The 57,671-nt window shown below is 56.2% G+C and carries 49 protein-coding genes (1 of these 49 running past the window's edge); 30 read left to right on the top strand and 19 right to left on the bottom strand.

What is annotated here, in order from left to right:
- Window positions 1-1,115, top strand: the end of a protein-coding gene (gene rpoB / locus ACLPGZ_RS09235) for a DNA-directed RNA polymerase subunit beta (protein WP_022983337.1). The gene continues 2,998 nt to the left of window position 1, outside the view; 1,115 of the gene's 4,113 nt are visible here — the last part of the coding sequence; the start codon falls outside the window, past its left edge; the stop codon is at window positions 1,113-1,115.
- The gene (gene rpoC, locus ACLPGZ_RS09230; RefSeq protein ID WP_035269553.1) at window positions 1,115-5,377 is read left to right on the top strand and encodes a DNA-directed RNA polymerase subunit beta'; all 4,263 of its coding nucleotides are present in this window, start codon (window positions 1,115-1,117) and stop codon (window positions 5,375-5,377) included. Before rpoB ends, rpoC begins: the two co-directional genes overlap by 1 nt.
- A 156-nt stretch (window positions 5,378-5,533) precedes the next feature.
- Here the strand turns inward: rpoC and azu are convergent, their stop codons facing one another.
- The 6 genes from azu to ACLPGZ_RS09200 all read right to left on the bottom strand — a co-directional run bounded on the left by azu (window position 5,534) and on the right by ACLPGZ_RS09200 (window position 11,519).
- Window positions 5,534-5,980 (bottom strand): azurin, encoded by a 447-nt coding sequence (azu, locus tag ACLPGZ_RS09225; RefSeq protein WP_035269554.1) that lies wholly within the window; start codon window positions 5,978-5,980, stop codon window positions 5,534-5,536.
- Window positions 5,981-6,236: 256 nt separating this feature from the next.
- Window positions 6,237-6,872 carry a LysE family translocator gene (locus ACLPGZ_RS09220; protein ID WP_035269556.1) on the bottom strand — a complete coding sequence of 212 codons (636 nt, stop codon included), beginning with the start codon at window positions 6,870-6,872 and terminating at the stop codon, window positions 6,237-6,239.
- 74 nt (window positions 6,873-6,946) lie between these two features.
- Window positions 6,947-7,741: an AraC family transcriptional regulator gene (locus ACLPGZ_RS09215; protein WP_404832507.1), complete on the bottom strand. Its 795-nt coding sequence runs from the start codon at window positions 7,739-7,741 to the stop codon at window positions 6,947-6,949.
- Complete coding sequence (locus ACLPGZ_RS09210) at window positions 7,731-9,698, bottom strand: CHASE2 domain-containing protein (protein ID WP_429641145.1); 1,968 nt, start codon at window positions 9,696-9,698, stop codon at window positions 7,731-7,733. Before ACLPGZ_RS09210 ends, ACLPGZ_RS09215 begins: the two co-directional genes overlap by 11 nt.
- 16 nt (window positions 9,699-9,714) lie before the next feature.
- Window positions 9,715-10,809 (bottom strand): FecR family protein, encoded by a 1,095-nt coding sequence (locus tag ACLPGZ_RS09205; protein ID WP_035269560.1) that lies wholly within the window; start codon window positions 10,807-10,809, stop codon window positions 9,715-9,717.
- A gap of 5 nt (window positions 10,810-10,814) precedes the next feature.
- Entirely contained in the window at window positions 10,815-11,519 is a 705-nt protein-coding gene (locus ACLPGZ_RS09200) for a response regulator transcription factor (protein ID WP_009464199.1), read from the bottom strand.
- A 420-nt stretch (window positions 11,520-11,939) separates the two neighbouring features.
- Between ACLPGZ_RS09200 and rpsL the strand changes: the two genes are divergently transcribed.
- The 17 genes from rpsL (at window position 11,940) to rpsQ (ending at window position 24,776) form a co-directional block, all read left to right on the top strand.
- The gene (gene rpsL / locus ACLPGZ_RS09195) at window positions 11,940-12,311 is read left to right on the top strand and encodes a 30S ribosomal protein S12 (protein WP_003800872.1); all 372 of its coding nucleotides are present in this window, start codon (window positions 11,940-11,942) and stop codon (window positions 12,309-12,311) included.
- A 139-nt stretch (window positions 12,312-12,450) separates the two neighbouring features.
- Window positions 12,451-12,921, top strand: coding sequence for a 30S ribosomal protein S7 (rpsG, locus tag ACLPGZ_RS09190; protein ID WP_035269562.1), 471 nt, complete (start codon window positions 12,451-12,453; stop codon window positions 12,919-12,921).
- Between the two features lie 17 nt (window positions 12,922-12,938).
- On the top strand, window positions 12,939-15,041 hold the full coding sequence (gene fusA, locus ACLPGZ_RS09185) for an elongation factor G (protein WP_035269563.1): 2,103 nt from the start codon (window positions 12,939-12,941) through the stop codon (window positions 15,039-15,041).
- A gap of 77 nt (window positions 15,042-15,118) precedes the next feature.
- The gene (gene tuf / locus ACLPGZ_RS09180) at window positions 15,119-16,309 is read left to right on the top strand and encodes an elongation factor Tu (RefSeq protein ID WP_009462422.1); all 1,191 of its coding nucleotides are present in this window, start codon (window positions 15,119-15,121) and stop codon (window positions 16,307-16,309) included.
- A 146-nt stretch (window positions 16,310-16,455) separates the two neighbouring features.
- Entirely contained in the window at window positions 16,456-16,767 is a 312-nt protein-coding gene (rpsJ, locus tag ACLPGZ_RS09175; protein ID WP_003803053.1) for a 30S ribosomal protein S10, read from the top strand.
- A gap of 272 nt (window positions 16,768-17,039) precedes the next feature.
- Window positions 17,040-18,974 (top strand): glycine betaine ABC transporter substrate-binding protein, encoded by a 1,935-nt coding sequence (locus ACLPGZ_RS09170; protein ID WP_429641144.1) that lies wholly within the window; start codon window positions 17,040-17,042, stop codon window positions 18,972-18,974.
- Window positions 18,971-19,813: an ATP-binding cassette domain-containing protein gene (locus ACLPGZ_RS09165; RefSeq protein WP_429641143.1), complete on the top strand. Its 843-nt coding sequence runs from the start codon at window positions 18,971-18,973 to the stop codon at window positions 19,811-19,813. Before ACLPGZ_RS09170 ends, ACLPGZ_RS09165 begins: the two co-directional genes overlap by 4 nt.
- Before the next feature lie 240 nt (window positions 19,814-20,053).
- A complete protein-coding gene (gene rplC, locus ACLPGZ_RS09160) occupies window positions 20,054-20,728 on the top strand; it encodes a 50S ribosomal protein L3 (RefSeq protein WP_003803046.1) in 675 nt (224 codons plus the stop codon).
- A 3-nt stretch (window positions 20,729-20,731) separates the two neighbouring features.
- Complete coding sequence (gene rplD / locus ACLPGZ_RS09155; protein ID WP_009462425.1) at window positions 20,732-21,352, top strand: 50S ribosomal protein L4; 621 nt, start codon at window positions 20,732-20,734, stop codon at window positions 21,350-21,352.
- Window positions 21,349-21,645, top strand: coding sequence for a 50S ribosomal protein L23 (gene rplW / locus ACLPGZ_RS09150; RefSeq protein WP_003803043.1), 297 nt, complete (start codon window positions 21,349-21,351; stop codon window positions 21,643-21,645). Before rplD ends, rplW begins: the two co-directional genes overlap by 4 nt.
- Window position 21,646: 1 nt before the next feature.
- Window positions 21,647-22,474, top strand: a complete 828-nt coding sequence (gene rplB, locus ACLPGZ_RS09145; RefSeq protein ID WP_003803041.1) for a 50S ribosomal protein L2 — start codon at window positions 21,647-21,649, stop codon at window positions 22,472-22,474.
- 12 nt (window positions 22,475-22,486) lie between these two features.
- Entirely contained in the window at window positions 22,487-22,762 is a 276-nt protein-coding gene (gene rpsS / locus ACLPGZ_RS09140; RefSeq protein ID WP_003803039.1) for a 30S ribosomal protein S19, read from the top strand.
- 3 nt (window positions 22,763-22,765) lie between these two features.
- Window positions 22,766-23,095 (top strand): 50S ribosomal protein L22, encoded by a 330-nt coding sequence (rplV, locus tag ACLPGZ_RS09135; protein ID WP_009462426.1) that lies wholly within the window; start codon window positions 22,766-22,768, stop codon window positions 23,093-23,095.
- 9 nt (window positions 23,096-23,104) lie between these two features.
- Entirely contained in the window at window positions 23,105-23,878 is a 774-nt protein-coding gene (gene rpsC, locus ACLPGZ_RS09130) for a 30S ribosomal protein S3 (protein WP_003803035.1), read from the top strand.
- 3 nt (window positions 23,879-23,881) lie between these two features.
- The gene (gene rplP / locus ACLPGZ_RS09125; RefSeq protein WP_003803033.1) at window positions 23,882-24,298 is read left to right on the top strand and encodes a 50S ribosomal protein L16; all 417 of its coding nucleotides are present in this window, start codon (window positions 23,882-23,884) and stop codon (window positions 24,296-24,298) included.
- A 9-nt stretch (window positions 24,299-24,307) separates the two neighbouring features.
- On the top strand, window positions 24,308-24,499 hold the full coding sequence (gene rpmC / locus ACLPGZ_RS09120) for a 50S ribosomal protein L29 (protein ID WP_003803032.1): 192 nt from the start codon (window positions 24,308-24,310) through the stop codon (window positions 24,497-24,499).
- Between the two features lies 1 nt (window position 24,500).
- A complete protein-coding gene (rpsQ, locus tag ACLPGZ_RS09115) occupies window positions 24,501-24,776 on the top strand; it encodes a 30S ribosomal protein S17 (RefSeq protein ID WP_009462428.1) in 276 nt (91 codons plus the stop codon).
- Window positions 24,777-25,137: 361 nt separating this feature from the next.
- Here the strand turns inward: rpsQ and ACLPGZ_RS09110 are convergent, their stop codons facing one another.
- Window positions 25,138-26,106: an AraC family transcriptional regulator gene (locus tag ACLPGZ_RS09110; RefSeq protein WP_429641142.1), complete on the bottom strand. Its 969-nt coding sequence runs from the start codon at window positions 26,104-26,106 to the stop codon at window positions 25,138-25,140.
- Between the two features lie 129 nt (window positions 26,107-26,235).
- On the opposite strand from ACLPGZ_RS09110, the gene ACLPGZ_RS09105 reads away from it, so the two are divergent.
- From ACLPGZ_RS09105 to ACLPGZ_RS09085, 5 genes are all read left to right on the top strand, one after another.
- Complete coding sequence (locus ACLPGZ_RS09105; RefSeq protein WP_009462432.1) at window positions 26,236-26,796, top strand: carboxymuconolactone decarboxylase family protein; 561 nt, start codon at window positions 26,236-26,238, stop codon at window positions 26,794-26,796.
- On the top strand, window positions 26,781-27,872 hold the full coding sequence (locus ACLPGZ_RS09100) for an acyl-CoA dehydrogenase family protein (protein WP_429641141.1): 1,092 nt from the start codon (window positions 26,781-26,783) through the stop codon (window positions 27,870-27,872). Before ACLPGZ_RS09105 ends, ACLPGZ_RS09100 begins: the two co-directional genes overlap by 16 nt.
- Window positions 27,869-28,678, top strand: coding sequence for an ABC transporter ATP-binding protein (locus ACLPGZ_RS09095; RefSeq protein ID WP_429641140.1), 810 nt, complete (start codon window positions 27,869-27,871; stop codon window positions 28,676-28,678). Before ACLPGZ_RS09100 ends, ACLPGZ_RS09095 begins: the two co-directional genes overlap by 4 nt.
- Window positions 28,679-28,688: 10 nt before the next feature.
- Window positions 28,689-29,885: an ABC transporter substrate-binding protein gene (locus ACLPGZ_RS09090; RefSeq protein ID WP_115634628.1), complete on the top strand. Its 1,197-nt coding sequence runs from the start codon at window positions 28,689-28,691 to the stop codon at window positions 29,883-29,885.
- 77 nt (window positions 29,886-29,962) lie between these two features.
- The gene (locus ACLPGZ_RS09085) at window positions 29,963-30,712 is read left to right on the top strand and encodes an ABC transporter permease (protein WP_254003233.1); all 750 of its coding nucleotides are present in this window, start codon (window positions 29,963-29,965) and stop codon (window positions 30,710-30,712) included.
- Between the two features lie 323 nt (window positions 30,713-31,035).
- Here ACLPGZ_RS09085 and cysG read toward each other — a convergent pair whose 3' ends face one another.
- The 12 genes from cysG to ACLPGZ_RS09025 form a co-directional block, all read right to left on the bottom strand.
- The gene (gene cysG / locus ACLPGZ_RS09080; protein WP_226349462.1) at window positions 31,036-32,490 is read right to left on the bottom strand and encodes a siroheme synthase CysG; all 1,455 of its coding nucleotides are present in this window, start codon (window positions 32,488-32,490) and stop codon (window positions 31,036-31,038) included.
- A 1-nt stretch (window position 32,491) separates the two neighbouring features.
- A complete protein-coding gene (cysI, locus tag ACLPGZ_RS09075) occupies window positions 32,492-34,201 on the bottom strand; it encodes an assimilatory sulfite reductase (NADPH) hemoprotein subunit (RefSeq protein ID WP_035269572.1) in 1,710 nt (569 codons plus the stop codon).
- Between the two features lie 11 nt (window positions 34,202-34,212).
- A complete protein-coding gene (locus tag ACLPGZ_RS09070) occupies window positions 34,213-36,045 on the bottom strand; it encodes an assimilatory sulfite reductase (NADPH) flavoprotein subunit (protein ID WP_239054900.1) in 1,833 nt (610 codons plus the stop codon).
- 154 nt (window positions 36,046-36,199) lie between these two features.
- Window positions 36,200-37,864, bottom strand: a complete 1,665-nt coding sequence (locus tag ACLPGZ_RS09065; protein ID WP_239054899.1) for an AMP-binding protein — start codon at window positions 37,862-37,864, stop codon at window positions 36,200-36,202.
- Between the two features lie 23 nt (window positions 37,865-37,887).
- On the bottom strand, window positions 37,888-38,460 hold the full coding sequence (locus ACLPGZ_RS09060; protein ID WP_060185537.1) for a chalcone isomerase family protein: 573 nt from the start codon (window positions 38,458-38,460) through the stop codon (window positions 37,888-37,890).
- Between the two features lie 19 nt (window positions 38,461-38,479).
- Window positions 38,480-38,998 (bottom strand): DUF4442 domain-containing protein, encoded by a 519-nt coding sequence (locus ACLPGZ_RS09055; RefSeq protein ID WP_026484839.1) that lies wholly within the window; start codon window positions 38,996-38,998, stop codon window positions 38,480-38,482.
- Window positions 38,999-39,007: 9 nt separating this feature from the next.
- A complete protein-coding gene (locus tag ACLPGZ_RS09050) occupies window positions 39,008-40,327 on the bottom strand; it encodes an OmpP1/FadL family transporter (RefSeq protein ID WP_060185536.1) in 1,320 nt (439 codons plus the stop codon).
- Window positions 40,328-40,452: 125 nt separating this feature from the next.
- A complete protein-coding gene (locus ACLPGZ_RS09045; protein WP_060185535.1) occupies window positions 40,453-42,396 on the bottom strand; it encodes a 3-hydroxyacyl-CoA dehydrogenase NAD-binding domain-containing protein in 1,944 nt (647 codons plus the stop codon).
- The gene (locus tag ACLPGZ_RS09040) at window positions 42,393-43,688 is read right to left on the bottom strand and encodes an acetyl-CoA C-acetyltransferase (protein ID WP_060185534.1); all 1,296 of its coding nucleotides are present in this window, start codon (window positions 43,686-43,688) and stop codon (window positions 42,393-42,395) included. Before ACLPGZ_RS09040 ends, ACLPGZ_RS09045 begins: the two co-directional genes overlap by 4 nt.
- Window positions 43,685-46,030 (bottom strand): acyl-CoA dehydrogenase, encoded by a 2,346-nt coding sequence (locus ACLPGZ_RS09035; protein ID WP_026484842.1) that lies wholly within the window; start codon window positions 46,028-46,030, stop codon window positions 43,685-43,687. Before ACLPGZ_RS09035 ends, ACLPGZ_RS09040 begins: the two co-directional genes overlap by 4 nt.
- Before the next feature lie 212 nt (window positions 46,031-46,242).
- On the bottom strand, window positions 46,243-46,896 hold the full coding sequence (locus ACLPGZ_RS09030; protein WP_239054898.1) for a TetR/AcrR family transcriptional regulator: 654 nt from the start codon (window positions 46,894-46,896) through the stop codon (window positions 46,243-46,245).
- Window positions 46,897-47,002: 106 nt separating this feature from the next.
- On the bottom strand, window positions 47,003-48,430 hold the full coding sequence (locus tag ACLPGZ_RS09025; protein WP_083055327.1) for an NAD-dependent succinate-semialdehyde dehydrogenase: 1,428 nt from the start codon (window positions 48,428-48,430) through the stop codon (window positions 47,003-47,005).
- An 849-nt stretch (window positions 48,431-49,279) separates the two neighbouring features.
- Between ACLPGZ_RS09025 and ACLPGZ_RS09020 the strand changes: the two genes are divergently transcribed.
- The 6 genes from ACLPGZ_RS09020 to ACLPGZ_RS08995 all read left to right on the top strand — a co-directional run.
- Window positions 49,280-50,797, top strand: a complete 1,518-nt coding sequence (locus tag ACLPGZ_RS09020; protein WP_080747981.1) for a TolC family outer membrane protein — start codon at window positions 49,280-49,282, stop codon at window positions 50,795-50,797.
- Window positions 50,798-50,840: 43 nt separating this feature from the next.
- Window positions 50,841-51,062, top strand: a complete 222-nt coding sequence (locus ACLPGZ_RS09015) for a hypothetical protein (RefSeq protein ID WP_022983326.1) — start codon at window positions 50,841-50,843, stop codon at window positions 51,060-51,062.
- Window positions 51,046-53,229 (top strand): type I secretion system permease/ATPase, encoded by a 2,184-nt coding sequence (locus ACLPGZ_RS09010; protein ID WP_343212381.1) that lies wholly within the window; start codon window positions 51,046-51,048, stop codon window positions 53,227-53,229. Before ACLPGZ_RS09015 ends, ACLPGZ_RS09010 begins: the two co-directional genes overlap by 17 nt.
- A gap of 71 nt (window positions 53,230-53,300) precedes the next feature.
- Window positions 53,301-54,587, top strand: a complete 1,287-nt coding sequence (locus ACLPGZ_RS09005; protein WP_230940577.1) for an HlyD family type I secretion periplasmic adaptor subunit — start codon at window positions 53,301-53,303, stop codon at window positions 54,585-54,587.
- Window positions 54,588-54,695: 108 nt separating this feature from the next.
- Window positions 54,696-55,310, top strand: a complete 615-nt coding sequence (locus tag ACLPGZ_RS09000; protein ID WP_035269588.1) for a response regulator transcription factor — start codon at window positions 54,696-54,698, stop codon at window positions 55,308-55,310.
- A 175-nt stretch (window positions 55,311-55,485) separates the two neighbouring features.
- The coding region (locus ACLPGZ_RS08995; RefSeq protein ID WP_429641139.1) for a retention module-containing protein at window positions 55,486-57,671 on the top strand (2,186 nt) is incomplete at its 3' end.

Raw genomic sequence — 57,671 nt, 5'->3', positions numbered from 1 at the left:
GCACCGAGCTGACTGCTGATTACCTGAACGATCTGGATCGCTGGCAGTGGTTCGACATCCGTCTGGCAGACGAGCAACACGCACTGGTGCTGGAGCACACCAAGGAATCCTTGGAGCAAAAGCGTCACCAGTTCGACTTGGCTTTTGAAGAAAAGCGCAAGAAGCTCACTCAAGGCGACGAGCTGCCTCCTGGCGTGCTGAAGATGGTCAAGGTTTACCTGGCTGTGAAGCGTCGTCTGCAGCCTGGTGACAAGATGGCTGGCCGTCACGGTAACAAGGGTGTGGTTTCCCGCATCGTTCCCGTGGAAGACATGCCGCACATGGCTGACGGTACCCCTGTGGACATCGTTCTGAACCCGCTGGGCGTGCCTTCGCGTATGAACGTGGGTCAGGTTCTGGAAGTTCACCTGGGTTGGGCTGCCAAAGGTATTGGCCACCGCATCAACGACATGATGCAAGAAGAAAAGAACGTGCAGGTTTCCGAACTGCGCGCGTTCCTGGACAAGGTCTACAACACTGCCGGCAAGAAGACTCGCATCAACGAGTTGACTGACGACGAAGTGATGAACATGGCCACCAACTTGCAGAAAGGTCTGCCATTGGCTACGCCAGTGTTCGACGGTGCAACCGAGCAGGAAATCGACCAGATGTTGCGTCTGGCCTACCCTGACGATATCGCCGAGAAACTGCAGCTGGCACCACACCGCACGCAGGTTCGCCTGTTTGACGGTCGTACCGGCGAAGCCTTTGAGCGTATGGTCACCGTAGGCTACATGCACTACCTGAAGCTGCATCACCTGGTCGATGACAAGATGCACGCTCGTTCGACAGGTCCGTACTCCCTGGTTACTCAGCAGCCGCTGGGTGGTAAGGCGCAGTTCGGTGGTCAGCGTTTCGGGGAGATGGAAGTCTGGGCGCTGGAAGCGTATGGCGCCGCCTACACCCTGCAGGAAATGCTCACGGTTAAATCCGACGACATCGCCGGCCGTACCAAGGTCTACGAGAATATTGTCAAGGGTGACCACGTGATCGACGCCGGTATGCCGGAGTCCTTTAACGTTCTGGTCAAGGAAATCCGTTCCTTGTCCCTGGACATGGATTTGGAGCGTAAATAATGAAAGCGCTACTCGATCTCTTTAAACAAGTCACTCAGGACGAGCAGTTCGATGCCATCAAGATCGGCATCGCCTCGCCCGAGAAAATCCGGTCCTGGTCTTTCGGTGAAGTCCGCAAGCCAGAGACCATCAACTATCGCACGTTCAAACCCGAGCGCGATGGTCTGTTCTGCGCCAAGATTTTTGGTCCCATCAAGGACTACGAATGTCTGTGCGGCAAGTACAAGCGCCTGAAGCACCGTGGCGTCATCTGCGAGAAGTGTGGCGTTGAAGTCACCGTCTCCAAGGTGCGTCGCGAGCGCATGGGTCACATTGAACTGGCCTGCCCGGTTGCTCACATCTGGTTCCTGAAGAGCCTGCCATCCCGTCTGGGCATGGTGCTGGACATGACCCTGCGTGACATCGAGCGCGTGCTGTACTTTGAAGCATGGTGCGTAATCGAACCTGGCATGACCCCGCTCAAGCGCGGTCAGATCATGTCCGACGACGATTTCCTGGCCAAGACTGAAGAGTACGGTGACGACTTCCACGCCCTGATGGGCGCGGAAGCGGTGCGCGAACTGCTGCGTACGATCGACATCGATCGCGAAGTCGAGCGCCTGCGTGCCGAACTGAAAGCCACCGGCTCGGATGCCAAGATCAAGAAGATCTCCAAGCGTCTGAAAGTGCTGGAAGGCTTCCAGAAATCCGGCATCAAGCCAGACTGGATGATCATGGAAGTGCTGCCCGTGCTGCCACCGGACCTGCGTCCGCTGGTACCGCTGGACGGCGGCCGCTTTGCGACTTCCGATCTGAACGATCTGTACCGCCGCGTTATCAACCGTAATAACCGTTTGAAGCGTCTGCTGGAACTGAAGGCACCGGACATCATCTTGCGCAACGAAAAACGTATGCTGCAAGAGTCCGTGGACTCCTTGCTGGATAACGGTCGTCGCGGTAAGGCCATGACCGGCGCCAACAAGCGTCAACTGAAGTCCCTGGCCGACATGATCAAGGGCAAGAGCGGTCGTTTCCGTCAGAACCTGCTGGGCAAGCGCGTGGACTACTCCGGTCGTTCCGTGATTGTGGTGGGTCCTCAGTTGAAGCTGCACCAGTGCGGTCTGCCCAAGCTGATGGCGTTGGAGCTGTTCAAGCCTTTCATCTTCAACCGTCTGGAATTGATGGGTCTGGCTACGACCATCAAGGCAGCCAAGAAGTTGGTGGAAAGCCAGGAACCGGTGGTGTGGGACATCCTCGAAGAGGTGATCCGCGAGCATCCCGTGATGCTGAACCGTGCGCCTACGCTGCACCGTTTGGGTATTCAGGCTTTTGAACCGGTCCTGATTGAAGGTAAAGCGATTCAGCTGCACCCCCTGGTGTGTGCCGCCTTTAACGCTGACTTTGACGGTGACCAGATGGCCGTTCACGTGCCGCTGTCGCTGGAAGCCCAGCTGGAAGCGCGCACTTTGATGCTGGCCTCCAACAACGTGCTGTTCCCCGCCAACGGCGAACCATCCATCGTTCCTTCCCAGGATATCGTGTTGGGTCTGTACTATGCGACCCGCGAACTGGTAAACGGCAAGGGCGAAGGCTTGTTCATGGCCGACGTGGCTGAAGTTCAGCGCGCCTACGACAACAAGGAAGTCGAGCTGCAAACTCGTCTGACCGTCCGTATCGAAGAATTCGAGAAGGGCGAAGACGGTGAGTGGGTCAAGACCATCAAGCGTTACGAAACGACTGCTGGCCGTGCCTTGCTGTCCGAAATTTTGCCCAAGGGCATGCCTTTCACCGCACTGAACCGTGCGTTGAAGAAGAAAGAAATTTCGCGTCTGATCAACCAGTCCTTCCGTCGCTGCGGCCTGCGTGCCACCGTGATTTTTGCCGACAAGTTGATGCAGTCCGGTTTCCGTCTGGCAACTCGTGGTGGTATTTCCATCGCCATGAATGACATGGTTGTGCCTGTCGTCAAGGAAAGCATCCTGGCTCAGGCTAGCAACGAAGTTAAAGAAATTGACAAGCAGTACTCCTCGGGTCTGGTGACCGCTCAGGAACGCTACAACAACGTAGTGGATATCTGGGGCAAAGCCGGTGACCGCGTGGGTAAGGCCATGATGGAGCAACTGGCTTCCGAGCCAGTGACCAACCGTTTTGGTGAAGAAGTACGTCAAGAGTCCTTCAACTCCATCTACATGATGGCGGACTCCGGTGCTCGTGGTTCGGCTGCACAGATTCGTCAGCTGGCTGGTATGCGTGGTCTGATGGCCAAGCCTGATGGCTCCATTATTGAAACGCCTATTACCGCGAACTTCCGTGAAGGTCTGAACGTACTGCAGTACTTTATTTCGACTCACGGTGCTCGTAAGGGTCTGGCCGATACGGCGTTGAAGACGGCTAACTCCGGTTACCTGACTCGTCGTCTGGTCGACGTGACTCAAGATCTGGTCATTACCGAAGACGATTGCGGTACCAAGGGCGGCTACACCATGAAAGCCATCCTGGATGGTGGTGAGGTTATCGAGCCCCTGCGCGATCTGATTCTGGGCCGTGTGGCCTCGACTGACATCGTCAACCCTGACAATCAGGAACTGGTTATCCCCGCCGGCACCTTGCTGAACGAGGACCTGGTCGACCTGATCGACAATCTGGGTATTGATGAAGTCAAGATCCGCACTCCGCTGACTTGCGAAACCCGTCACGGCTTGTGCGCAAGCTGCTACGGTCGCGATCTGGGCCGCGGTATGCTGGTTAACCGTGGTGAAGCCATCGGTGTTATCGCTGCTCAGTCCATCGGTGAACCGGGTACCCAGCTGACCATGCGTACGTTCCACATTGGTGGTGCGGCTTCGCGTGCAGCGCTGGCAAGCTCGGTGGAAACCAAGACGGCTGGTACGGTCGGTTTTGAAATTGGTCTGCGTTATGTGACCAACGCCAAGGGCGAACGCGTTGCGATCTCCCGTTCCGGTGAAATCGTTATTTTTGACGACAACCGTCGTGAACGTGAACGCCACAAAGTGCCTTACGGTGCCACCATTACGGTGGGCGATGGTGAAGCCATCAAGGCTGGCCAGCGTCTGGCAAGCTGGGATCCGCTGACCCGTCCTATCGTGTCCGAGTACACCGGTACCGTTCGCTTCGAGAACATCGAAGAAGGCGTGACCGTGGCTCGTCAGGTGGACGAAGTGACCGGTCTGTCGACTCTGGTTGTGATCACTCCCAAGACACGTGGTGGCAAGATCACCATGCGTCCTCAGATCAAGCTGCTGAACGAGCAAGGTCAGGAGATCAAGATCGCTGGTACCGATCACATGGTCAATATCTCCTTCCCGGTGGGCGCGCTGATTACCGTTCGCGACGGTCAGCAAGTGTCCGTGGGTGAGATTCTGGCGCGTATTCCTCAGGAATCGCAAAAGACTCGAGACATTACCGGTGGTCTGCCACGTGTGGCCGAACTGTTCGAAGCTCGTTCGCCCAAGGACGCCGGCCTGCTGGCCGAAGTTACAGGTACGGTTTCCTTCGGTAAGGACACCAAGGGCAAACAGCGTCTGGTCATTACCGACCTGGACGGCGTCAGCCACGAGTTCCTGATTCCGAAGGAAAAACAGGTTCTGGCTCACGACGGTCAAGTGGTGAACAAGGGCGAGATGATTGTGGACGGCCCAGCCGATCCGCACGACATCCTGCGCTTGAAGGGTATCGAGAAGCTGGCCAACTACATTGTTAACGAAGTGCAGGACGTTTACCGTCTGCAGGGTGTGAAGATCAACGACAAGCACATTGAAGTGATTGTTCGTCAGATGCTGCGCCGCGTGAACATTGTGGATGCCGGTGATACCAACTTCATCACGGGTGAACAGGTTGAACGCTCCGAATTGCTGAACGAGAACGATCGCGTTCTGGCCGAGAACGGTATTCCAGCTACGTACGAAAACGTGCTGCTGGGTATTACCAAGGCCTCGCTGTCGACCGACTCCTTCATCTCGGCGGCTTCCTTCCAGGAAACCACCCGCGTGTTGACCGAAGCGGCCATCATGGGCAAAACCGACGATCTGCGTGGTCTGAAAGAAAACGTGATCGTGGGTCGTCTGATTCCTGCTGGTACCGGTATGGCCTTCCATTCCGCCCGCAAGGAAAAAGAAGCCTTTGAAGTGGCAGAGCGCAAAGCAGCCCGTGAACTGGAAAACCCGTTTGCATCGGCTCCTGAGCCTTCGGAAGATCCGGTCTTTGTGTCCGGTGCCTCCGAACCCGAGCAGCAACCTGCAGCCCCAGAGGGCGATCAGGAATAAGCAAGACTTAGTGGTTCCCCACCCTGCTTATCCAGGGTGGGCCGCTACCTTCAGGTAGTCGGTTAAAACCAGATAGTTCGAGTTAAAAAAAATCCCCACATGGCCAGGCCACGTGGGGATTTTTTATGGCCGTCTGGCGGCTACAAGCGGATGCGCTTAGCTACCCAGCTTGATTTCGCCAGTCATGATGCTCCAGTGACCTGGGAAGGAGCAGAAGAATGCGTAGTCTTCGCCTTCTTTCAGCTTGGAGACGTCAAAGGTTACGGAGGTGCTTTCGCCACCGCCAACCACGTCAGTGTGAGCGATCACGCGTTCGTCACCGGCTTTAACGTAGTTGTTGTCCAGACCGGCTTTCATGCCATCGGTAGCAACAGCGCTTTCATCGGCTTTCTTCGAGATAACGACGTTGTGGCCCATGGCTGCTTTAGGCAGCTTGCCAGTGTGTTTCAGGTTGATTGTGAATTCCTTGCATGTCTTGTCAACAACGATGCTCTTGGTGTTGAACTGCATGGAGTCATTGCCTTCGATGGTAACGTCGCAAGCAGCAAAAGCAGGCACGCTGGCCAATCCAAGAACGGCTGTGAAAGCGATTTTGGCAAACATTCTAGTAACTCCTTGAAAACTGACAAAAAAAGGAACGGGACACGGGGGGTGTTGTTCCGTTCTTACAGCATAGACTGTAGCGCACTCAAGGTGCTTAACAAAACAAAGACCCGGACTATTTTACCGGCTTATACCGCCGCGTCCGAGACCGTAAATGATTTGTTTTCCCATCGTTTGATGTGGCTCTAACAGCCTCACTCTATCACCTTCAGGTAGCTTGACGGCGGTGCAGATCAGGTTTCACTTTTCGGGATGTTTAGTTTGTGACCAAGTGTTGAGCCACGTTGAAGAGGGCGGCAGCGGCAATCAGGCACAACAGCAGGCCACAGAGTTGTTCAATACGTGGCAAGTGCTTTTGTATACGCTGCTGCCAAAGCGGGTGCCCGATCAGAACGGTGATGAACAAGTCCCAGAGCAGAACAATTAAAAACATCCACAGACCCAGCAAGATGTGCAGGCCGGTGCCAGCGCGGCTGCTGGCCAGTACGGAGGCCAGGCTGGCGTAAAACAAGGCGTTCTTGGGATTCAGCAGCCCAGAGAGCAGACCAAGCAGAGCGTGATGCCACCAGCCACCTGTAGAGGCTTCAGAGGCCTTGATCCTTTGCCCAGCAGTGTGGTGGGCTACCTGCAGGAACGTCACGCCCAAGTACAGTAAATACAGTCCTCCAGCGCCCTGTAGCAGCACAAAGAGAGGGCTGCCAGTGCTTATCCGGGCAAAGCCCGTTAGTGCCAGGCTGATGTACAGGCCATTGGCCAGGGCGACACCGGCACACGCTCCGCTTGCGACCCAGCGTCCATGGGCCAGGGTGCTGCGGGCGATCAGGAAAAAATCGGGGCCGGGGGAAAGCAGGGCCAGGAAATGGGTGCTGGCGATCAGCAAGAACAAGGACACGGCGGTACGTCCAGGAGCAAAACTGCAGTGTGACCAGAAGCGTGGGTGCCGTATTGAATAAAAGTGCGCGCGCTTTAACTGCGGTACTGGCCCGGAGTGACACCGGTGTAGTGCTTGAAGACACGCTGAAAATGACTTTGGTCGGCAAAGCCCAGGCGATAGGCAATATCAGCCAGCTCGTCACCTTGGCGAAGGGCGTTTCGGGCAAGATTGATACGTTGATTCAATTGCCAGCGCTGTGGAGTCAGGCCGGTATGGCGACGAAAGGCGCGAATCAGCTGGTAGCGGCTAAAACCGGTTTCCTGGGCCAGTTCGTGCAGGGGGATAGTGGCTAATTGGCCTTCAACCCAGCGATCCAGGGTTTTCTGCAAGATGGGGCTAGGTGGGGGAGCGGGTGCCAAAGGCTGGGATTGGGTTGAGCCGTGATGCAGCAAAAAGTCGATCAGGGCTGCTTCTTTGCTCAGTAGAGGAGCGGCTGAAAACAAGAGCGAGTTCAAGTCACAGTAGGCTGCATAAAGCAGCGGCTCGTGACTAACGCGGATGGGCTCCTGGGCTTGAAGTCTGAACTCTGTACTTTCCTGCCAAAGCTGCTCCAGCCACCCTGCATCCAGATGCAGCATCTGATAGCTCCAGGACTGATCTGGCAAAGGATTGCAGGCATGGCTGCGGTGCGCAGGGACAAAGACCAGAGAGCCTGGTGCAAGCTGGACCGGGCCGCCGGGTGCGCCCGTAAAGACGCTGCCACCGCCATCAACGGCGCCAATCGAGTAGGTGGGGTGGCTGTGTTCCTGATAGCAGATCCGGCTGTTGCAGGCACGTCGGCTTTCTACATAGGGCAGGGCGGCATCGCGCCAGAATTCAGTCTTCATCGGAGATAGTAATCGTGGCCAGGGAGACGATAAAGGTACAGCCTTGCTCACGCGTGCTGTCCAGGACAATATCCCCGCCGTGTTTGTTGATCACGGTTTTCACAAAGGCCAAACCTAGTCCGCTACCCGAAGGTGCACCTTCGGTATTTTCGTGGGCTCGATGATAAGGCTCAAAAATCGTCGCCTGATTTTCTGCCGGAATTCCCCAGCCCTGATCTTTGACGAATACCTGAACGCTGTTGTTGCCCAGCACAAGGTCTATATCAATCTGGTTGCCATCCGGTCCGTACTTGATGGCGTTTTGAATCAGGTTGGTAAAGGCGCGGCGCAGCATGGGCGCATTGCCGTTCACCCAGACCAGCTCCGAGTCGTTCAAGTTCAGGCTGATAGAGCGCTTGCTGGCGCTGGCCCAAGCGTCATCCAGACAGTCTGCCAGCAGATCAAACAGGTTCAGCGGGCTCAGTACCATTTCCATGGCTTCGGCCCGTGCCAGACTGATGAAGTTGTCCACCAGTTCCAGCGTTTGTTCGGCATAGCCTTCCATCTTGTGCAGAAACTGATCTGGCGGCAGCTTGCTGTCATCCTGACGTTGCAAGCTCGTTAGGGCCAGGATGGAGTTCTGGGGCGCCCGCATATCATGCGAAATGAAGCGCAAAGTCTCTTCACGCTTGGTCTGAGCCTGGCGCAATAGATTGATGGATTTATGCAGCTGGGTCAGACGATGAGGCAGGTTACGTGTACTTAAGCCCGATAGGCGCTCGTTCAGAGCAGTTCTGACATCCGGGTATTCCAGCTGCAACTTGTTCAGTTCTTCGGTCACCTGATTCAGGGCAGCCTCCTGACTGCGCCAGTGCCATAGCGGGTAGGCCAACAGAACAGTAATCAGGCTGGCCAGTGGCGGAATCCACAGATTGAAGCCATGCATGGCGATCCAGTTCACCAGCAGGATTGCAAAGACCAGCCCGATCAGGCTGAGCAAGGTGGCGCGTGGCGACAGATAGATCAGAACCTGACATGCCAGCAGGACTGGCAGGCAGCTGGCCAGCGCAATGAACCAGGCCGGTGGGGTGCGCACCCAATGATTGCTGCGTACGGCTTGCAAGGTATTGGCCAGGATCTCAACGCCCGACATGCTGCTCATGCCGGCTTTGGACAAAGGGGTAGGAAAGGTATCGCCCAGTCCACTGCCCCAGGCTCCTACCAGCACATACTTGTTCTTGAAGAAAGAGGGCGGAATATCGCCGTTCAGGACATTGAAGTAAGGCAAGGTCCGAAAGTGACCGCTGCGGCCCAGAAAGGGAATGTGGGGAATGTCTTTCTGACTGGAGTCCAGGGCTTGCAGGGCCAGATCCACATCTCCGCCTGTCATCAACATGGCAATCGTGAAATGCGGCAGCACACGGCCCAAGGGGGTCGTCTGCTGCAGGGCGACACGGCGCACTACTCCATCTGAATCAGGTTCGATATTGATGTAGCCTGACGCTTTGGTTGCCTGGCTGAGCACGGGAATGGCGGTATGCACGGCCTGCCGCTGAGTGTCATAGATCATTGGCAGCACAACGCGTCCGTGATGATGTATGGCCTCGGATAGAGCCAGGTCATCATCGGGGTAAGCCGGGTTGGGCTCCTGAAAAACCAGATCGATGCCGACAGCACGAGCCTGTTCAAGACGGCCTAGCAATTGGGCATGGTTGATACGTCGCCAGGGCCAAAAGCCCAGGTTGGCAATGCTGTAGTCGTCGATCGCGACAATGACAATATCCGGGGGCGCAGCCTGTGGAAGAGCGGCCGCCATGGTGAAGTCGTAAATCAGGTTGTTCAGCTTGCCCAGCGCGAAGTCGTCACGCAGGGAGCTGAACAATAAGGTCAGCAGCATCAGCAAGCCCGAAACCAGATGCCACTCTTTCCGAATCCGGTCAGAGAGTAGCTTGTTGTTTCTGGGGGCTGGGCTGCTCATGCCGTACGCCGTTTAGCTACTCGAACTGAGAGAGCAGGATTGGATCGCCAAAATTGCTGACCACGGCTTGGCCATCCGAGCTGGTCAGGCTGGCTGCGCCTTCAAAGCTTTCGATTGTGTCCGGGCCCATCAGACCATGGCGGTCAATGGCACGAACAGTAACGTAGTACGTGCCGGGACGCGAGGCACCGAACTGAATATCCGTATCTGTCGTAATGTTACGCGACAGCAGCTTGGCACCTTGCGGGTCGGTAGAGGTCTGGACCAGATAGGCCTGGGCACCGGGCACGGCCTGAATCGTGCTGTTCCATTGGCCACCGCGACGCTCGGGCGTGGAGATCTGCGGAGCGGGCAACAAAGGCTCCAGCGCCATGATATTGCCATCTGTGCCTACAGCGGCCCCTTGATTCTGCTTCAGGGCGGTGGGGGTGCTGCGTTGCTGGGTTCCCAATTCTGCGCGGCCTTCCAGCACTTCGCTGTGAGCCATGCCTTGTTGAGTACGCACACGCAATTCGGTGCCACGTACACCGGTAATGCTGACAGGGGTGCGGACTTCAAAGCGACCTACGCCGGTTTTTTCCGGGGAAACGCGTGATTCCACGTCGCCATCGTCCAGAGCGATGATCGAGTCGGTCAGGCCGGTGCCTTCAAAGGCACGCATGCGAGCCACGCTCAAGGATGCCTGTGCGGGTACGCTCAGTTGACTGCCGTCTTGCAGCTCCAGCGTCAGGTAGCCATTGCTGCCTGTGCGGATCAGGTCGCCTTCTTGCAAATGAGTCGTTCCTGCACCCAGTGCTTGACCGTTCACAAGAATTTGGCCGGTCTGGTGAGTGATACGGGCGGGGGCGGGCACCTCCGGAATCATGCGAAATGGGATGTGCAGTTCTTTGCCGATAGGCAGACGGTAGGGATCGGCCACCGCGTTCAGTCGCTGAATTTCGGACCAGTTGCGGTCCTGGCGGGTGTAGGTCTGGGAGATGCCCAGCAAGGTGTCACCGGCCAGCACTTTATAGACAAAATTTTCGCCGCGGGCGCCAGAAGGTTGGGCTGACACGACGCCACCCCAAATCAGGCCGCAAACGAGAGGCGCGGCGATACGCAAAGTAATCATAGAAATCAGCTAGGGTCGGTCAAAAGTTCAAGGCGATAGCCCAGGGCGTAAGACGCCGTCAGGCGTACCCCGTTTTCGGGTCGCAACTGGAGTTTACGGCGTATGTTGGACAGGTGAGTGTCCAGCGTACGGGAGGTAGCCGGAATTTCCCGGTTCCAGACCGCGGAGCTTAAAACATCACGCGAGAACAGGCGGCCGGGGTTGCGAAACAGCAAAAGGGCCAATTCAAATTCTTTGGGCGCCAGAGTAACGGTTTCACCGTTCAGCACAATATGGCCTTGTTCAGGAAAGATATCGTAGCCTGCAAACGAAAAGCGGCTGTCCTGAGTGGCCGAGGTGCTCAGATCCAGACGGCGCACAGCGGCATTGACGCGCGCAACCAGCTCTCCCTTGCGTACGGGCTTATTAATATAGTCGTCGGCTCCGGCCTGTAAACCCGTGACCAGATCCTCTTCCTGGGTACGGCTGGTCAGGAATATGACGGGCAGGGCATGGCCCAGTGTGGTGCGAACCCAACGCAACACATCCAGGCCGCTGACGTCCGGCAGTTCCCAGTCCAGTAGCAATAAACCGAAATTATGTGGCTTGGCCAGAGCGGCCAGCAGGTCCTTTCCTTGATGAAAGGAGCGACATTCATAGCCAGCCTCGGTCAGGATCCGGGCAATCAGTTCAGCCTGGACGAGGTCGTCTTCCAGGGAAGCGATGATCATGGGTATTGTCCTTGTCGCAGAAGTGCAATAGCCCTGCAGTATAACGATATGTAGATAGCGAGTGACCAAGTGCTTCCATGCGTGTGCCGTGACAACGGGAAACTGCCGGATTGGTGTCCAAATCGTTGACCTATAAGGGTTTACTGTGGTAAATTTTAGAGCTTACTTTAAGGATCCTTTGCCGGTACACCTTGCAGTAATTTGATGGCAGCCCTGAATTTAGGGGCTGCGGGCACTTTTTTAGTGCTTGAAATCAAGCCCAAGCCATGTGCAAGACCGCTCTTTTTCGTGTTTTATGGGGAGTGGTATTGCGCAATGCCGCTTCCGGTCCAGGGTTTCAATACCCGCCAACTGGACGGCGTTTTTCAAAACATATACGTCAACCAGTACGTAAAGTACGTTATAGGATACGTAAAGGTCATGCCAACCATTAGCCAGCTCGTGCGTAAACCGCGCGAAGTCAGCCGCGTTAGCAGCAAGAGCCCTGCGCTCGAGAACTGCCCACAACGCCGCGGTGTTTGCACCCGTGTATACACCACGACCCCCAAGAAGCCTAACTCCGCTCTGCGTAAAGTCGCCAAAGTGCGTCTGACCAACGGCTTCGAAGTCATTTCTTACATCGGTGGTGAAGGCCACAACCTGCAAGAGCACTCGGTCGTTCTCGTCCGTGGTGGTCGTGTTAAAGACTTGCCAGGTGTGCGTTACCACATTGTTCGCGGTGCTCTTGACCTGCAAGGCGTCAAGGATCGTAAACAAGCCCGCTCCAAGTACGGCGCCAAGCGTCCCAAGTAATCCATGTATCCATCGATCAGTTCACTGATCTGGATCCGTGCAACCGTGGCCTGAGTGCCATGGTAGGTAAGTGGTCATTTGTCATGAATGACCGAGACCGCGAAAAGCGGTTCAACTGAATAGTCACAAGGAAATTAAAATGCCTCGCCGTCGCGAAGTACCCAAACGTGAAATCCTACCTGACCCAAAATTTGGCAGCGTTGAGCTGGCCAAATTCATGAACGTGGTCATGCTGTCCGGCAAGAAAGCTGTTGCCGAACGTATTGTTTATGGCGCGCTGGAACAAATTGCGCAGAAAACCGGCAAAGATCCGCTCGAAGTGTTTAATGCTGCCATCAATAATGTAAAACCTGTTGTTGAAGTCAAGAGCCGCCGTGTTGGTGGTGCTAACTACCAGGTTCCTGTCGAAGTGCGCCCTGTCCGTCGTCTGGCTCTGGCCATGCGCTGGATGCGCGAAGCCGCTAAAAAGCGCGGTGAAAAGTCGATGGACTTGCGCCTGGCCGGCGAATTGTCCGATGCGGCCGAAGGCCGTGGCGGTGCAATGAAAAAGCGTGAAGACACGCACAAGATGGCCGATGCTAACAAAGCATTCAGCCATTTCCGTTGGTAATCTGAGGACATATAACCATGGCCCGCAAAACCCCCATTCAGCGCTACCGCAATATCGGTATCTCGGCTCACATCGACGCCGGGAAAACGACCACTACCGAGCGCATCCTGTTCTACACCGGTGTGAACCACAAGCTGGGCGAAACCCACGAAGGTTCGGCCACCATGGACTGGATGGAGCAAGAGCAAGAGCGCGGGATCACCATTACCTCGGCTGCTACCACTGCTTTCTGGCGTGGTATGGCGGGCAATTACCCAGAACACCGTATCAACATCATTGATACCCCCGGTCACGTTGACTTCACTATTGAAGTTGAGCGTTCCATGCGCGTGCTGGACGGCGCTTGCATGGTTTACTGCGCGGTGGGTGGTGTTCAGCCTCAGTCGGAAACCGTATGGCGTCAAGCCAACAAGTATGGCGTGCCTCGTCTGGCCTTCATCAACAAGATGGACCGTACTGGCGCTAACTTCTTCAAGGTTTACGACCAGCTCAAGCTGCGTCTGAAAGCCCACCCCGTGCCTGTCGTTATCCCGATCGGCGCTGAAGAAGAGTTCCAAGGCGTGGTTGACCTGATCAAGATGAAAGCAATCATCTGGGATCAAGCCAGCAACGGCGTGAAGTTTGAATACACCGACATTCCTGCCGAGCTGCAAGCTTCGGCCGAAGAATGGCGCGAAAAAATGGTCGAGTCGGCTGCTGAAGCCAGCGAAGACCTGATGAACAAGTACCTGGAAAACGGTGATCTCTCCGAAGAGGACATCAACCTGGGTCTGCGTACACGTACCATTGCCTGCGAAATTCAGCCAATGCTGTGCGGTACTGCGTTCAAGAACAAGGGTGTACAGCGCATGCTGGACGCCGTGATCGACTACCTGCCATCGCCTGTGGATATTCCACCTGTCGAAGGTACGGACGATGACGGTGAAGTCATTCATCGTAAAGCCAACGACGAAGAGCCTATGTCTGCTCTGGCGTTCAAGCTGATGACTGACCCCTTTGTTGGTCAATTGACTTTCGTACGCGTTTACTCGGGCGTTCTGCGTTCGGGCGACACGGTCTACAACCCTATCAAGGGCAAGAAAGAGCGTATCGGCCGTATCTTGCAGATGCACGCAAACAACCGTGCCGAGCTGAAAGAACTGGTTGCTGGTGACATCGCTTCCGTGGTGGGTCTGAAAGACGTGACCACAGGTGAAACCCTGTGTGACGCCGGTCAGCACATCATTCTGGAACGCATGGAGTTCCCAGAGCCCGTGATTTCGCAGGCTGTGGAACCAAAAACCAAGTCCGACCAGGAAAAAATGGGCGTGGCCTTGTCCCGTCTGGCTCAGGAAGATCCTTCTTTCCGCGTCAGCAGCGACGAAGAATCCGGCCAGACCATTATTTCCGGTATGGGCGAGCTGCACCTGGAAGTTCTGGTAGACCGCATGCGCCGTGAATTCGGCGTGGAAGCCAACGTGGGTAAACCACAAGTGGCTTACCGCGAAACCATCCGCAAGACTTGCGACGAAATCGAAGGTAAATTCGTCAAACAGTCCGGTGGTCGTGGTCAGTACGGTCACGTTGTCCTCAAGCTGGAGCCCCTGGAAGCAGGCGGTGGCTTTGAGTTCGTTGACGCCATCAAGGGCGGTGTGGTTCCTCGCGAATTCATTCCTGCCGTTGAAAAAGGTATCCGCGAAACCCTGTCCGCAGGTGTGGTCGCTGGCTACCCAGTGGTTGACGTCAAGGCTACGCTGTTCTTCGGTTCGTACCACGATGTGGACTCGAACGAAAACGCCTTCCGTATGGCCGCTTCGATGGCCTTCAAGGATGGTATGCGCAAGGCTGCCCCAGTTCTGCTGGAGCCGACCATGGCTGTAGAAGTTGAAACCCCTGAGGAATACGCCGGTACAGTGATGGGTGACTTGTCCTCCCGTCGCGGTATGGTTCAGGGTATGGACGATATGGTTGGTGGTGGTAAGGTCATCAAGGCCGAGGTTCCTCTGGCCGAGATGTTCGGTTACTCGACCAGCCTGCGTTCGCAAACACAAGGTCGCGCTACGTACACGATGGAATTCAAGCAATATGCTGAAGCTCCAAAGAACGTGGCTGACGAAGTGATCAGCGCTCGCGGTAAGTAATAGCAATATCAGCCCGCCCTATGGCGGGCTGCTCAACAATTTTTTTGTTTTCCTGTAAAACATAATTGGGATAAATCATGGCAAAAGGTAAGTTTGAACGGACTAAACCGCACGTCAACGTCGGTACTATCGGTCACGTTGACCACGGTAAAACCACTCTGACCGCTGCAATCTGCACGGTTCTGTCCAAGGCATACGGCGGCGAAGCACGCGATTACTCGCAGATCGACAACGCCCCTGAAGAAAAAGCACGTGGTATCACCATCAGCACCTCGCACGTTGAGTACGAGACGCCTAACCGTCACTACGCACACGTTGACTGCCCCGGCCACGCTGACTACGTCAAGAACATGATTACCGGTGCTGCCCAGATGGACGGCGCTATTTTGGTTTGCTCGGCCGCTGACGGCCCAATGCCCCAGACTCGCGAGCACATCCTGCTGAGCCGTCAGGTTGGCGTTCCTTACATCATCGTGTTCCTGAACAAGGCCGACATGGTTGATGACGAAGAGCTGATCGAACTGGTTGAAATGGAAGTTCGCGAACTGTTGTCCAAGTACGACTTCCCTGGCGACGACACCCCGATCATCAAGGGTTCGGCCAAACTGGCTCTGGAAGGCGACGAAGGCCCACTGGGCAGCCAAGCCGTTCTGGCTCTGGCCGAAGCGCTGGACAGCTACATTCCTACGCCTGAGCGTGCCGTTGACGGTACCTTCCTGATGCCTGTTGAAGACGTGTTCTCGATCTCCGGCCGTGGTACGGTTGTGACCGGTCGTATTGAGCGCGGCATCATCAAAGTCGGCGAAGAAATCGAAATCGTGGGTATCAAAGACACGGTCAAGACCATTTGTACCGGCGTTGAAATGTTCCGCAAACTGCTGGACCAGGGCGAAGCTGGCGATAACGTCGGTCTGCTGCTGCGTGGTACCAAGCGTGAAGACGTGGAACGTGGTCAGGTTCTGGCCAAACCCGGTTCGATCAAGCCACACACGGACTTCGACGCCGAGGTGTACATTCTGTCCAAAGAAGAAGGTGGTCGTCACACTCCTTTCTTCAAGGGCTACCGTCCTCAGTTCTACTTCCGTACGACTGACGTGACCGGCACCATCGAGCTGCCAGAAGACAAGGAAATGGTTCTGCCAGGCGACAACATTTCGATGAAAGTGTCCCTGATCGCTCCTATCGCCATGGAAGAAGGTCTGCGCTTCGCTATTCGCGAAGGCGGCCGTACCGTTGGCGCTGGCGTGGTTGCAAAAATCATCAAGTAATAAGCCTTGATCGCGGTGTGAAGGTGCAGACCTTCCCGCCGCGTCTTTGCTACCCCCAAAAGGGGTGCTTTTTAGTCAGCGTTTCTTCGAGTCATCGATAAACCTGGTCACAAAGCCCCCACTTATATCGTTCTTTAGGATTACCCATGAAAAACCAGAAAATCCGCATCCGTCTGAAGGCTTACGATTACAAGTTGATCGATCAGTCTGCTGCTGAGATCGTAGAAACCGCCAAGCGCACTGGCGCTGTTGTTCGTGGTCCAGTACCACTGCCAACACGTATCCGTCGCTACGACATTCTGCGTTCGCCGCACGTCAACAAGACATCGCGCGATCAGTTTGAAATGCGTACCCACCAGCGCTTGATGGACATTGTCGATCCTACCGACAAGACCGTCGACGCTCTGATGCGTCTGGATTTGCCAGCCGGTGTTGACGTCGAAATCGCTCTGCAGTAATTCTGCCTAGCTGTTCGAGTTACATCGAAAGAAACGCCATGCAACTGCATGGCGTTTTTTTTCGTCTGCACGTTTCCTTCGGACGCTGCAGGAGCAATGGCGACTGCCCGTTTATCCTGAACAGAACAAGAGCTTTGCTCTCAGGTGCTTCATGGCTAGTTCATCATGGTGTTGTGATTGGGAAAAAGCGGGTTTTGGTCTATTTTTTACGACCGGACACACTTTGCCAGGGCTACAAATGCGACGATGGGCAGGGTTGAAGGAGGACAAGAATGATAAATCGGAGACGACAGCCGTTCCTGGCCCTGTGGTATTTCCTGGCGCTCTGGCTATGTCTGTGGGGAAGCAGTGCATCAGCGCAAGCGTGTGGGGACGACAAACCCATACGGCTGGCGGACCTGAGCTGGGAGAGCGCAGCATTTAGCACCGAGCTGTATCAGCAGATTCTGGAGAAGGCCTACGGTTGCAAGACCGAACGGGTTCCAGGCTCCTCGGCGGCTTTGGAAAGTGCGCTGGCGCAAAATGATATTCAAGTAATTGGCGAGATCTGGTCGGGACGTACCGAGATCATTGAAAAAGCCATTGAAGCCGGCCAGGTGCAGGTACTTGGTAATACCCTGAAGGGTGGGGCAGAACAGGGCTGGTATGTGCCGGACTATGTCGTCGACGGCGACCCGGACAAGGGAATCAAGCCCACTGCACCCGATCTACAGAAAGTTGAGGATTTAGGGCGCTGCGCCACTGTTTTTAGTGACCCGGAACAGCCCAATAAAGGCCGCTTCTATAACTGCCCCTCTGGCTGGGTATGTGAAACCTTCAATAGTCGCCTGTTCGATCTCTATGGTCTGGGCGAACACTATCAAAACTTTCGACCCGGTACGGGTGCGGCTCTGGATGCGGCAATCAGCGCCGCCTATGACAGGCGTGAACCCATCCTGTTCTATTACTGGCAGCCTGCGGGTCTGATGGCCAAGTATTCCTTCAAGAAGTTAGCTAGCGCGCCTTTCAATGAAAGCTGTTGGGAAGCCGCTGTGTCGGGTAAGGGCAAGATCTGTCCAACGGACTTTATCCTGGCGCATATAGGCGTGGCGGCTTCTACTCCTTTCGTAGAGTCCCACCCCGAGCTGGTGACCTTGTTTGAAAAGATCCAGCTAGAGCCCGAACAGATGAACAAGATCATTTTGGGCATGACAGAGGGTGGGCAGAACGCCAGCACGCAGGTACAGAAGTTCCTGAAAGAGAATGCAGAGCAATGGCGTCAGTGGATGCCAATGGCCCAGGCAGATCGCTTGCAGGCAGCTTTGGAACCTCAGGCAATACAGCCGGTCGCCGCAGCGCAGTCCCGCTTCTTCCCGGAGTGGTCAGCTGCAGACTGGGTTAACCGTCAGTTGTTGGTGGCCGTGCAGGATTGGGGCACAGGTTTTCGCCAGATCAGCGCCTGGATTCTGACGCATGCCATTTTGCCGGTGGAGCGTGTCTTGCAGCAGGTGCCTGCCTGGGCGATTCTGGCTTTAACCGGTTTGCTGGCGTGGTGGGGACAACGGCGCTTTTTGCCTGTTCTGCTCTATGTAGCTGGCCTGTACTTGATAGGCGCTATGGGCCTGTGGGACAAGCTGATGCAAACCTTCACCTTGGTACTGGTGGCCACGGTCTTTTCTGTGCTGATCGGCGTCCCGGTTGGCATTCTTAGTGCTCGTAGCCGCCTGCTTAGAAAAGTGCTGACGCCCGTACTGGATGTGATGCAAACCATGCCCAGTTTTGTGTATCTGATCCCGGTACTGATGCTGTTCGGTCTGGGTAAGGTTCCCGCCGTTTTGGCCACTGTTGTCTATGCCGTCCCTCCCTTGATTCGCCTGACCAGCCTGGGCTTGCGAAAGGTGGACAAACATGTGATGGAAGCAGCCCAGGCGTACGGGGTTACACGCTGGCAAATGCTGACCAAGGTCACCTTGCCCCTGGCGCGGCCCAGCATCATGGCCGGTATTAATCAAACCACCATGATGGCCTTGTCCATGGTGGTGGTCGCTTCCATGATTGGAGCCCAGGGTTTGGGTGAAGACGTGCTGGCTGGTATTCAGACACTGGATATAGGGCGTGGTTTGCAGGCAGGGGGGGCGATTGTGATCCTGGCCATTGTTATTGACCGAATCTCTCAATCCTTTGGTCGTTCTCAGCGTCACCGTCGTAAGGTCAGGAGGCAAGCATGAATACCATTCCTACCCCCTCGGGTGAGCAGGCCTGCAAAATAGAACTGCGAGACGTTTATAAGGTCTTTGGGAGCCGGGCGACCGAAGCCGTAGAGCTGTTAAAGCAGGGGGCCGACAAGCAGGCCGTGCAAAAGCAGACGGATTGCATCGTAGGCCTGGCGGGGGTCGATGCCTGCTTTCCCGCGCAGCAGATATCCTGCGTCATGGGTTTATCCGGTTCGGGCAAATCCACGCTGGTGCGTCACATCAACCGTTTGATTGACCCCAGTGCCGGGCAGGTGTTGGTGGATGGGCAGGACATATTGCAGCTGGACATGGCCAGCTTGCGACAATTTCGTCGCTATGGAATCAGCATGGTCTTTCAGGCCTTTGGCTTGCTGCCCCATTTGACGGTGGTGGAGAACGTCGCCTTCGGTCTGGAGGTCCGAGGAGACAAGCGTTCACAGGCCAGAGAGCAGGCTCGGCAATGGCTGGAGCGCGTGGGTCTGCATGATTATGCCGATAACTATCCGGACGAATTGTCAGGCGGGATGCAGCAACGAGTAGGACTTGCCCGAGCCTTGGCCGTTGATGCAGACATTCTTTTGATGGACGAAGCCTTCTCGGCCCTGGATCCCTTGATTCGCTACGAGATGCAGGATGAGCTTTTACACCTGCAAAGCAGCCTGAACAAAACCATCATCTTTATTACTCACGATATTGATGAGGCATTACGGTTGGGCCAGCATATTGTGGTGCTACGTGAGGGCAGGGTGGAACAAAGCGGTACTCCGGCTCAAATTCGTGATGAACCGGTGAACGAATACGTGGCTCGTTTTGTCAATAAGGCACACCAATAGAAAATGCGCGGCAGATCAATTTTTCTGATTCAGACTGTGTAGCCAAGCACCCCGAATTCAAAAAAACTGTTGTCAATCAAGCAGTTTAGGGCGGATTTTTGCAGTAAATCTTGCTTGGCTTTACAGCTGCGTGCTATATTTACTAGCTTAGCCAAAAAGTTTTGGCTATGGTCGTCGCGCAAATTATTGCGTGTACTCTCAGTTAGCCCTGACCAATCGTAGTCAGGAATGGAGAAAACGATGTCGAACTCGACACCTACGCCTGCCGCGTGGCGGCTGGGCCTTGTTGGGCGTAAAGTTGGCATGACCCGTGTGTTTACAGAGGAAGGCGAGTCCATCCCTGTGACCGTGCTGGACGTGTCCAACAACCGCATCACCCAGGTCAAGACGCCCGCAGTTGACGGTTACGCTGCTGTACAGGTTGCCTTTGGCACCCGTCGTGCAACACGCGTTACCAAGCCCCAGGCAGGGCACTATGCAAAAGCTGGCGTTGAAGCTGGCAGCATCCTGAAAGAATTCCGCCTCGACCCCGCTGCTATCGCCGAGCTTTCCGCCGGTTCCGTAGTTGCTGTGGAAAGCATTTTCGAAGCGGGTCAGAAGGTTGACGTTACGGGCACCACGATTGGTAAAGGCTTTGCCGGTACCATCAAACGCCACAATTTTGGCGGCCAGCGTAACAGCCACGGTAACTCGCGCTCGCACCGCGTACCCGGTTCCATTGGTCAAGCCCAGGATCCAGGCCGTGTGTTCAAAGGTAAAAAAATGTCGGGCCATATGGGTGACGTTACCCGTACGGTTCAGAATCTTGACGTGATCCGCGTCGACGCCGAGCGTGGCTTGTTGCTGGTCCGGGGCGCTGTCCCAGGTCACAAGAATGCCAATATCGTTGTGCGCCCTGCTGTGAAAGGAGCCTAATCCATGGAACTGAAGCTCCTGAACGAACAAGGCCAAGCTGCATCCACATTGCAGGCCAACGAAACCGTTTTCGGTCGTGAATTCAACGAAGCACTGGTTCACCAGATCGTTGTTGCATACCAAGCCAATGCTCGCAGCGGTAACAGCAAGCAATTGACTCGTGCCGAAGTCAACCACAGCACCAAGAAGCCATGGCGCCAGAAAGGCACCGGCCGCGCTCGTGCTGGTATGACATCCTCGCCCGTGTGGCGTGGAGGCGGTCGTGCATTCCCCAACACCGGTGAAGAAAACTACGCACACAAGGTCAACAAGAAGATGTACCGCGCCGGTATCAGCGCGATTCTGTCTCAGTTGGTCCGTGACGAGCGTCTGTTGGTTGTTGATTCCTTCACTCTGGAAGCACCCAAGACCCGTCTGGCAGCCAACAAGCTGAAAGACCTGGGCCTGGAATCCGTGCTGATCATCACCGACGCGCTGGACGAGAACGTGTACCTGGCTACGCGTAACCTGCCTCACGTTGCTGTGGTTGAACCACGCTACGCCGACCCGCTGTCCCTGATCCACTACAAAAAAGTGTTGGTCACCAAAGCGGCTGTCGCTCAGTTTGAGGAGATGTTGGGATGAACGCCGAACGTCTATTGCAAGTAATTCTGGCTCCTGTCGTGACTGAAAAAGCCACGTACGTTGCCGAAAAAAATCAGCAAATCGCTTTCCGCGTCGCTCCTGATGCTACCAAGCCTGAAATCAAAGCTGCTATTGAACTGCTGTTCAAAGTAGAAGTTGAGTCGGTGCAGGTGCTCAATCAGAAGGGCAAGGAAAAGCGCTTTGGCCGTTTCATGGGTCGCCGCCGCAGTGTGCGCAAGGCATATGTCTCGCTCAAGCCCGGTCAGGAACTCGACTTTTCTGAGGTGAACTAATATGGCATTGGTAAAAGTAAAACCAACGTCGCCAGGTCGCCGTGGCATGATCAAAGTGGTTCACCCTGAACTGCACAAAGGCGCTCCTTACGCGGCTTTGCTGGAAAAGAAATCCAGCAGTGCTGGCCGTAACAACAACGGCCACATCACGGTTCGTCACCGTGGCGGCGGTCACAAGCAGCATTACCGTATTGTCGACTTCCGTCGCAACAAGGACGGTATTCCTGCGAAAGTAGAACGTCTGGAATACGACCCTAACCGCAGCGCTCACATCGCATTGGTGTGCTACGCAGACGGCGAGCGTCGTTACATCATCGCCCCTCGTGGTCTGGAAGTGGGTGCAACGGTTGTGTCTGGCGCGGAAGCTCCTATCCGTTCCGGCAACACTTTGCCTATCCGCAACATTCCTGTGGGTCAAACCATTCACTGCATCGAGATGCTGCCTGGTAAGGGTGCTCAAATCGCTCGTTCCGCTGGTGGTTCCGCTGTGTTGCTGGCTCGTGAAGGCACGTACGCTCAAGTGCGTCTGCGTTCCGGTGAAGTTCGCCGCATTCACATCGACTGCCGCGCCACGATTGGCGAAGTCAGCAACCACGATCACAGCCTGCGTCAAATCGGTAAAGCCGGTGCTGTTCGCTGGCGTGGTATTCGTCCTACCGTTCGCGGTGTGGCGATGAACCCAGTCGATCACCCGCACGGTGGTGGTGAAGGTCGTACGGGTGAAGGCCGTGAGCCAGTCAGCCCATGGGGTACTCCTGCCAAGGGCTACCGCACCCGTCGTAACAAGCGCACAGACAACATGATTGTTTCGCGCCGTAAGCGCAAGTAAGGGGCGAACACTATGTCACGTTCGATCAAAAAAGGCCCATTCGTTGATGCTCACCTGATCAAAAAGGTTGACGCAGCCGTTGTGGGTAACGACAAGCGACCAATCAAAACCTGGTCGCGCCGCTCTACCATCCTGCCCGAGTTCATTGGGCTGACGATTGCCGTTCACAATGGCCGTCAACACATTCCCGTTTACATCAACGAGAACATGGTTGGCCACAAGCTCGGCGAGTTCGCTTTGACCCGTACTTTCAAGGGTCACGCTGCGGACAAAAAGGCCCGGAGATAAGTGATGGAAACTACAGCAATTATTCGTGGAGTCCATATTTCGGCGCAAAAAGCACGTCTGGTTGCGGACATGGTCCGCGGCAAGTCCGTCGCTCACGCTCTGAATACGCTGACTTTCACTCCCAAGAAAGCCGCTGGCATCATCAAGAAAGCTCTGGAATCGGCTATTGCCAACGCTGAGCACAATGACGGCGCCGACATCGACGAACTGAAAGTCACCTCCATTTACGTGGACAAGGCTCAGTCGTTGAAGCGTTTTTCTGCACGAGCCAAAGGCCGCGGTAACCGTATTGAGAAGCAGACTTGCCACATTGTGGTCAAAGTCGGCGCTTAAGGAGTCACAATGGGACAGAAAATCCACCCAATTGGGTTCCGCCTGGCTGTTAACCGTAACTGGAGCTCGCGTTGGTACGCTGACGGTGCTGAGTTCGGTACGATGTTGGCTGACGACATCCGTGTGCGCGAATACCTGAAACGCAAGCTGAAAAGTGCGTCCGTTGGCCGTGTGGTCATCGAGCGTCCTGCCAAGAATGCTCGCATCACTATTTACTCGGCTCGTCCTGGTGTAGTGATCGGCAAGCGCGGCGAGGATATCGAAAGCCTGAAGGCTGACCTGCAGCGCCTGTTGGGCGTGCCAGTGCACGTTAACATCGAAGAAATTCGCAAACCTGAAACCGACGCTCAACTGATCGCCGACTCCATTGCTCAGCAATTGGAAAAGCGCATCATGTTCCGTCGTGCGATGAAGCGTTCCATGCAAAACGCCATGCGTCTGGGTGCCCAAGGCATCAAGATCATGAGCTCGGGTCGCTTGAACGGCATCGAAATCGCTCGTACCGAATGGTACCGCGAAGGCCGTGTGCCTCTGCACACCCTGCGCGCTAACATCGATTACGGTACTTCCGAAGCGCACACGACGTACGGGATCATCGGTATCAAGGTCTGGGTCTACAAGGGCGACATGCTGCCTAACGGCGAAATGCCTGTTGACACCGTAGCCCCTGAAGAGCGCCGCCCACGTCGTCCACGTGGTGACCGCCCTGAAAACCGCCGTCCAGGTGGTCGTGGCCGCGGTCCTCGTAAAGACGCTGCTCCTGCTGCGTCCGAAGGAGAATAAAACATGCTGCAACCTTCTCGCAGAAAGTATCGCAAAGAGCACAAAGGCCGTAACACCGGTCTGGCTACTCGCGGTGCGCAAGTTTCGTTTGGCGAATTTGGTCTGAAAGCCACTGACCGTGGCCGTCTGACTGCTCGCCAGATCGAAGCAGCACGTCGTGCAATTAACCGTCACATCAAACGTGGTGGCCGCATCTGGATCCGCATCTTCCCCGATAAGCCAATTTCGCAGAAACCTGCCGAAGTTCGTATGGGTAACGGTAAGGGTAATCCAGAGTTCTGGGTCGCTGAGATTCAACCAGGCAAGGTCCTGTACGAAATGGAAGGTGTTAGCGAAGAGCTGGCACGCGAAGCATTCCGTCTGGCCGCTGCCAAGCTGCCTATCTCGACGACGTTCGTAACGCGTCAGATCGGTGCTTAAGGAGACGTCATGAAAGCCAGCGAACTCCGTACTAAAGATGCCGCCGAGCTCCAAAAAGAGCTCGAGAGCCTGTTGAAAGCACAATTTAACCTGCGCATGCAGCGTGCTACTCAACAGCTTTCCAACACCAGCCAATTGGGCAAAGTACGTCGCGACATCGCTCGCGTCCGTACCGTCATGGCTGAGACCGCAGGAAAGTAAGATGAGCGAAACTCAAACTACCGCAAAACGTCAACGTACCCTGATCGGTCAAGTTGTCAGCAACAAGATGGACAAAACTGTCGTCGTTCTGGTTGAACGCCGCGTTAAACATCCCTTGTATGGCAAGATCATCGTCCGCTCCAATAAATACAAAGCGCACGACGAGACCAACCAGTACAACGAAGGCGATACCGTTGAGATTACCGAAGGCCGTCCTATCAGTCGCAGCAAGTCCTGGACTGTTGTGCGTCTGATCGAAGCAGCCCGCGTGATCTAAACGCTTGCTCAGATGTCCAGGCTTCGGCCTGGCTCTGGTAGGTCAAAAACCCCGATCTGTTTACAGATTGGGGTTTTTTTATGCTTGTCCACTTTGCTGTTGCTCATAGACAGGAGCAATGTTCGTATTTCGTCTTGTTGCCCGTCATGCCGCTTGAACCGGCAACTGAACTGAATGATCAAGCTTGGGGCTTAGCGGCTTGTATGCGTAAGCCGGAAGCCTTCACAAAAAAGCGGGAACAGCTTGTTCTATTCTGTGCGGTGGCAACTATGGGGCGAGGGCTATATCGTGCCAGCTACCCTGCATACGTACTCGGGGTAGGACGACAATCTGGGGGTCAGAGTTGTAGCAGCTTGCTGACTTATGGACGCGCGTCTTGCTTGCGCCATTGTGCCGGGCTGACACCCACACTACGCCTGAACGCGGCGCTGAATGCGGCCGCAGAGCTATAACCGATACGCTCGGCAATCTGCTCCATGGTCAAACCTTGTTCCAGCTGACGCTTGGCCAGTTGCATGCGTAGCTGCAACAGCACCTGGGCCGGTGCCATGCCGCATAGCAAGGTAAAGCGGCGGTGAAAGGCAGCGCGTGACATGTTCAAGTAGGCGGCCATATCGTCCACCGACCAGGCTTTGGCGGGTTCACGCAGCAGCTGCTCGATCAGGCCACCAAAGGCAGGGTCACTTGCCAGATGAATCAAGCCGGCGGGCAGGGCACCTTCGGCAGGTGTCTGTCCGATTTGCTGGCGCAAGGTATAGAACAACAACAGCTCCACCAGCTTTTCCAGCAGGCTGGAGTTGGCTTGCGGCTGGCGTTGCATTTCGGCCTGGATCAAGTCCAGCAAAGGGCGTCCTGAATCTGCATCTGTCTGAGAACCATCAATCAACAAAACATCAGGCACGGTTGCCAGCAGCAATTCGCTCAAACCACGGCCCAGATCCAGAAAACCACAGAGCAAGCCCGTACTGTGTGGCACTTGTGGCTCCAGGCTCTGCATGGTTTGTCGCCGCATGGCCGCATTCCAGTCTGGCGGCGTGGGCGAGGAGCTTAAGCGATGGGGCACATCCCGCAAGAAGAACACCGCATCACCCGCCTGCAAGGCCAAGGCGTCCTGATGCTGAATATGCAGCCAGCACGGCCCATGCAAGACCACATGAAAGCCTGCGCGTTGGTGCCCGTGCAGGCTGCTTTCCCATTGATTGCAGTATTGCCCCAAGTGAAACAGGCTGGCAGAGATCTCCAGCCCGGACAAGAGCAGTTCCTCCACAGGGTGTCCTGTGTCTTTGGAGTCGACAGCGCAATGGCTGTCAGGAAAGGCAGAGTCGCTCATGCAGAAAATATGCTTATTTCTTTTCGTGGATATTTTTAATATGAATACCGCTATGTTCGCACATGGAGATAAGGCGCCAGTCAATCGACAATGAAACCTTCTCGGATTAACTAAGGAATTGTCGCCATCATGACTCGCTTAACTTTGCATACTGTGGACTCCGCACCAGAGGCGGTCAAACCAGCCCTTGAGAAAGCTGTGCGTGGTAGCGGCTTTTTGTCCAATTTGCTGGCTATTTTGGCTAATGCTCCCGTTGCCCTGCAAGCCTATCAGGATATGTCTGCCTTGAACGCCACCGCCAGCCTGTCGCTGGTCGAGCGTGAAGTCGTGCAACTGGTTGCCGGTACCACTCACGGTTGCCGCTTCTGCGTGGCCGGTCACACCGCCATTGCGACCAATAAAGCCAAGCTGGACCCGGAAATTCTGGCCGCTTTGCGTGCGCGTGGCTTTGATCAGATCAACGACGAGCGCCTGCAGGCTCTGGCTCTGTTCAGTCGCGCCGTGATTGATACCCGTGGTCAGGTGTCGGATCAGGCTCTGGCCGATTTCCGTGCTGCCGGTTACGGCGACCAGCAGGCTCTGGAAGTGATTACCGGTATTGGCTTGGCGACGATCTGCAACTTTGCCAATAATCTGGCTCGTACGCCGCTCAATAGCCAGCTGGAGGCCTACGCATGGGAAACGCCTTAAAGCGCGCTGAGCAGCCTGTGCTGGCCTCAGAGCGCCCTGTTTTGTCACCTGGCTTGGCCCAGTGGCTGGAAGAGCATGCTTTGTCGCTGGATAGCGATGCATCTCAGGCGCAGGCCTTGTTGCCTCGCCTGGCGCAAGACGGTTTGTTGAGCCTGGGCCTGAAAGCGGATTTTTCCGACTTCGGTGATGCTGTTCAATCCATCGTGGAAGTGGCCGAGCATTCGCTGACGGCAGGTTTTGTCCTGTGGAGCCAGCGTACCTTTATTGAATACCTGCGTGATGTTCAGGACCCCGCCATGCGTGAGCGCTATCTACCCGGTTTGCTGGATGGCAGTGTTGCGGGTGCGACGGGTCTGTCCAATGCCATCAAGTTTCTGGGTGGCATTGAAGAGCTGCAAGTGCGTGCCCGGCCTGAACAAGGGCAATGGCAGTTTGAGGGCCGCTTGCCCTGGATTACCAATCTGCGTCCCGGCAACTGCCTGGTTGCCGTTGTGGCCGCCATGCCTGAAGAGCAAGCCGGTATTTGGGTGGCAGAACTGGGCGACCAAGGGCTGGAGCGTTCGGCAGATCTGGATCTGGTCGGACTGCGCGGCAGCAATACCGCCGCCTTGAAGTTCAATGCCGTGCGTCTGGGACAAGAGCGTTTGCTGCATCCCGATGCCGGTCACTTTGTGCGCTCGGTACGACCCCGGTTCATGGCGCTGCAATGCGGCATGACCATGGGCTTGGCACGTCGCTCCTTGAAGCAAGTGCTGGATGCGCCACGTTGCCAATGGGTACAGGAGCAGCCCGCCCGCCGCTTGCTGGATCGTGTGCAGGAATTGTCGGATGTGCTGGTTGATGCCGTACGTAAACCCGGCTCGGCCACGCCGCCTGACCTGTTCAAAGTCCGTATCCAGCTAAGTGGTCTGGCGTCGCAAGCCGTGGCCTTGGAAAGCTCTGCGATTGGTGGGGCTACCTATATGCAGGGCAAGCATCCGCAACTGCTGCGCCGTTATCGCGAAGCTATGTTGGTGCCTCTGATTTCACCCACGGTGGCGCAACTGAAAGCCGAACTTGGGCAGGATGCAGTATGAGTTCCGGCGCCCCCTCGCATACCGATTCTGAAGGGGCCGGGCTCTTGTCCGCTCGGGGTATCAGTCTGGCCTACGGTGGCCAGACTATCTTGCAGAACCTGGACTTGAACGTGCACGCGGGCGAGATCGTGGCGCTGCTGGGCCCCAGCGGAGTGGGTAAATCCTCTTTATTGCGGGTACTGGCCGGTTTGCAAACGCCCACTCAAGGCGAGGTGTCCTTTCTGGGGCAGCCCATACGTGGGGTTCATCCCGCTTTGGCCATGGCGTTTCAAGAAGCCATTCTCTTGCCGTGGCTGAATGTGCAGGCCAATACCGGTTTTGGTCTGGGCTTTGCACGCCAACCTTCCGTATCCGCTGCAGAGCGTCGCCTGCGAGTTGAACAGGCGCTGCGTCAGGTTGGCTTATATGAAAGCCGTCATCAGCGTCCTGGTGCCTTGTCGGGCGGTATGGCACAGCGTGTTGCCATTGCGCGTTGTCTGGCTCGACGCCCACAAGTCTTGTTGATGGACGAACCTTTTGGCGCCCTGGATGAAGTAACTCGTCGCCAGATGCAGGAGCTGATTCTGTCGATACGCGACCAGACTGGCTGCGCCATTGTGCTGGTCACTCACGATATTGATGAGGCCCTTTTGCTGGCGGACCGAGTTCTGCTGTTAGGTGGCCGTCCTGCCGGTTTGCAGCGTGAATGGAGCTGCCCGGCACACCCCCGATCTCATCTGGATAACTGGCTTCAGGCCATACGCCTGGAAATTGTGGCCAGCCTGGAGCAAAGCCTCTCCCAGGCGGTTCACGCTGCTGTTTTGTAAGGTGCATTTCATGATTGAATCTCCTACGTCCCGTACCCGTCGCGACTTGCTGAAACTGGCGTCTTTGCTGACCGTTGCGGGTGCTGCGCCCTTGCTGGCCCAAGGGACTGCCCGTGCACAAAGTGAGTCAAATGCGCCTTTGCGTATCGGCTATTTGCCGATTACCGATGCCACCGCCATGTTGGTAGCGCATCACAATGGATATTTTGAAGAAGCGGGTATTGCGGTTGAAAAGCCCGTGATGGTGCGCAGTTGGGCTCAGTTGATCGAGGCTTTCATCTCCGGTCAGGTCAATCTGGTGCACTTGCTCTCGCCCATGACGGTGTGGGCGCGCTACGGCAGCAAAGTCCCTGCAAAAGTGGTGGCATGGAATCACATGAGTGGCTCTGCTATCACGGTGGCGCAGAACATCAGCTCGGCCGAGCAATTGGGCGGGCAGACGGTGGCGATTCCTTTCTGGTATTCGATTCACAACGTGGTGCTGCAGCATGTGCTCAAAGCACATGGCCTGACGCCTGTCGTGAAAAACGCCGGTGCGCTGGCACCCAATGAGGTCAATCTGGTGGTGATGGCGCCTGCTGATATGCCGCCGGCCTTGGCCTCGGGGCGAATTGCCGGTTTTACGGTGGCCGAACCTTTCAATGCCTTAGCCGAAACTCAGGGCATGGGCCGCATCTTGCGCTTTACTGGCGACGTCTGGCGCGATCACGCCTGTTGCGTGGCCTTCATGCACGAGCAGGATTTGCAGACTCGCCCCCAATGGTCGCAAGCCGTGGTGGATGGTCTGGTCAAGGCACAGATCTGGATACGCAGTCACCGCGCCGAGGCGGCCCAGATCCTGTCGCGTGAAGGCGGGAACCGCTATACCCCGCACACTCAAGAAAACCTGTTGAAAGTGCTGTCCCCGGACCCGGCGGATCGTGCGCAATACGTGAAGTCTGGCGTGATTCGTCATCCGGACTGGGACGACCAGCGTATCGATTTTCAACCTTATCCTTTCCCCAGCTACACCGAGTCCTTGGTGCAAATGCTGCAAGGGACCTTGATTCAGGGCGAGCGTGGTTTCCTGGAAGGGCTGTCTCCTGAACACGTAGCCAGCGATCTGGTGGATGACCGCTTTGTCCGTGCCGCGTTGGAAAAGCAGGGGGGCCTGGCGCAGTTTGGCTTGTCCGAGCAATACACCCGCAACGAGAGCATTGTTGTATGAGTTTGAGTGCGTCTGCTTCTTCTCCGTCATTGGCGCAGTCTGATCCGCGATCGGCTGCGTCTTTGCGACGCCCCAAAATGAATGCCTGGATTGCCAGCACCCTGTGGGGCTTGGGCGGTTTGTTGGCGGGAGTCGTGCTGTGGTACTTGGCCACAGCCTGGTCCAGCAGCCCTTTGATGCAGCAATTCGGACCAGCAGCTGCCTTTCATAGCCTGCTGGAGATACTGGGCTGGTCCGAGACCTGGATGCACGTAGGTGCCAGCTTGCAACGTATTTTTGTAGGGCTGGCGATCTCATTGGGTGTCGGCGTGCCCGCCGGTTTGCTGCTGGGCTTGTCAGCGCGAGCTCACGCCGCATTGACTCCCTTGTTCCAGTTCCTGCGCATGATCTCGCCCCTGTCCTGGATGCCTATTGCCGTCATGGCCTTTGGCATTGGGGATGCACCGATTTATTTTCTGTTGGGTGTGGCCGGTGTCTGGCCTGTCTTGCTGAATACAGCCTCGGGCGTACGGCATCTGAATCCGCGCTGGCTGATGCTGGGTCGCAGTCTGGCGGCCACCAAGCTGGAAACGCTGTTGTACTTGATTCTGCCCGGCATTGTAGGCTCGGTGCTGACGGGTAGCCGACTGGCAATCGGCGTCTTGTGGATTGTGCTGGTACCTTGCGAAATGCTGGGTGTGTCGGCCGGTTTGGGTTACCTGATTCTGGATACGCGCGACCGTATGGCGTATTCCGAACTGATGGCCGTAATTGTCTTGATTGGTCTGATTGGCTATCTGCTGGATAGTGCGTTGCGAGCCATGTTTGCGGCTTTTGGACAGCGCTAAATACTCAGCCCTTGGGCCGGCAGGTGAAGAGCTTTGACTGTTTTGTATTCCCAGGAAAGACAAGTGACAGAGCATGCTCAGGCTATCTGCCGCTGCCAGTTCCGTTCTTGTAGGCGCTGGCAGTTTTACCTGGTGCTTAGTGGCTTTTCAGAAGCTGCAGAAAGATAAAAAAGGCCCTCAACATTTGAGATGTTGAGGGCCTTTTTAGATTCAGTTTGAAGCGGTATTCAAGGATGCTAATCCCGCACTGACTGGAGCCTTAGTTGGTATGTATAGAAAAGTGATCTTGAGACGAGACTCTAGCTAGGCCTTGATCACTGCCTTCATGCAGCGACCAGGGTATTGTCCGCATCCTGCGTAATTGCTGTACGTGGACTGAGCTGGTCGATTAGCTCGCCATACCAGGACAAGGTACTGCCCAAGGTAGCTACCTGACCGATCACCAGAATGCAGGGGCTGGCAAACTGATGCTGCTGCGCATCCTGGGCAATGTTTTGCAGCGTGGACAGCAAGGTGCGCTGTTCAGGGCGCGAGCCATTTTCAATCAAGGCGCAGGGCGTAGTGGCACTACGGCCACGCTGCACCAGCTCATGGCTAAAGCCCAGGATTTGCTGCAAACCCATGTACACAGCTACCGTCTGGCTGGTATCCAGTAGCGGGTTCCAATCCTCGATACCGTGACCGCTTTTACGATGTGCCGTCACGAATTGCACGGACTGCGCGTGGTCACGATGGGTCAGAGGAATACCGCTATAAGCCGCACATGCGATGGCAGCCGTGATGCCGGGTACCACTTCAAATGCGATGCCATGCTCGGCCAGATATTCCAGTTCTTCACCGCCACGGCCAAAAATAAAGCCATCACCGCCTTTCAGGCGCACCACGGTTTGACCTGCTCGGGCGTGTTCAATCATCAACTGATGAATGCGGTTTTGGGTCTGGTGATGATCTTCGCCCAACTGCTTGCCTACAAAAATACGGTGGGCATCGCGACGAGCCAACTCCATCACCTGATCGGATACAAGACGATCGTACAGAATCACATCAGCACGATTCAGTGCACGCAGGGCATGCAGGGTCAGCAGACCTGGATCGCCTGGACCGGCGCCCACCAGAATCACGCGGCCTTGTGTGGCGCGGGGTGACTCAGGCTGTTGCAGCGCGCTCTCCAGGCTCAAGCGGGCTTGCTCGGCTTGCTGACTGCGCAGGGCGGCACCTACCGGGCCATCCAGCAGCCAGTCGTAGAAACGGCGGCGCGCACCCAGCTCGGGGCGGGCGCGCCGAATGGCGCTGCGGTATTCCTGCGCCAGACGGCTGATCGCACCCAGGCTGTGGTCCAACATGGTTTCCAATTGCTCCCGTACTCGCCGTGCCAACATGGGGGCCGACCCTGCAGAGGAAATGGCAATAATCAGCGGTGAACGATCCACAATGGCAGGCACCTGAAAACTGGACAATTCGGGGTCGTCCACCACATTGACCAGAATGCGGGCTTCTTGTGCGTCCTGGGCAATGACCTGGTTCACGTCACGCTTGTCAGTGGCGGCAATAATCAGCCAGGCCCCTTGCAGATGCTGGGCCTGATAGCGCTCCCGAATCAGGGTGATGCGCCCTTGATTCGCCAGCTCTTCCAGACTGTCCACCACATAGGGGGCGACCAGCGTGACCTGGGCACCGGCGGCCAGGACCAGACGCACTTTGCGCTCGGCGATTTCTCCACCGCCGATCACCAATACCGCGCGCTGCTTCAAGTTGGCGAATAAAGGAAAGAGGTTCATGTCAGGCTGGCTGTAAAACTAAAGGAATCAAGCGGCTTGTAGGCTCGGCAACCACGCCAGCGCGAACCAGAAAATCGCCAAAGTGCTCGCCTTCCAGACGCTCGGCAGCGAAGCGGCCAAACAGCTCATCCAGAATGCTCAGAATTTCAGGTTCGGCAATATTTTGGCGATAGATTACGTTCAGGCGTTCGCCGCTGAAGTTCGCACCCAAACGCAAGTCATAACGGCCCAGAGCACGGCCAACCAGGGCAATTTCACCCAGGTAAGGACGGGCGCAGCCGTTGGGGCAGCCGGAGATACGCAGCACAATGCGCTCGTCGCGCAGCTGGTACTTGTCCAGCAAGGCTTCCAGCTTGGGCAGCAGGATGGGGGCGTAGCGTTCGCTCTCGGCCATGGCCAAACCGCAGGTCGGCAAAGAGACACAGGCAATCGTGCTGCTGCGTATGCCGCTTTGCGTTTGGTACACATCCAGCTTGTGATCTGCGACCAGCTTGTCGATCTTGGCCTTATCTTCTTCAGGCACATCGGCAATGATCAGGTTCTGGTTGCAGGTCAGGCGGAACTGCCCTTGGTGGATCTTCGCGATCTCACGCATACCCGTCAGCCAGGGGCCGACTTCGGTATCCATGATGCGGCCCGAATCGATACGCAGGCTCAGGTGCCAGCGGCCATTGCTGCCTTGGGTCCAGCCGAAGCGGTCGCCATTGTGGTCAAAATGGTAGGGGCGTGACGGCTCCAGCGTTTGACCACTGCGGTTTTGCACTTCTTCCAGGAACCAGTCGGCGCCCAGCTTATCCACGGTGTATTTCAGACGGGCATGACGGCGCTCGTCGCGGTTGCCGTGGTCACGTTGTGTGGTGATAACGGCCTCGCAAACGGCCAGTAATTGCTCGGGGCGTACAAAGCCGATCACGCTGCCCAGCCGTGGATAGGTGGTGTCGTCGCCATGTGTGGCACCCATGCCACCACCAATGGCGACGTTAAAGCCCAGCAACTGGTTGTTTTCAATAATCGCGATCAGGCCGATGTCCTGCGCAAATACGTCCACATCATTCAAGGGAGGCACGGCAATGCCGATCTTGAATTTGCGGGGCAGGTAAGTCTTGCCGTAAATCGGTTCAAAGTCTTCGCCGTCAATGGCGTCTTCGACTTTTTTGCCGTCCAGCCAGATCTCGGCATAGGCGCGGGTTTTGGGCAGGAAGGTTTCGGAAATCTTGTCAGCCCACTCTTGAACCAGACCGTGCTGCTCGGACAGCAAGGGATTAGTGGCGCTGACCACCTGACGGTTCACGTCACCACAAGTAGCCAATGTCGTGGACATGGCCTTGTTGATGGCTTGCAGTGTGGGCTTTAAAAAGGGCTTGCGCACGCCGTGCCATTGAAAGGTCTGACGGGTGGTGATGCGCAGGCCAAACTGGGCCCAGTCACAGGCGATCTGGTCAAAGGCCAACCACTGGGCGGGCGTAACCACGCCGCCGGGCAAGCGGGCGCGAATCATGAAGCTGAACGCCGGTTCCAGCTTTTGCTTGCGACGCTCTTCACGCTGGTCGCGGTCGTCTTGCTGATAGCTGCCGTGAAATTTCAGCAGCTTGTTGTCGTCTTCGCTGATGGCGCCCGTGATTGGGTCTGCCAGACCCTCGGTAATGCCACCGCGCAGATAGCGGCTATCAATTTTTACTTGCTCGATAGCGGCGATTTTCTTTTCTGTCATGTCCTTGCTTCTCAGTAAACGTCGCGGGCGTAGCGGCCCTGCGCCGAGAGTTCTTCCAACCAGCTGCGAGCCTGGTCTGCGTCCAATCCACCTTCCTGGCGGGCAATTTCCTGCAGGGTCTGGTGTACGTCCTTGGCCATCTGGTTGGCATCACCGCACACATAAATGTGGGCGCCGCCCTGAATCCAGGCATAGACCTCGGCTGCTTTTTCCAGCAAGCGGTGCTGGACGTAAATCTTGTTTTCCTGATCGCGCGAGAAGGCCAGATCCAGGTGTTGCAACTGGCCGTCCTGCAAGGCGCGTTGCCATTCGGTCTGGTAGAGGAAATCGGAGTGAAAGTGCGGGTTGCCAAAGAACAGCCAGTTGCGACCTTCGCCACCCTGAACGCTGCGCTCCTGCACAAAGGCGCGGAAAGGGGCAACGCCGGTGCCGGGACCAATCATGATCACGTCACGGCTGGTATCTTCAGGCAGGCGGAAGCGTGTATTGGGGTCGATAAAGACCGGCACGGTATCGCCTTCGTTCAGGCGGGCCAGATAGTCGGAAGCCACGCCCCAACGATCCTGCTCGTTGAATTGGTAATGCACATTGGCCACGGTCAGATGTACTTCTTCGTCCACCTCGGACTGGCTGGAGGCGATGGAGTACATGCGGGGTGCCAGGGGGCGCAAGGCTTGCACCAGCTCGGCAGCGCTCCAGGTGGCCGGGAAGCGTTCCAATACGTCCAGCACTTGATGGGTTTTCAGCAGCTCTTGCAAAGTGCTCAAACCTTCTGGGCCTACGGCTGTCTGTAGCACGGCATCGCTATTGCGCTTGGCCAGTTCCACCAGGAAAGGTTTGGTCAGTTGCGTCAGCTCGCGGTAGTGGCTAAGCCATTCTTGCAGCGTGTGCGACTTGTCCTGAATGGTGACGGTCTCTTGCGGGTCCAGCTTCAACGTCTGGATAACCGCTTCGACCAGTTTGGCGTTTTGTGTAGGCCAGACACCCAGGGCATCACCGGGTTGGTACTTCAGGCCACTGCCTTCCAGCGACAACTCGTAGTGATAGATGTTGCGGGTGCTGTCGCGGCCCGTAATGCTTTGGCTTTGCAGCACGGTGGCCTGGAATGGATTGTCTCGGGTGAAGCTGCTGCGGGTCTGGGTTTCCAGCACCGTAACGTTGCTGGATTGGGCGGCAGGAACGGCCGCAGCGGCGTGGGCCTGGTGATCCGTTTCCAGAAACCCAAAGGCTTTGTCCTGCCAGGGGGCGGCGACCGTATCAATATCCAGATCAGCCAGCCCTGCGTCCAGAATGCGTTCCGCACCCAGCGCCAGCAGACGTTGATCAATCTTTTCCGCGATCCCACAGAACAGGGGATAGCTGGAATCACCCAGACCCAGCACACCGAATTTCAGCTCGGGCAGCTTGGGAGCACGGGCGCCGGACAGGAACTCGAAAAACGCGATCGAATCGTCTGGCGGGTCGCCTTCACCCTGGGTGCTGATAATGACGTACAGCAGACGCTCTTCTTTCAGCTCGCGCGTGGGGTAACGGTCGGCGCGCAGCAGGCGCACGGGGATGCCGGCGGCTTCGCAGCGTTGGGCAAAGGCTTCGGCGACGCGTTGGGCATTGCCTGTCTGGCTGCCAAACACAATAGTGGCAGGTCGTTGGGCGGGCGCAGCGGCGGCGGGCACCAACGACAGTTCAGGAGAAACAGGCGCTTGAGCGGGAAGGCCGGTGTGGCGCACTTGCGCGACACCCGCGAGATAGCCGGACAGCCAGTTCAGGGACAGCGGATCGAGCTCGTCGGTAATTTGAGCAATCGCCGTGCGATTGGACTCCGAGAGGCGGGACAGGGCGTGCATTCTGACACTCGCTTATATAAATAGTTTGTCCCATTCTAAAGAGCGGTATCAGGGCTACGAACGATCCGATTCTTATTTGTTTATGAATACTCCGGTTAATGAAAAAGGGGCATAAGCCCCTTTCATCTTGGTCTAAGCGCGTGCGAAATACGTGTTATGGACGCAGTTCCCGACGCAGGATTTTGCCCACATTGGTGCGGGGCAGATCGTCGCGGAATTCGACAATACGTGGGGCCTTGTAGCCGGTCAGCTCCTTGCGGCAAAAGGCAATCACGTCTTTTTCCGTCAGCTCGGGATTACGGCTGATGACATAGAGCTTGACGATTTCGCCTGCTTTTTCATCCGGTACACCGACGGCGGCGGCCTCGACAATATCCGGGTGCTGGGCGGCGACCGCTTCCACCTCATTGGGGTAGACGTTAAAGCCCGAGACCAGAATCATGTCTTTTTTGCGATCCAGCAGGAAGACATAACCTTGCTCGTCCATATAGCCAATATCGCCCGTGCGTAAAAAGCCGTCGCGATCAAAGACCTTGGCGGTTTCATCGGGACGTTGCCAGTAGCCGGGAGTAACTTGCGGCCCACGAATGCATAGCTCGCCCGTTTCGCCCAACGGCAGGTCGTTCTGGTTTTCGTCGCGTATGCGTATGTCGGTAGAAGGAACGGGCAGCCCGATTGAGCCGGTGAACTCTTTTTTATCCAGCGGATTGATCGTGGCTGCTGGTGAAGTTTCAGTCAGTCCATAAGCCTGGGCCAGGGGTTTGCCGGTCGCTTCCAGCCAGCGCTTGGCGACCACTTCCTGCACTGCCATACCGCCACCCAATGTAAAGCGCAGCGAGGAGAAATCCAGCTTGCGGAACTCGGCATTGTTCAGCATGGCATTAAAGAGCGTGTTCACCCCCGTAATGGCAGTAAAACGCAGCTTGGACATGTCCTTGATCATGGAGGGAATGTCGCGCGCGTTAATGATCAAGAGGTTCTCCGCACCCAGACGCAGAAACACCAGCAGGTTCGCGGTGAAAGCGAAGATATGGTAAAGCGGCAGGGCAGTAACAACGCAGTCGATCTGGCCTTCTTTCAAATAGGGGCGAATCCAGGACAGGGCCTGGCTCAGGTTTGAAACCAGATTGCCATGGGTCAGGATGGCTCCTTTTGCAACGCCCGTCGTGCCCCCGGTGTATTGCAGGCAGGCAATATCATCGTGGGTCAGCTTGACCGGGGCCGGTGCCCGGCCTCGGCCCTGTGCCAGTACGGCTTTGAAAGAGACGGAGCCAGGCAAGGACCAGGCAGGCACACCTTTTTTAATGTGGCGCACCACTTGATTGACCAGCCAGCCCTTGAAGCCGCCCAGACAATCCCCCACGCTGGTCACAATGACTCGCTTGATGGGTGTTTCGTGCAGGATTTCCTGCAGCACGTGGGCAAAGTTCTCCGCAATGATGATGGTTTCTGCGCCGCTGTCTTGCAACTGGTGGCGCAGTTCACGGGCGGTATACAGCGGGTTGGTATTGATAATGGTGGCCCCGCTGCGCAACACCCCATACAGACTGATGGGGTACTGCAGCATATTGGGCATCATCAGGGCGACACGGTCGCCTTTTTTCACGCCTTGGCTTTGCAGCCAGCTGGCCAGGGCCAAGGCATTGGTCGACAGTTCGCGATAGCTCATGCGTTTGCCCATGCTGATATAGGCAGTGCGCTGCGCGAAGTCGGTACAACTTTGTTCAAATACATCCAGCAAGGACGAGTACTGCTGGGCCTGATCTTCGATAGTGGCAGGAATACCGGCGGGGTAGTTCTGCAGCCAGACTTTATCCATGAAGCGCTCCGAGGCGTGTAGGTTCAAGACAATCCCAGCAGGGCCTTTTTGAGCGATTCTTGGGCAGGCTTCTTGCCTAGCCAGATTTTCAACAAAGCAGGGGTCAGATCAGGGTGAGAGAGCTCGCCCAGCGTCTTGTCGTTGAACAGGATCTTGACCTGAGGGGTGTGCATGTCCAGCACCACAACGTCGCCTTCCTTGGCTTCACCCACCTGGCGCATCAAGTCTTCAAATTGCTTGATGACAGGGTCCAGTTCTTGTTTTTCAGGATCAGTCAGGTTGCTGTGAATGCCGTCTTTCAGGGCATCGATCAGGGTTTGGGCATCCAGGTCGCGTTTGAGGACCAGCCGGATCTGATGTGGTCCGGGGGATTGAATAATGGCCTCGGCATCCTGGGAAGGCGAAGCGGTATACAGGGCGGCGACGTACACATCAAAAACAACTTTCTTGCGCAGGCCTGCCCCATTCAGTTTCAGGCTTTGCTGCTCGACGGTGACCGTGTCTGGCACGGTGACATTCGCAACAGTAGCGGCCTGGGCGGCGGGTAGCCCCAGGTACAGACTTAAAATCAGGGCGGCACAGCGGGGGGTAAACATGAAGCGGTCCTCCGGCAAATTAGCGTGATTGTGATTTCTGCTTGTAGAAGTGGGCGTCGGCGATATAGATGGTGCGTTCCACCGTGGTGTAGATCTGGCCTTCGGGGTCCTGGATCTGCACGGTAAACGTGGCTTCAGCCTCGTGGTATTGGTCTAGCTGTCCTCGTATTGCGTCCAGTTCATCTGGATTGATTTGAAAATTGGCGTACAGAGTTTGGTAGCCGGGGCGGCGATACTGAATCTCTGCATTCTTGTCCCAGACGATCACATGGCGTTGCAGCCCAGCCAGAAGCATGGTGGCGTGCACGCCGTCTGTAATGGCAAACAGGGAGCCGCCAAATAAAGAGCCATTGATGTTGCGAGTGCGACGACGCAATGGCAGGCGTACGACGATGTGTTGCAAGTTCGCTGAAACTTTGTGGACCCGCCCGCCGGTTGCCCGGAAGGCGGGGTGCCAGTTAAAGCCCAGCTGCAAAAAGCGCGCACGCCATGTGGGGGGTAGGCGTGCGAGCAGCTCCATGCGGCGACTGCGGGCCATAGTGCATCCTTAGAAGCGATAGCTGAACTGCACGCCCAGGATGTCACCACTGTTTTTATAAGTACCGCGTGTCAAACCACGACCTTTCAGATCCGTGTTGTTGTTCATGTCGGTATTTTTCAGGAACAAGTGGGTGTAGCCGATATCCCAGGTGGCATTCTTGCTGGCACGATACTGAGCACCCAGGGACACCCAGTAACGATCGCTGTCAGGCAGAGCGGTTGGGCGGTAGTTCTTGTCGCGAACGGGGGATTGGTCCCAAGCAATACCACCCTTGAAGGTCCACTGCTCGTTGTAGTGGTAGTTCGCACCCAGGGCGACGCGCCATGCATCCTTGAATTTCAGTTCCAGACCGGAATCCTTGGCACCGGGGCCGCTGTTTTCAATGGTCAGGCGTGGGATGCTGCTCCAGCCGGTCCAGGACACGTCGGCCAGCAATTGCCAGCGCGAGTTCAGGTCGTGCACCAAGCTGACAATGGCGGTGTCAGGCAGCTTGATGGTGGCTTCGGCATCCCAGTTGATGTTGGGAGCGCCGGTTGGAATGTTGCGGTTGCGCAGCTTGGTGTCGCCGTCAGCCGTGACCTTGATTTGTGAGCGATAGGAAACACCCAGACGAGTGCTTGGGGTCATCTGGTACAGGAAACCGGCGTTCCAGCCCCAGGCGTCGCCTTTCATCTTGACGCGGGTGTCCAGGTCCAGTGGGCCCAGTACTGCGTGATAGTTAGCGGGGGTCGCCAGACGGTAATCCGCATCAATGTGCAGCCAGTTCACACCCACACCGAAGGACAACTGATCGTTGACTTTGTAAGCCACCGACGGGTTGACGTTGACGGTTTCAATGGCGAATTTTTCGGAGTGGTAGCGGCCAATCCAGCCTTCGTCGTATTCAGTTGTCAGACCGAACGGGACACCAATACCCAGACCCACCCACCACTTGGGCGAGAGCTGATGGGACAGATAAATATTGGGAACAGCGGCGACTTTACCGGCATCACCACCCGAACCGCCGGTGGCAGGACGGCTGGCGCCACCCGTCAAGGCCAGGGGGTCGGTACTGCCTTTATCGGAGAACTTGAAGGTAGGTTTAATAGCGTTAAAACCGGCCGAGAAGTTCGTCTCGGGCAACAAGGTCATGCCAGCCGGGTTGAAGTAGATCGTACTGGCATTGTCACCAATGGCGGCCGAGCCTGCGTAGGCATTGCCCAGGCCGCTCGCATTTTGTTCGAGCAAGTTAAAACCAGCCGCATGGGCTTGACCCATTCCCATGCTCATTCCCAGAGGAATCAGCAAGGCGGGGATGGTACGCAAAGCTACAACCGTCTTTTTCATGTCTCTTCTCCAAGGTATAGGTGCGACGTCTGACAGAGGCTTGGGACAGGTTTTAAAACACCTGTTTGTTTTCTATGGTGCATGACCTAGGCCAATCGGCGTATAGGTATTTGTGCCAATCCGAACTAATTGCGTTGTTTTTGTGTTGCTTTGTAATGCAGAGGACCCCCTCTGAATGGCGCAAAGCCGGTACCGAAAATCACGCCTGCATCGGCCAGATCGTCGTTCTCCACAACACCGATGCGAACCTGGTGTTCGGTCTGTTCGATCAGTGGTTTGATCAAGCGATCTGCCAGACCGCTTGGGACTGTTCCCGCAGGAGATTTTTGGGCTTTGCCATCTTTCCAGGTGTAGAAACCCTGGCCGGTTTTGCGACCCAGTTCCTGGCGGTCCAGATGGGTTTTCAGGCAGGCTGGCATGGCCGCCTGCTGGCTTAATTGGGCACCTGCATCACGGGCAATATCCAGGCCTACGGTATCGGCTAATTCCAGTGGTCCCATCGGCATGCCGAACTGCAGCATGGCTTTGTCCACGGTGGCCGGGTCCAGCCCCTCGTCCACGCAGAGCATGGCTTCCAGCATGTAAGGAGCCAGCACGGCATTGACCAGAAAACCGGGGCTGTCTTTAACGGGCAAGGGCAGCTTGCCAATCTGGTTCACAAAGGCGTAGGCAACGCTGCGCACTTCCGGGGCCAGCAACTCGCTTTCCACCACTTCAACCAAGGGCATGCGAGAGACCGGGTTAAAGAAGTGAATGCCTACCAGTCGTTCCGGATTGATCAGGTTCAGGCTGAGCTCGGATAAAGGCAGGCTGGAGGTATTGCTTGCCAGCACAGCACCAGGCTTTAGCAAGGGCTCAATGGTGGCGTACAGGCTGCGCTTGGCATCGGCGTTCTCGAAGATGGCCTCCAGAACCAGATCTGCCGAAGGGATGCCGTGGCCGTCCGGGTCCGGGATCAATCGGTCCAATGCGGCTTGTACCAGCCTGCGGTCTTTGAGACGGCGCTGGAACAGCTTGGCGGCACGACCTTGAGCCTGGGCGATACGCTTGCGGTCCTGATCCTGCAGCGTCACACGCATGCCTTTCAGCGCACATACGGCGGCAATATCGCCCCCCATGACACCCGCACCGACCACGTGAATATGCTTGATCTCCTGAGTCGACGAATGCTTGCCTACGCTTTTCAGACGCTCTTGCAAATGGAAGACACGCAGCAGATTGGCTGCGGTGTTCGAGCGGGTGATTTGCTCGATCAGCTCGGGAGCCTTCAAGGCATTGCCGTTGTGCTTTTCCCAGATCTCCAGGATGGCACGGGGCGCCTGATAGTGCTGATAGGGATCGCGCTTTGCCAACTGCTTGCGTACCTGATTAGCAACCAGGGGGCGCAGCAGCTTGGTATTCATCAGGCGTGGCAGACCCTTGGCGCGCCGCGGCTTCTTGCCACTGAGCACCTGTTTGATAGCAGCTTGCTTGGCCAGACGGACGGGAACGCAGGCATCGACCATACCCAGACGGGCGGCCTTACGAGCATCCACGCTTTTGCCGCTCAGCATCAAGTCCATGGCGGCGGCAGGGCCTATATATTCAGGCAGGCGCAACATGCCGCCCCAACCGGGAAAAATACCCAGCATCACTTCAGGCAGAGCCAGGCGTGTATCGTCCTGATCTACTGCCAGGCAATAACGGCATGCCAGGGCCAGCTCCAGACCACCGCCCAGGCAGTGGCCTTGCACCAGCGCCAACGTGGGGTAGCTCTGCTTGGCCAGCTTGTTGAAGACGGTCCAGCCGCGTGTGACCAGTGCCAAGCCCTTTTCAGGGTTGTTGTTGTGTTCCGAAAACTCGTCAATGTCCGCACCGGCTACAAAACCGGCAGCTTTGCCGGAGTAAATAATCAGTGCTTTAGGAGGATGACTGCTCAGGTAGTCCAGCGCCTGGTTCAGCTCCTGCAGAACGGCTGCCGAGAGTCTATTGACCGAGCTGCCCACGCAATCGATTTTCAGCCAGGCAATTTGCTGATCGTCCGTGTACAGCGTGAAGTTTTGCAAATCCAGGGTAGCGACGGGCATCATGATTCAGTTCCTTGCAGCGATTCGATCAGCATGGCGCCGCCTTGTCCGCCGCCAATACAAATAGCGGCCATGCCCAAGCGCAAGTTGCGACGACGCAGGGCATTCAAGCAATGCAGCACAATTCGGGCTCCGGAGGCACCCACCGGGTGGCCGATCGCAATGGCGCCGCCGTCCACATTGAGCTTGTCCATATCCAGCAGACCCAAAGCATCACGACCCAGATGCTTTTGGCACCACTCCTCGTTGTCCCATGCAGCACGACATGCTAGTACCTGTGCTGCAAAAGCCTCGTTGATTTCCCACAAGTCCGGGCCATTTAGGGCCAGACGGTTGCGCTCCAAAATAGGCGTCGCGGCGAAAACAGGGCCCAGGCCCATGGTGGCCGGGTCCAGGCCAGCCCATTGCGCATCCACAATGCGGCCAATGGGTTTGAGCTGATGTTCCTTGACGGCGGCTTCGCTGGCCAGAATCAGCAGGGCAGCGCCATCGGTCACTTGGGAGCTGTTGCCGGCCGTGATATTGCCCCAAGGCGGATCAAAGACTGGGCGCAGCTTGGCCAGCTTCTCGGGCGTGGAGTCTTCGCGTACGCCATCATCTTGTGGGTAGTTATTACCGCGCGTGTCGCTTAACGGCACGATTTCTTCAAAAGCGTTTTCTTGTTGAGCACGCAAAGCCAGACGGTGACTGCGGGCCGCAAACTCGTCCATATCCTGACGGCTGATACCAAACTCGTGCGCCAGAATTTCAGCGGTCTGCCCCATGGACAGGCCAACGACGGGATCAGTCAGCCCTTTAAGCAGACCGATGACTGGTTTCAGATAGGACAGACGCAGACTGCGCAGCGCTTTCAGGCGTGCGCCCAGGCTACGCGCTTTGCCCCAGGTGGCCAGCCAGCGCACCATGTCGTCGCTGAACAGGATGGGGGCGTGAGACAGCGCATCTACGCCACCGGCCAGCACCAGATCCGAGCGGCCGGTTTGAATGGCCTGTACGCCCGAGTCCAGTGCCTGCATACCCGAGGCGCAGTTACGCATCACGGTCCAGCCCGGCACTTTGTGACCTGTGCCCAGACGCAGACCCAGAACCCGGCCGATATTGGTTTCATCGGGCGAGGGGGCGGCGCAACCCAAGATGACCTCGCTTAGCTGCGGGGCCTCAAAGGGTTGGCGCAGCAACAGCTCGCGACCCGTTTGCACGGCCAGATCTCCAGCAGAGAAGGGGCCGGGCGCATTGCGCGCTTTCAGAAACGGGCTGCGTGCGCCGTCAATAATATAGACCGGTTGAAAACTCATGCTTGGCTCCCACTGGCGGCTTCAGCGGCAGGATTTTCCCGACGCAAATCGAAGGGGAAATCATCAACGGCAATAACCCGATCGCGCACGATGTCGCGGGCCTGGATTTGCTCGTATTCCTGAGCCGTGATGCCACCGGCCTGAAAGACGGCTTCGGCCAGATCGCGTACATTGGCTTTGGGGTTGTCCTGCAATTGACCGCTTTTCTCGAACTGACGGATTTTGGCGTCAATATCGCGGGTGTTCAGCGAAGCCAGCAGGGCCGCTTCAATCGCACCGACGGGTTCCATATCGTCGTCAGGCAAGTAGGTGTCGTAAGTCAGGCGATCTCGAGTGGCACCGGGCTTGGTCAACAGTTTGGCAACAGTGTGGTCCAGCTTGTCATCAGGGCCCAGACGGCGCAGACCCAGAGGGAAGACCAGGAAGCGCAGCACGGCCGCCAAAGGACGGTTCGGGAAGTTCTCCAGTACTTTGTCCAGCGCATGTTGAGCGCGCATCAAGGCGTCTTGAGCCGCCCAGTGAGCCAAAGGCGCATCTTCTTGCTGGCGGCCTTCGTCCTGGTAACGTTTGAGCACGGCGCTTAGCATGTACAGCTCGGACAACACATCGCCCAGACGCGAGGACAGACGCTCACGCATTTTCAGCGAACCACCCAGCACCAGCATGGACGCGTCGGCCAGCAAGGAGAAGGCGGCACTGTAACGGCTGGCCTGGCTGTAGTAGGTGTGCATGGCCTTGGAGGTGCCGGTAGGGCCACTTAGCAAGCGCCAGCCACCCAGGCCCAGCCAGAAGGAGCGGCCTGTATTGGCCAGTGTGTAGCGGATGTGTGCCCAGAAAGCCTGGTCAAATTTACGCAAACCGGCTTCGCGGTCAGGGTTCAGTGCAGCTGTCATCTCTTCCAGAATGAAAGGATGGCAACGAATCGCGCCTTGGCCAAAGATGATCAGGCTGCGCGTCAGAATATTGGCGCCTTCCACCGTAATGCCGACGGGAATTTGCTGGTAAGCCCGGCCCAGGAAGTTGGAGGGGCCAAGGCAAATGCCTTTACCACCAATCACATCCATACCGTCGTTCACCACAATGCGACCACGCTCGGTGACGTGGTATTTGACGATGGCCGAGACGACAGAAGGTTTCTCGCCCAGGTCCACGGCAGCAGCCGTCATGGTGCGGGCGGCATCCATCGCATAGGTATGGCCGGCAATGCGAGCCAGTGCTTCTTCCACACCTTCAAATTTACTGATGGCGCTGCGGAACTGGGTACGGACGGCGGAGTAACCGCCCACGGCGCGGCTGGTCAGTTTGGCCATGCCAGTAAAGGAGGAGGGTAAAGAGATGGAGCGGCCAGCAGCCAGACATTCCATCAACATGCGCCAGCCCTGGCCAGCCATGGCGGGGCCACCAATGATGAACTCCAGCGGCATGAACACGTCTTTGCCACGGGTGGGGCCGTTCATGAACATGGCGTTCAAGGGGAAGTGACGACGGCCAGTGTCCACGCCGGGGTGGTCGCTTGGAACCAGGGCGCAGGTAATGCCAATGTCTTTTTCGCCACCCAGCAAACCGTCCGGGTCATATAGGCGGAAGGCCAGACCCAACAAGGTGCAAACCGGAGCCAGGGTGATGTAGCGTTTGTCCCAGGTGACGCGCATGCCCAGCACTTCCTGACCTTCCCATTCGCCTTTGCAGACAATCCCTACGTCAGGAATGGAGGCGGCGTCCGAACCGGCCCAAGGGCTGGTCAGTGCGAAAGCGGGGATGTCACGGCCATCAGCCAAGCGGGGCAGATAGTGTTGTTTCTGCTCGTCGGTACCGTAGTGCAGCAGCAGTTCTGCCGGGCCCAGCGAGTTGGGCACCATGACCGAGACGGACAAGGCCGAGTTACGGGTGGAGAGCTTGGCGACAACCGCCGAGTGCGCTTGCGCCGAAAAACCGCGACCGCCGTATTCCTTGGGAATAATCAGGCTGAAGAAGCGGTTTTCTTTCAGGTAGTTCCAGACCTCGGCAGGCATGTCGAAGTCTTCCTGGCTGACTTGCCAGTCGTCAATCATGGCGCAAGCCACATTGACTTCATTGTCCATGAACTGGCGCTCTTCATCGGTGAGCCGGTAGGCCGGATAAGAGCTCAGGGTATTCCAGTTGGGTTTGCCGCGAAACAGCTCACTTTCCCACCAGACCGTACCTGCTTCCAGCGCATCGCGCTCGGTTTGGGACATGGCAGGCAGAACGCTGGAAAAGGCGCGGTAGATTGGGCGGCTTAGCCACTTGGTGCGTAGATTCCGGTTTTTGAGAACGTAGACGCAGCCAAGCACTAGCACTATCAATAGCAAGGTCACAAACATAGCAACTCCGGACTAGCTCAGAAAAAAAAAGAAGAAGGCCCCCACGCTGCGCCTTCGGCTTGTTGCCCCCGAGGGGGCACTTTTTACCGGGGGCGCCGAGCTTTGGGAGCGGCCCGGCGGTAAAACCCCCTCATGCTGCACCTTCGACTTGCTGCCCCTAAGAGAGGGGCGCGGTTCACCGTGGTGTAGCTTGGTGGTCAGGGCCGTTCAGCTCAGGTGCTGGCGGGTAAAGGAGCTCGTAATCCACCCAGCAGGAAACTCATCAAGCGCTGTTGCAGTTGTTGCTCACTTTCCGGGCTGTCGCTAAGGGGTAATTGCAAAGCCCGACGCAGTGATTGGGTGCCCATCAAGGCATAAGAGGTGGCACCCAGCATGAAATGGAATCGCCAGATGATTTCTTCTTCAGGCACGGTAGGCAGAGCTTCATGCAAAGCCTGCTTGAAGGGCAGGAAGATGGCGACTTGTTCGTCCCAACAGATGGACTGAATGAAATCCTGCGGCGCCGGGCGGTCCTGCCCCGGCAAAGGAATGAACGAGCGTGGGGCGCCGTTGCCTGAACCTGCCAGGCGGATCAGTGGGCCAAAAAAGGCATCCACCACCTGGGATGCTTTCAACGGACCTTCACCGGCTTGCTGGCGATAAAACGCCAGTTTTTCCAGGCGCTCTTGATTGATGCTGTTCAGGCGGCGCTGGAACACGGCCTGTGTCAGTCCGTCTTTACTGCCAAAGTGATAATTGACAGCCGACAGGTTCACCTTGGCTTGCGCCGTAATCTGGCGCATGGAGGTATTTTCGTGGCCATACAGCGCGAAAAGATATTCGGCTGCATCGAGAATGGCGGACTGTGTCCGATCAGAGCGTTTCACCGTTATTTCCTAATTTCAAACGAGTGTTTGAATAATGTAACGGGAATGCGCAGTTAGTACAGTAGGGGTTCACCCTAGCCCCGCAAAGCGGGGCCAGGAGCCAGTCTTAGATCTGGGTCACAAATTTGGTGACTAAGTATCCGTCAAAGGTTTCGGCACCGCCTTCGCTGCCAATGCCGCTGTCCTTGACGCCGCCAAACGGAGTCTCGGGCAGGGAACTGCCGAAGTGATTGATATTGACCATACCGGATTCCAGTTCGGTACCCAGTCGATGCGCGTCTTGCAAGGATTGTGTAAAGGCATAGGCCGACAAACCGTAGGGCAGGCTGTTGGCACGGGCGATGGCATCGTCCAGATCGCTGTAGCGCGTCAAGGGGGCGATGGGGCCAAATGGCTCCTCGGTCATGACCAGTGCATCGTCGGGCAAATCCGTCAGCACTGTGGGCGAGAAAAAGAAACCATCGCGCTTGATCTGTTCTCCTCCCAGCAACACTTTGCCACCCAGAGAGCGGGCGTTGTCGACAAACTTTTGCATCATGGGCAGGCGGCGCTCGTGAGCCAAGGGCCCCATTTGCGTATCCGGGTCCAGACCATCGCCCACTTTTACATTGGCCAGCTCTTCGGTGAAACGGTCCACAAATGCAGTGTAGATATCGTCGTGGATATAAAAACGCGTGGGCGAAATGCACACCTGACCAGCATTACGAATTTTGAAACGAGCCAGCTGACGAGCAGCGCGGGCTACATCGGCATCAGGCAGGACCAGCACAGGCGAGTGACCGCCCAATTCCATGGTGATGCGTTTCATATGGGCACCGGCCAGTGCAGCCAGTTGCTTGCCTACAGGTACAGATCCGGTAAAGGAGACTTTACGCACGATGGGCGAGCGGATCAGGTAGTCCGACACCTCCTGTGGCACACCCCAGACAATATTTAGTACACCCGGAGGCAGGCCCGCATCATGAAAGGCTTGGGCAATAGCCATGACCGCACTGGGGGAGTCCTCGGGGCCTTTCAGAATAATCGTGCACCCAGCACCGATAGCCGCGCAGATCTTGCGAATGGCCTGGTTGTAGGGAAAGTTCCAGGGCGTAAAGGCGGCGCACACCCCGATGGGCTCGCGCAGAACCATTTGCTGCACTTTGGGGTTGCGGGCGGGGATGACGCGGCCATAAATACGGCGGCACTCCTCGGCGTGCCAATCCGCATGGTCCGCGCAGGACATGATTTCGCCTACCGCCTCGGCCAAGGGCTTGCCTTGGTCCAGTGTCAGATTGCGGCCAATTTCCTGGGCGCGTTCACGCGACAGTTCCGCGACCTTGCGCAGGATCGCGCTGCGATCCATGGGCGAGCTGTGACGCCAGCTTTTGAACGCGTCCTGGGCGGCGTTCAGAGCCGCGTCCAGATCCGCCTGGGATGCCAGCGGCAGTTGGCCCAAGGTGCTGCCATTGGCAGGATTGATGACGGCCTGGGTCTGGCGACCTTGTCCATCCAGAAATTGACCATTGATATACAGGGCCAGGTGTTGATACATGAGCGGCCTCCAAGTTGTCTGTGTTGCTAACTAAATACGTACCGTTCGATGGTATCGGGCGAGCAGAAACGGGACAAGCGTGGGCGGCGGATATTGCAGCAACGGATTGTTCAGAGAAGCTACAAACGGGCGCGAAACAGGGAGCCCTTCAAGAAACCGTTATAAGTTTTTGATTTCATATCTCTTTTTGAAGGCCTGACAAAGAGATGAAAACCGACATCAAGCTGCAATAAGAAATCGTTACAAGTGCAGCATTCTTAATGTGAGCGATTGTTATATTTTTAACGATGAAAATATTTTTATCACCTGGTGATAACCTGGATTTATCTTGATGTAACCTAAATGCTTATTAAGGTGAAAGTTTTTTGTAGATTATTACCAACGATCGCGCCACGTGGGATAAGCGCAACAGTTATTGCTTAAGCGCCTAATCGCCCGAAATCGTTTAATTTCAGTGTATTGTTGCCTTTTTTATCACGGGCTATTTATCATTTTTAACATTGTCGTCCACGAAGCCCCTTGTAATCTAAGATACAATTTGTCCCGTGATCTACGTGATGAGTTTCACTATGCATCACGTAAAAAGTCACAATCAGACACAAGGTTATGCTCCAAGAATACAGGTCAGAAGCCTGTAGCTCCGCCTTGTCTTGCCCCGGTCCATTATGAACATACTGCTGCGGCTGGCGATGTACTTACCAGTCTTAGATGTAAAGCCCATGTGCAATACATAGGTGTTGGGCCCTCGGGTGGTGTTTCTTTCGCTTTGTTTGAGCGACACACCGAACCCATTCTTCTTTCATTTTTGTACTTAAATTTGATCTGGCAATGCGTTGCGACGCTGACGTAATGACGTCTGTTGCGAACGCGGCACAGGATCTTACGGAGGCCGACGTGCGTGGTAAGAAAACTCTAACGGTAAGTGCGCTGCTGACAGCGCTACTGCTGGCGCAACCAGCGCTTGCCCAGCAGGAAAACAGCTTGAGCTTCAAGGACAGTATTGAGCGGGCAATTATGTCCAATCCTGAACTTGGCGCTCGCTTCCAGGATTTCCAGTCTGCGCTTGAAGGTCAGAACGTTGGCCGTGGCGCCTTGTTGCCCGAGGTCAATGCACAGGGTTGGGTTGGCAAAGAGTGGCGTGGCAGCACCTCCGGTGCTCCGTCTACCGACTGGTCCCGCAGCGGCTACAGCCTGCAACTGCGTCAGTTGATTTTTGATGGTTTCTCCTCGATCAACCAGGTTCGTCAGTTGGGTTACGAAAAACTGGCTACCTACTACGAGCTGCTGGCTTCGGTAGATTCTCTGGCTTTGGAAGCGGCCAACGCGCACATTGATGTGCTGCGTTACCGCGAAATGGAAAAGCTGGCCCGTGAAAACTACGGCATGCACATGAACATCCTGAGCCAGATTCAGGAACGTTCGGCATCCGGCGTGGGCCGTGGTGTGGACCTGGAACAAGCTTATGGCCGCCAGTCCCTGGCTCAAAGCAACATGATGACCGAGGCCGGCAACCTGAACGACGTGCTGCAACGCTACCGTCGCATCGTGGGTGTGGCTGCTCCTGAAGTCATGCAAGCGGCCCCTAGCCTGAGCGAGTCGATTCCTGCCAATACCACCGACTTCTTGCCATCCTTGCGCACCAGCCCCGTGATTCTGGCTAAGCAGGCTTTGTATCAAGCTGCTGAGTCGGGCAAACACGTGGCTCAAGGCCGCATGTCGCCTACTTTGGAATTCCGTGCTGCGACAGGCAAGGATAAGAATGATCCTCCCGGTTCCGCATACCGCAACTCGCAAAGTAGCAACGTGCAGTTGATGCTGTCGTACAACCTGTTCCGTGGTGGTGCCGATGCTGCTCGCATCCGTCAAACCACAGCTCAGCAGTACGCTGCCCGCGACGTGCGCGATTACACCTGCCGCAACGTACAGCAGGATCTGGCCGTGGCCTGGAACAACATCGAGCGCCTGCGTGCTCAGTTGCCATTCCTGAAACAACATGAACTGGCTACGTCCAAGGTTCGCGTTGCTTACATGCAGCAGTTCCAGATCGGTCAGCGCTCCTTGCTGGACTTGCTGGATACGGAAAACGAACTGTTTGATGCGCGTCGCGCTCTGGCCAATGCCACTTACGACCTGCAACAAGCCGAATACCGTTGGTTGACCTTGTCGCACCGTCTGGTGTCGGCAGTTGGCCTGTCCCAGCCTTACTCGGAGCAGCCTGAAGAAGCCGCCAAGCTGGACTTCCCCGAAGAGGCATTCAAGGCATGTATGACGCCTGTTCCAGATACCAGCAACCTGACCCCGGTTTCTGTTGATTACCGCGACGGTATGGCTCCGCCAGTCCTGCGCGAGAAACCAGCCGGGCTGTAAGTAGCTGCTTCTTGGCGTTATTGGATAGTGAAGGGAGGCACGTATGAGTCAGAACGAAGATGACTACAAACAAGAGCTTTCAGTCTCGGATGCCAGTTTTATCCGAGTGCTGGAGGATTTGATTGACGCACTGGTTGCTAACGGTGTGCTTCGTATGACTGATCTGCCTCCCCAGGCCTTGGCCAAATTGAACGAGCGCAAACGTACCCGTCAACGCCTGCGGGATTCGCTGGATTTGATTAATGACGATGAACCACTCATCTGACAGCACGACACAAGCAAGCGGGCAATACAGTATCCCGCCTCATCTGACACATGATGATCCTCTTCTGACCTGCCTGGCAGAGATTACCCGTATCCACGGTAATCCTTGCACGCCGCAGCACTTGTCTGCAGGCTTGCCTTTGCAGCGTGGGCGTTTGACGCCTGCCTTGCTCAGTCGAGCGGCCGCGCGTGGTCATTGCACGGCCCGAGTATGGCGTCGCGCCTTTACCGAACTCGACACCAATCTGTTCCCGGTTATTTTGTTGCTGAACAATAACCGGGCATGTGTGTTGCTGGGGCTGGAAGAAGAACGTGCCCGGGTGCATTTCCCGGAAAGTGGCAGCCCCAGCGACATCAGCCTGGAAGATCTGCAAGCGCAGTACTCCGGGCTGTTGGCCGTGGTGCAGCCGGATTTCCGTGTCGAAGCGCGTGCCAAAGATGGTGTGGCCCCCATGAAGGGCAAACACTGGTTCTGGACAGCCGTAGTGCAAAACTGGCGTCTGTATCGCGACGCCATTGGCGCTGCCTTGCTGATCAACCTGTTTGCGCTGGCCATTCCGCTCTACACCATGAACGTGTACGACCGGGTGGTTCCCAACAAAGCGATTGAAACCCTGTGGGTGCTGTCGATTGGGATTGGGCTGGTGCTGGTCATGAACATGGTGCTCTCCAGTGTGCGAGCCTATGTAGTTGATGCTGCCAGCAAACGGGTGGATATTCAGTTGTCCGCGCGGATTATGGAGCGGGTGCTGGACTTGCGCATGGAGAACCGACCGCCGTCGGTGGGCTCTTTTGCTGCCAATCTGCGCTCTTTTGAATCGGTGCGCGACTTTATCGCTTCGGCCAGTTTGACGACACTGGTCGATTTGCCATTTGTGCTGCTGTTTTTGGCTGTGCTGGCCTGGATCTCGCCCTGGATGCTGATCCCGCCCGTTGTGGCCATTGTGATCATCCTGGGTATTTCCTGGTTTGCTCAGGCACGTATGGAACGTCTGACCAAACAGACCTTCCAGGCTGCTGCCCAGCGTAACGCCGGCCTGGTCGAATCCCTGGCTGGTATGGAAACCTTGAAGGTCCTGAATGCGCAAAGCAATGCGCAGCGCGATTGGGAGCAGTCCACCGAGTACCTGGCTCGTCAGGGTGCGCGCATCAAGATGACTTCCACCCTGACCGTGAACACGGTGCAGATGCTACAGCAGATGGTCACCATCAGCGTGGTGATTATCGGGGTGTATCTGGTTCAGGAAACCAAATTGTCCATGGGGGGCATTATTGCTTCCTCCATGATTGCAGGCCGTTGCCTGGCTCCTTTGGGGCAAGTGGCTGGCTTGATGATGCAGTATCAGAATGCCCGTACCTCCCTGGGTTCGGTGGATTCGTACATGAATATGCCGGTAGAGCATCCTGAAGAGCGTCACTTTGTGCCACGCCCTTATCTGGAAGGCTCTATCGAGTTCCGCAACGTTAGTTTCAGCTATCCCGGCACTAATCAGAACGTGCTGGATAAGGTCAGTTTTTCCTTGAAGGCTGGCGAGAAGATAGGGATTATCGGCCGTATTGGCTCCGGCAAAACCACCTTGTCCAAGCTGATCCTGGGGCTGTACAAACCGACGGGCGGCACCGTTGTGCTGGACGGAATTGATAGCCAGCAGATTGACCCGGCAGACGTGCGTCGCTCCATGGGCTATGTCTCGCAGGACCCCACGCTGTTCTATGGCACTTTGAAACACAATTTGCTGATGGGCACGCCTTACGCAACTGACGATCAAATGTTGGCAGCGGCTCGTCAGGCCGGGGTGGATGATTTCGCACGACGCCATCCTGATGGCTACGACATGATGATTGGCGAACGCGGCGAATCCCTCTCGGGTGGTCAGCGTCAGGCTATCGCTGTGGCTCGTGCCTTGATCGGTAACCCGTCCATTCTGTTGCTGGATGAACCCAGCAGCAATATGGATAACCAGAGCGAATCAGCCCTGCGTCGCAGCCTGCATAAAGAATGTGAGGGCAAGACAGTTGTGCTGGTGACCCACCGCACCGCCTTGCTGGAGCTGGTGGATCGCCTGATCGTGATGGATATGGGGCGTATTGTGGCGGATGGTCCTAAGGATCAGGTCATTGCCGCCTTGCGTAGTGGGCAGATTGGTAAGGCCCGGAGTGCAGCATGAAAATAAAGAACCTGACCAATTGGGTGCGTGCGCAACTCCAGGACACCAATTCCCCACCTCCTGGTAGCAATATGCTCAAAAACGCATCGTGGACGGCTCGTTACCAAGATGTACGGGGTTCCACGCTGCTGATCTGGTTGACCTTGCTGGCCATCAGCCTGCTGATTGTCTGGGCCAGTTTTGCCAGCATTGATGAAGTGGTGCGTGGCGAGGGCAAGGTTGTGCCATCTCGCCAGGTCCAGATTGTGCAAAGTCTGGACGGCGGTGTGGTGGAAGAAATTCTGGTACGCCCTGGCCAGTCCGTGGAAGCGGGCGAAGTGCTGTTGCGTATCGATCCTACCCGTGCCTCGTCCTCCTTGGGCGAGAACGAAGCCGAGTCCTTGTCCTTGATGGCCAAGGCAGCTCGACTGGAAGCGATTGCTGCCGATCAGCCCTTTGATATGCCCAGTGAAGTGCTGGAAAAAGCCCCTGATCTGGCAGAAATGGAACGCCGCGTCTGGCAGGCTCGTACCGAAGAGCTGCGCTCCAATATTTCGGTGGCTCAGGAACAGCTGAACCAGCGTCAACAAGAATTGCGTGAGACGCAGGCCAATCGTGATCAGGCCGCGTCCAGTTGCGGGCTGACCTCGCAAGAACTGCAAATGACACGTCCTTTGCTCAAAAGCGGGGCGGTGTCCGAAGTGGATTTGCTGCGTCTGCAGCGTGATGTGGCTCGTTACTGCGGTGAGCAAAAAGCAGCCACGGCACAGATCAGCCGTATTCAGGCCTCGATTCAGGAAGCCCAGAACCGGATTGGTGAAGTGGAAATTACCTTCCGCAATCAGGCCCGTACCGAACTGGCTGAAACACGTGCCAAGCTGGCTTCCCTGGAGCAAGGCCAACGTGCCCTGGCCGACCGTGTGCGCCTGGCTGAAGTGCGCTCGCCCGTGCGCGGCACCATCAAGACCCTGTCTGCCAATACGGTCGGCGGTGTGGTGCAGCCCGGTAAAGACATTCTGGAAATCGTGCCTACTGACGACACCCTGCTGTTGGAGGTGCGTATTAATCCGCGTGATATCGGGTTTCTGCACTCAGGCCAGACTGCCGAGGTCAAATTCACCGCCTATGACTTTGCTGTTTATGGCGGCTTGCCCGGTGTGCTGGAACAGACCAGTGCCGACACCATTACCGATGAAAAAGGCAATTCATTCTATATAGCTAAAGTACGTACGGACACGGTGTATGTCGGTGACGATAACCGTCCAATCTTGCCCGGTATGGTGGCCGAAGTGCACATCATGACTGGCAAGCGGACTGTTATGCAGTACTTACTCAAACCTATTCTCAGGGCCAGATCCAACGCATTCAGAGAGCGTTAAGGCTGATTGGTCCGTTGGGGGAGTAGCGCTGACGATAGAGGTGTAACACCCGAGTCAGACCAAGAGCTGATGGCATATAGCTCGTGTTACCAGTAAGGGAAAAGCGGTATGCGACAAGTAAATTCGGTTTTATTTCTGACTGCCGATGAGGCGTTGTGGCAGCATTGGCGTCATCTGGATTCGGTCACCTGGCTGCCCGCCAGAGGGCAGGGCATGGACGATTTATTGCGTTGGAAACAACAGCAGCGTGATCTGGTGGTGGTCGATAGTGCCCTGGCTTTGTGGAATCATCCCCAATGGTCCAAGGCTGTGCAGGGCATGAAGATTATTGTCGCCAGCCCACGTCCTTTGGATAGCGAAGGTCAGGCCGTACTGGCCCTGGGGGCTCGTGGTTACATTCACGCCTACAGCTCGTCGCCTTTGCTGGTGCAGGCGCTGGACCACGTGGCTAGTGGGCAGGTTTGGGTTGGGGAGTCCTTGCTGAGCCGTTTGCTTAGCGACGTTACCCGTCGTCTGGAACCCAAGGCGGGCTGGGAAAGCACCCTGACCAGTCGTGAAGTCGAGGTTGCGCAACGCGCCTCGCTGGGCCACTCCAATCAGCTGATCGCAAAGGACCTGGGCATCACCGAGAGAACGGTTCGCGCCCATCTGCAGGCGGTTTTTGAAAAGCTGGATGTAACAGATCGTTTGATGTTGGCGCTAAAAGTACACGGCATAGCCTAAACCCCTGCTCGCCGTCCCGTTCGTATTGTTAAGTAAGGTCAATAACAATAAATAAAACAGCGAACTGGCGGCGACGCCAATATCGACTAGCGGACCAACTCGCTATTCTCTGATCAAAGAAAGTCCATTTCTGACTGCTGCTTGGCGGCAGTCTTTTTTTAGGAATCAGACAGTCATGGCACTGGATACTGTTTTAGTGACACGAGTTGAAGGTACGGCATGGATTCGTACCGCCGATGGCTCCAAAGTAGCTGTCAAAGAAGGGATGCGCGTCCCTGTGAATGCCGAGATCATCACCGAGACCGGTGCCAGCGTCGAGCTTGAGATCCCTGGTAGCCCATCGATGACCATTTCCGATAACCGCTCCTTCCTGGTCAGCGGCGATATCGCAGAAACCGATGTGGACCCCGTAGCCGCCGCTCTGGCTAACCCCAACGATCTAGCAATTACGGCTGTGTTGGCCGCCCTGGAAGCTGGTGATGATCCATTCTCCCAACTTGACCCAACCGCTGCCGTATTGACCGGTGGCGGCGAAGGCGGTGGCAGCAGCTTCACCCGCCTGGTCAGCATTGTGGAAACCACACGCCCTCTGGCCCTGGAATACCCACGTCCTGGCGTGCCTACCGTTGAAAACGTGCGTCTGGGTGGATATTCCGGTGGTGATGAAGATCCAACATTGGTGACTGGAACTACAGCCATTACTTTGGAGACTCCAGATCACATTACGGAAGGTGATCCATACGAGATCGTTGCCCGTGTGGGGCAGCCAGTCACAGGTCAGGATTTGATTATTTTCTTGACTAATGGTGGCACCATTACTATTCCGGTCGGTAGCACAGAAGGCCGTATTACAGTTGAAAACCCATACTTGGATGATGTCTACCGTCAGGGCGACCGCCCAGAGACTGTAGGCATCACCGGTACAACGGGTGGTAACTACGAGAACCTGGATACCAGCAGCACCACGACGACGACGGTTAAAGACGATAACGACAAGACCACGATCACGCTGGAGTCGCCAAGCGATATGGTTGAAGGCAAAGAGTACGAGATCGTGGCGCGCGTAGACAATCCGGTCACGGGTGAAGACCTGGTAATTCAACTGGATAACGGTAAAACGATCACGATTCCAGTGGGTGGCAGCGAAGGTAAAGTCACGATCACACCGCGTGATGATGATGCGTACAAACAAGGTGACGAGCCTGTGAAGGTGGGCATCACCGGTACGACAGGTGGTAACTACGAAGATCTGGATACCACGAGTACCACGACGACGACGGTTAAAGACGACAGCGACAAAACCACGATCACGCTGGAGTCGCCAACTGATGTTGTCGAAGGCAAAGAGTACGATATTGTTGCGCGCGTCGATAATCCGGTCACGGGTGAGGACCTGGTAATTCAACTGGATAACGGTAAAACGATCACGATTTTAGTGGGCAGCAGCGAAGGTAAAGTGACGATCACGCCACGCGATGATGATGCATACCAGCAAGGTGACGAGCCTGTGACGGTGGGCATTACAGGCACAGAGGGTGGTAACTACGAGAGTCTGGACACCAGCAGCACGACAACGACTACGGTTAAAGATGATGTTGATACTGTGACCGCGACCCTGACAGCGAATACAGATAGTGTGGCTGAGGGTGGTGAGATCACCTACACGATCACGCTGAGCAACGCAGCTGGCGCACCGATGGATCAGCATGGTGAGTTGACGTTCAAGCTGGCCAATGGTGAAGAGATTGTCATCAAGGCAGGAGAGACTACGGGTTCGGTAAAAGTGCCTGTGGCGGATGATGAGTTTATAGGTGGTCAGCCAACCATTGAGAACAGCATTGTTGGTGAGCCCACGATGGCAGGTGGCGTGGCATTTGAGAAGCTGGAAACTGCGGGTACACCGACGGTTGCTGTGACCGATGAGCCTGGTACGCCTGGCGGTCCGGTTGATCCTGATAATCCTGGTAACCAAGGTGATGCGATCACGATCAGCATCAAGGCCGACAAGGAAGAGTTCAAGGAGAACGAACCTCAGACCTTTACGGTCAGCATCGACAAAGCCGTGGGTCGTGATGTGGTGGTCACATTGGATGGTGGCCAGACCGTAACGATCAAGGCCAATACGACGGAAGTGACTTACACACGTCCAGCGCAAGGTGATGACGTCTACCAGGACGGTGCAGACCTGAGCGTGGCGCTGGAGGGTGCGCAGGCCGCCGATGGTGCAGCGTTTGAGAATCTAACGCTGGGTGATGCAGCGACAGCGAAAGTGGTAGATACGATCGATACTGTGACCGCGACCCTGACAGCGAATACAGATAGTGTGGCTGAGGGTGGTGAGATCACCTACACGATCACGCT

The sequence above is a fragment of the Alcaligenes sp. Me129 genome (assembly GCF_050487245.1).
Lineage (GTDB): Bacteria > Pseudomonadota > Gammaproteobacteria > Burkholderiales > Burkholderiaceae_B > Alcaligenes > Alcaligenes phenolicus.
Note: the sequence above shows the minus strand (reverse complement) of the source record. Positions and strands in the feature narration are given on the sequence as shown.

What these genes read in the sequence shown, in the direction of transcription:
- rpoC (WP_035269553.1), top strand. Translation starts at nt 1,115, where the DNA reads ATGAAAGCGCTACTCGATCTCTTTAAACAAGTCACTCAGGACGAGCAG.
- azu (WP_035269554.1), bottom strand. Translation starts at nt 5,980, where the DNA reads ATGTTTGCCAAAATCGCTTTCACAGCCGTTCTTGGATTGGCCAGCGTG.
- ACLPGZ_RS09215 (WP_404832507.1), bottom strand. Translation starts at nt 7,741, where the DNA reads ATGAAGACTGAATTCTGGCGCGATGCCGCCCTGCCCTATGTAGAAAGC.
- ACLPGZ_RS09210 (WP_429641145.1), bottom strand. Translation starts at nt 9,698, where the DNA reads ATGAGCAGCCCAGCCCCCAGAAACAACAAGCTACTCTCTGACCGGATT.
- ACLPGZ_RS09205 (WP_035269560.1), bottom strand. Translation starts at nt 10,809, where the DNA reads ATGATTACTTTGCGTATCGCCGCGCCTCTCGTTTGCGGCCTGATTTGG.
- ACLPGZ_RS09200 (WP_009464199.1), bottom strand. Translation starts at nt 11,519, where the DNA reads ATGATCATCGCTTCCCTGGAAGACGACCTCGTCCAGGCTGAACTGATT.
- rpsL (WP_003800872.1), top strand. Translation starts at nt 11,940, where the DNA reads ATGCCAACCATTAGCCAGCTCGTGCGTAAACCGCGCGAAGTCAGCCGC.
- rpsG (WP_035269562.1), top strand. Translation starts at nt 12,451, where the DNA reads ATGCCTCGCCGTCGCGAAGTACCCAAACGTGAAATCCTACCTGACCCA.
- fusA (WP_035269563.1), top strand. Translation starts at nt 12,939, where the DNA reads ATGGCCCGCAAAACCCCCATTCAGCGCTACCGCAATATCGGTATCTCG.
- tuf (WP_009462422.1), top strand. Translation starts at nt 15,119, where the DNA reads ATGGCAAAAGGTAAGTTTGAACGGACTAAACCGCACGTCAACGTCGGT.
- rpsJ (WP_003803053.1), top strand. Translation starts at nt 16,456, where the DNA reads ATGAAAAACCAGAAAATCCGCATCCGTCTGAAGGCTTACGATTACAAG.
- ACLPGZ_RS09170 (WP_429641144.1), top strand. Translation starts at nt 17,040, where the DNA reads ATGATAAATCGGAGACGACAGCCGTTCCTGGCCCTGTGGTATTTCCTG.
- ACLPGZ_RS09165 (WP_429641143.1), top strand. Translation starts at nt 18,971, where the DNA reads ATGAATACCATTCCTACCCCCTCGGGTGAGCAGGCCTGCAAAATAGAA.
- rplC (WP_003803046.1), top strand. Translation starts at nt 20,054, where the DNA reads ATGTCGAACTCGACACCTACGCCTGCCGCGTGGCGGCTGGGCCTTGTT.
- rplD (WP_009462425.1), top strand. Translation starts at nt 20,732, where the DNA reads ATGGAACTGAAGCTCCTGAACGAACAAGGCCAAGCTGCATCCACATTG.
- rplW (WP_003803043.1), top strand. Translation starts at nt 21,349, where the DNA reads ATGAACGCCGAACGTCTATTGCAAGTAATTCTGGCTCCTGTCGTGACT.
- rplB (WP_003803041.1), top strand. Translation starts at nt 21,647, where the DNA reads ATGGCATTGGTAAAAGTAAAACCAACGTCGCCAGGTCGCCGTGGCATG.
- rpsS (WP_003803039.1), top strand. Translation starts at nt 22,487, where the DNA reads ATGTCACGTTCGATCAAAAAAGGCCCATTCGTTGATGCTCACCTGATC.
- rplV (WP_009462426.1), top strand. Translation starts at nt 22,766, where the DNA reads ATGGAAACTACAGCAATTATTCGTGGAGTCCATATTTCGGCGCAAAAA.
- rpsC (WP_003803035.1), top strand. Translation starts at nt 23,105, where the DNA reads ATGGGACAGAAAATCCACCCAATTGGGTTCCGCCTGGCTGTTAACCGT.
- rplP (WP_003803033.1), top strand. Translation starts at nt 23,882, where the DNA reads ATGCTGCAACCTTCTCGCAGAAAGTATCGCAAAGAGCACAAAGGCCGT.
- rpmC (WP_003803032.1), top strand. Translation starts at nt 24,308, where the DNA reads ATGAAAGCCAGCGAACTCCGTACTAAAGATGCCGCCGAGCTCCAAAAA.
- rpsQ (WP_009462428.1), top strand. Translation starts at nt 24,501, where the DNA reads ATGAGCGAAACTCAAACTACCGCAAAACGTCAACGTACCCTGATCGGT.
- ACLPGZ_RS09110 (WP_429641142.1), bottom strand. Translation starts at nt 26,106, where the DNA reads ATGAGCGACTCTGCCTTTCCTGACAGCCATTGCGCTGTCGACTCCAAA.
- ACLPGZ_RS09105 (WP_009462432.1), top strand. Translation starts at nt 26,236, where the DNA reads ATGACTCGCTTAACTTTGCATACTGTGGACTCCGCACCAGAGGCGGTC.
- ACLPGZ_RS09100 (WP_429641141.1), top strand. Translation starts at nt 26,781, where the DNA reads ATGGGAAACGCCTTAAAGCGCGCTGAGCAGCCTGTGCTGGCCTCAGAG.
- ACLPGZ_RS09095 (WP_429641140.1), top strand. Translation starts at nt 27,869, where the DNA reads ATGAGTTCCGGCGCCCCCTCGCATACCGATTCTGAAGGGGCCGGGCTC.
- ACLPGZ_RS09090 (WP_115634628.1), top strand. Translation starts at nt 28,689, where the DNA reads ATGATTGAATCTCCTACGTCCCGTACCCGTCGCGACTTGCTGAAACTG.
- ACLPGZ_RS09085 (WP_254003233.1), top strand. Translation starts at nt 29,963, where the DNA reads ATGAATGCCTGGATTGCCAGCACCCTGTGGGGCTTGGGCGGTTTGTTG.
- cysG (WP_226349462.1), bottom strand. Translation starts at nt 32,490, where the DNA reads ATGAACCTCTTTCCTTTATTCGCCAACTTGAAGCAGCGCGCGGTATTG.
- cysI (WP_035269572.1), bottom strand. Translation starts at nt 34,201, where the DNA reads ATGACAGAAAAGAAAATCGCCGCTATCGAGCAAGTAAAAATTGATAGC.
- ACLPGZ_RS09070 (WP_239054900.1), bottom strand. Translation starts at nt 36,045, where the DNA reads ATGCACGCCCTGTCCCGCCTCTCGGAGTCCAATCGCACGGCGATTGCT.
- ACLPGZ_RS09065 (WP_239054899.1), bottom strand. Translation starts at nt 37,864, where the DNA reads ATGGATAAAGTCTGGCTGCAGAACTACCCCGCCGGTATTCCTGCCACT.
- ACLPGZ_RS09060 (WP_060185537.1), bottom strand. Translation starts at nt 38,460, where the DNA reads ATGTTTACCCCCCGCTGTGCCGCCCTGATTTTAAGTCTGTACCTGGGG.
- ACLPGZ_RS09055 (WP_026484839.1), bottom strand. Translation starts at nt 38,998, where the DNA reads ATGGCCCGCAGTCGCCGCATGGAGCTGCTCGCACGCCTACCCCCCACA.
- ACLPGZ_RS09050 (WP_060185536.1), bottom strand. Translation starts at nt 40,327, where the DNA reads ATGAAAAAGACGGTTGTAGCTTTGCGTACCATCCCCGCCTTGCTGATT.
- ACLPGZ_RS09045 (WP_060185535.1), bottom strand. Translation starts at nt 42,396, where the DNA reads ATGATGCCCGTCGCTACCCTGGATTTGCAAAACTTCACGCTGTACACG.
- ACLPGZ_RS09040 (WP_060185534.1), bottom strand. Translation starts at nt 43,688, where the DNA reads ATGAGTTTTCAACCGGTCTATATTATTGACGGCGCACGCAGCCCGTTT.
- ACLPGZ_RS09035 (WP_026484842.1), bottom strand. Translation starts at nt 46,030, where the DNA reads ATGTTTGTGACCTTGCTATTGATAGTGCTAGTGCTTGGCTGCGTCTAC.
- ACLPGZ_RS09025 (WP_083055327.1), bottom strand. Translation starts at nt 48,430, where the DNA reads ATGTATCAACACCTGGCCCTGTATATCAATGGTCAATTTCTGGATGGA.
- ACLPGZ_RS09020 (WP_080747981.1), top strand. Translation starts at nt 49,280, where the DNA reads ATGACGTCTGTTGCGAACGCGGCACAGGATCTTACGGAGGCCGACGTG.
- ACLPGZ_RS09015 (WP_022983326.1), top strand. Translation starts at nt 50,841, where the DNA reads ATGAGTCAGAACGAAGATGACTACAAACAAGAGCTTTCAGTCTCGGAT.
- ACLPGZ_RS09010 (WP_343212381.1), top strand. Translation starts at nt 51,046, where the DNA reads ATGAACCACTCATCTGACAGCACGACACAAGCAAGCGGGCAATACAGT.
- ACLPGZ_RS09005 (WP_230940577.1), top strand. Translation starts at nt 53,301, where the DNA reads ATGCTCAAAAACGCATCGTGGACGGCTCGTTACCAAGATGTACGGGGT.
- ACLPGZ_RS09000 (WP_035269588.1), top strand. Translation starts at nt 54,696, where the DNA reads ATGCGACAAGTAAATTCGGTTTTATTTCTGACTGCCGATGAGGCGTTG.